Below are 57,671 nucleotides of genomic sequence, written 5' to 3'. Positions count from 1 at the left end.
GTGTTCCGGCTGTCCAGTGCCCCGGTACTCCCGGTCCTCCGGTACTCCCGGTCCTCCGGTACTCCCGGTCCTCCGGTACGCCCGGGCCCTCCGGCGCTCCAGTACTCCCAGGTTTCCGATATCCCGGCCTTCCGGTGCTCCGGCCTTCCGGCGCCCCGGTACTCCCGGTCCGGGGCCCGGGCTCTCCGGCACCCCCAGCCTCCGATACTCCCGGGTTCCCGATACCCGCCGCCCCCTCGGGGGGCGCCCTCAGGGACCGGCGTGCTCCTGGCCTGCGGGCGCGCCCCCATGCGCCGCCCGAGAAGTGGACCGCACTTGGGGTGAATGGCGATTCACCGCTATGGTGAATTGTCATTCACCTCTTTGTCGCGTCTACTTCTGGAGTGCCGATGGCGGCTCTGCGCGAGCGGCTCGCGATCCCTGTCCTGGCGTTCGGCGGGATTCTCATGGCCGTCATGCAGACGGTGGTCGTCCCGTTGCTGCCCGATCTGCCCCGGCTGACCGGCGCCTCGGCGGGAGCGGTCTCCTGGATGGTGACGGCGACCCTCCTCGCCGGAGCGGTGCTGACCCCGGTCCTGGGCCGTGCGGGAGACATGTACGGCAAGCGGCGCGTGCTGCTCATGGCCCTCGGGATGATGACGGTCGGCTCGCTGATGTGCGCGCTCACCTCCGACATCGGCGTTCTGATCGTGGCGCGGGCCATGCAGGGCGCGGCGGCCGCCGTGGTCCCGCTGTCGATCAGCATCCTGCGCGACGAACTGCCGCCGGAGCGCACGGGTTCCGCCGTCGCGCTGATGAGCTCCACCGTGGGCATCGGCGCTGCGCTCGGTCTCCCGCTCGCCGCCCTCCTGGTGCAGTACGCCAACTGGCACGTCATGTTCTGGGCGACGACCGCGCTCGGCGTTCTCGGGGTGTCGCTGGCCTGGTGGGCGGTGCGCGAGTCGCCCGTCCGGGAGCCGGGCCGCTTCGACACGGTGGGCGCGCTGGGCCTGGCCGCCGGACTGGTGTGTCTGCTGCTCGCCGTGTCCCAGGGCGGCACCTGGGGCTGGACCAGCCCGAGGATCCTCGGCCTGTTCGCCGCCTGCGCCGTCGTCCTCACGCTGTGGTGGCGACAGCAGCTGCGTGCCGAACGCCCTCTCGTCGACCTGAAGCTGGCGGCCCGTCCGCGCGTCGCCCTGCCGCACATCGCCGCGCTGCTGACCGGCTTCGCGTTCTACGGCAACTCGCTGGTCACGGCGCAGCTGGTGCAGGCGCCCACGGCCACCGGCTACGGGCTCGGCCTGTCCATCGTGGCGACCGGTCTGTGTCTGCTGCCCGGCGGTGTGACCATGCTGCTGCTCTCACCGGTCTCGGCGCGCATCTCGGCGGCCCGTGGTCCCCGGGTGACGCTGGCCCTCGGCACGGCGATCATCGCCTCCGGCTATGTCCTGCGGATCGCCGACAGCCGCGACCTGTGGATGATCATCCTGGGTGCCACGGTCTGCGCGATCGGCACCACCTTCGCCTACTCCGCCCTGCCCACCCTGATCCTGCGCGCGGTGCCCGCCGGGCAGACCGCGTCCGCCAACGGGGTCAACGTCCTGATGCGCACCATCGGGCAGGCCGTGTGCAGCGCCGCGGTGGCCGCCATCCTGGTGCATCACACGAGCCTCGTCGCCGGTGCCCCGGTGCCGACCCTGCACGGCTATCTGCTGGCCTTCGCCATGGCGGGTACCGTCGCACTGGTGGCCTGTGCCGCCGCACTGTCGATACCCACCGACCGCGCCTCCCGCGAGACCCCGCGCACCGGCCGCCGTACCGGCGCACGCCGCGACGAGGCCCTCGAAGGAGCTTGAGCACCGTGACCACCCCGCACTCCGGTCTCACGGCGTCCCCGACCGTCCCGGGGCCGGGTGAGCAGCCGACCGCCACCGATCCACCGCACCGGGAGCCGGAGGCCGCGCCCGCCGCACCCCGCCGCGACGCCGAGGCGAGCAAGGCGGCGATCCTGCGCGCGGCCCGGTATCTGCTGGCCCGGCACGCCCACGCGGACATCACTCTCAAGGCCGTCGCCGACCGGGCGGGGGTGAGCGCGCCGCTGATCCTCAAGTACTTCGGCAACAAGGACGCGCTGTTCGCCCGCGTCATGTCCTTCGAGTCCGACGCCGACGCCCTGCTGGACGCCCCGCTGGAGGAGCTCGGCCGGCACATGGTCCGCCACCTCCTCGAGGGCCAGACCCAGCGTGGCGCCGACCCCGTGCTGCGGATCGTCTTCGCCCCGTTGCAGGGGGAGCAGGGCGACATACTGCGCGCCAACTTCCGCGCCCAGGTCAGCGACCGTCTCGCCCGGCGGCTGAGCGGGGAGGACGCGGGGCTGCGGGCCGAACTCGCCGTGAGCACGCTGCTCGGTCTGGGCGTGATGTACGGCATCGCCCGGGGCTCGCACCTGCGTGCCACGACGGTCGACGACATCGTCGACCGGTACGCGCCGGCGGTGCAGGCTCAGCTCGCGTCCTGAGCCGGTCGCCCCCCGTCAACGGCCGCGAGGGGTCAGTTCACCCCGTCGGGGCGGAACTGAACGCTGATCCGGGGCCCCGCCGCCCGCGTGGTCTTGGGAATCGCGTGCTCCCAGGTGCGCTGGCAGGAGCCGCCCATCACGATGAGATCGCCGTGGCCCAGCGGGCGCCGCACGGTGTCCCCGCCCCCGCGAGGGCGCAGCAGGAGATCGCGCGGGGCGCCCACGGACACGATGGCGACCATGGTGTCCTCGCGGGCGCCCCGGCCGATCCTGTCCCCGTGCCAGGCCACGCTGTCGCGGCCGTCCCGGTAGTGGCAGAGCCCGGCCGTGCTGAACGGCTCGCCCAGCTCCTCGGCGTAGTGCGCGGACAGCGCGTCCCGGGCCTCGTCCAGGATCGGATGCGGCAGCGGATCGTCCGCGCGGAAATAGGCGAGCAACCGGGGTACGTCCACCACCTGCTCGTACATCTGGCGCCGTTCGGCCCGCCACGGCACCTCGGCGGCGAGCCGGGCGAAGAGCTCGTCGGCCCCGCTCAGCCAGCCGGGCGACAGGTCGATCCAGGCCCCGTCGCCCAGCGCGGTGCGGTGCAGTCCGTTCAGTGGACCGAGACGGAGCTCGTCGGTCTGGTCGAAGAGCGAGCCCTGGAGGTGCATGGCCATAGGGTCAGCGTACCCCCGTAATCGAATGTCTGTTCCATTAAGTGATCGGGTGTCGCGGTCACCAGGAGATCGGGCCCGCAGCGTCGAAGTAGCCGCCGGTCGGTCCGTCCCGGCCGATCCGTGCCATGCGCACGATGATCTCGGCGCCCTCCTCCACGGTCTGCGTCCCGGTGTTGCCGTTCAGGTCGGTGGCGGTGTAGCCCGGCTCCACCGCGTTGACGCGGATGCCGGGGAACGCTTTCGCGTACTGCACGGTGATCATGTTGACGGTGGTCTTGGACGCCGGATAGGCGACGCCCGGGTAGGCGTGGGTCGGGCTCGCGGGGTCGGTGATCCGGGTCAGCGAGGCCAGGCCGCTGCTGAGGTTCACGATGACCGGAGCGGCGGACCGCTGGAGCAGGGACAGGAAGGCGTGGGTGACCCGGACGAGACCGAAGACGTTCGTCTCGAACAGCTCGCGCATCATCCCGGCGGTGACGTCCGCCGCGCCGATCACGCTGTTCCCCTCGCCGCGCCCCTCGATGCCGGCGTTGTTGACCAGGACGTCCAGGCCGCCCTCGGCCTCGATGGTCTTCGCCGCAGCGGTGACCGACGCGTCGTCGGTGACGTCGATGACGACCGCGCGCGCCCCGAGTTCCTCGGCCGCGCGCCAGCCGCGTTCCGGGTCGCGGCTGCCCGCGTAGACAGTGTGGCCTGCGGCGACGAGTCGGCGGGCGGTCTCGAAGCCGAGGCCCTTGTTCGCTCCGGTGATGAGTGTTGTGGTCATGCGTCCAGAGTCGGGCAGCGCGGGACGGACAGCCAGGAGTCCCGTCTTCCTGGGACTGCCGGTACCAGGCGGGTCCGCGCGCGGAGGTGCACAGTTGGTGGCATGGCGAACACGGAGTTCGGGCGGACGGTGCGACGCTGGCGCGACCGGGTGACACCGGAGGCGGCCGGGCTGCCCGGCGGCGGGAACCGGCGCGCGGCCGGACTGCGCCGCGAGGAGCTGGCCCTGCTCGCCGGCATCTCGGTCGACTACATCACCCGCCTCGAACAGGGCCGGGCGGCCCACCCCTCGGAGCAGGTCGTCGAGGCCCTTGGCCGGGCGCTGCGGCTGTCCGGGGCCGAGCGTGAGCACCTCTTCCAGGTGGCCGGGCTGGTGCCGCCGGGCCGGGGCATGGTGCCCGCGCACATCACCCCGGGTGTTCACCGACTGCTCGACCGGCTGAACGGGACGCCCGTGGCGGTGTACGACGCCGCGTGGACCCTGCTGCTGGCCAACCCGCTGTACGCGGCCCTGCTGGGGGATCCCTCCGGGTGGCGCGGCAACGAACGCAACGGCGTCTGGCGCAACTTCGTCGGCCCCGCCGGCCGGGTGCGGCACACGCCCCGGGAGCGACGCGCCTTCGAGGCGACGCTCGCCGCCGACCTGCGCGCGACCGCGAGCCGGTACCCGACGGACCGACGCCTGACGCAGCTGATCGAGGACCTGTGTGCGAACAGCGTGCGGTTCGCGGAACTGTGGGAGTCCGGAGCCGTCGCCCGCCATGACGTGTCCCGCAAGACCATCGATCATCCCCAGATCGGCGCCGTGACGCTGGACTGCGACGTGCTGAGCGTCGCGGGCAGCGACCTGCGGATCATGGTCTACACGGCCGAGCCCGGCACGGAGGACGCCGAACGTGTCGCCCTCCTCGAAGTTCTCGGCACACAGGCCCTCGTGGAGTGATGTCGTCTACACCGCCCTCCGGTCGGCCAGTACTTCACGGATGACGTGCTCGGCATTGCCCGCGATCACCGGGTTCGTGGTGCGGTAGTACGGGAGTTGGTTCAGGGCCATGGACAGGGCCCAGCCACGGCCGCGCGCCCAGCCGGCGTCGTCGGCGCCCGCCGTGTCCCGGAAGACGGACCTCGCCGCGGCCGGCAGGAGGTTCCAGGCCGGGATGAAGTCGCAGGCCGGATCGCCGGTGCCGAGGGTGCCGAAGTCGATGACGGCCGCGAGGCGGCCCCCGCTGATCAGGAGGTTCATCGGCATCAGGTCCGAGTGGAGCCAGCGCGCCGGGCCCGTCCACGACGGCGCCGCGAGTGCCGCCTCCCAGGCCGCCGTCGCGGCCCGCGTGTCGATCACGCCGCGCAGGCCGGCGATCGCCGCTCGAGTCTCGGAGTCCACCGTGGCCAGCGGGGTGCCGCGGTAGGCGGTCGGCCCGCCGGGCAGGTCGATGCCCCGCAGGGCGGCGACGAACGTGCCGAGGTCGGCGGCCAGCGCCGGTGCGTCGGTGAGGGCGCCGGGCACCGGAAGGTCGCCGTCGAGCCAGCGCAGTACCGCCCAGTGCCACGGATAGCCCGCCGCGGGGGTGCCGAGGCCGAGGATCTCGGGGACCGGGAACGGGAGCGTCGGGGCGAGCCGCGGCAGCCACGCGTGCTCCCTGACCACGTCGTCGGCGCCGTCCGCGATCCGCGGGAGACGGACGGCCAGATCGTCGCCGAGACGGTAGAGGGCGTTGACGGTTCCGGCCGACTCCACACGCTTCAGGGGCAGTTCGGCCCATCGCGGAAACTGCTCGGCCAGCAGGCGTCGTACGAGCGAACCATCGATCCGCGCCTCGCCGACGTGCATCGGGGCTGCTGACACGGCGGCCTGCTTTCCGTGGGGAAGGGGTCGACTTCCGCCATCCTGCGTCCCGTTCGGGCCGCCTCGCAACGTGTTTCGGGCGGCCAGGCAACCTCGCGGACACGATCGCCGTCTTGATCGGCAACGGGCGGGTGGCGCACGGACCTCCATGAAGCAGTAATTCGCGGACGGAAATCGGACACACTATACCCTTTGCGTATACATGCTGTGTATACGTCGAGTGTATAGCAAGGTCGTGGCACGTCACCGCCTTGAAGGAGTCGACTACAGCATCACCACCGGGCCGCGACCGTATGCGGACGGACGGTGGCAGACAGAAAGGCATTCATGTACGGCAAGGCCTTCGCCCCGGAGTACCAGGGCGCTTTGACCACCCTGTCGGTGAACTCCTCGCTGACCGACGTCCTCGCGGCGGGCACCGAGCAACTGCGCGCCGCCGAACGCACCGGCGCGCGCGCCGAGGCCGCCCGGTCGGGCCTCGCGGTCGCCGAGGCGCACCGCCGGCTCGGGCAGGTGGCGGACGCCGACCGGGCCTGGAAGGCGAGTTACCGCACCGCCCGGGAGGCCGGCGACGGTGCCGCGATGGCGTGGGCGCTGTGGAGCGGCGGCACGCTGGCCCGCCAGCGCGGAGCGTTCCCGCTGGCGTGGCGGCTGCTGCGGCTCGCCGCCGAACTCGGCGGACAGTCAGGGGACGTTGTCGTGCGCGGCTACTCGCTGGCCGGAATGGCGGAGACCGGCCGCATCCAGGGCGACTACGCGGCCGTGACGGCCCTGCACGAGCAGCTGCTGGCCGAGGCCCGTAAGCGCGGCGAGGCCCGGCACACCGTGTGGGCCCTGGAGGGCATCGCCCAGATCCACCGCAACACCGGCGCGTACGAGAGTGCTTACGCCATGTTCGAGGAAGCGGCCGGGATAGCCGCCCGAGCCGAGGACCGGCGTGGCCACGCCTGGGCGCTGCGAGGACTCGCGGACATCGTCTCCGTACGCGACGGGGACACGGACCGCGCCCTTGAGCTGCTGAGTGAGGCGGAGGTGTCCTGCCGCGCGATGAAGCTGTCCGGCGCGCTCGCCTACAACCACAAGATGCGCGGCAACGTCCTCTACCGGGCCGGGCGTTACGAGCAGGCCCGCGATGTCTACGCCGGGGCCCTCGCCGAGTTCGAGGCGATGAGCGAACCGCGCGGCCGAGCCCTGTCCCGGCTCGGACTGGTCAAGTCCCTCGCCCGCCTCGGCCGCGACCGCGCCGAAACCGCCGCCGAACTGGACGAGTTGGCCGTGGCTCTGGAGGGCATCGGGCTGCGGCACGCCCACCGGATGGTCGAACGGGCGCGGACAGAGCTCGGGTTGACGCCCGAGACCGGCGAGACGGAGGCCGCGTGATGACCTCGACCGCCCTGCACCGCTCGACGGTCCCGGCGGAATCGGTGAATCCGGCAGCCGCCCAGTCGCCGCCGTCCGCCGCGCAGGTGCTGCGCCGCTGCCGCGAACTCGCCGCCCCCGCCCTGTCGGAGGCGATCGACACGCTGCACCCCTGGGTCGCCGAGATGGCCCGGTACGCGCTCGGCCGCTGCGAGGTCGGTGGCGCCCCCGCCGATCACAGCCAGGGCAAGGGTGTACGGCAGGCGCTGGCCGTCCTCGGGGCGGAGGCCGTCTCGGGCCCGGCCGACGCGGGTGTGCCGGGGGCCGTCGCGGTGGAGCTCGTCCACGTCTTCTCGCTGCTCCACGACGACATCATGGACGGGGACGCACTGCGCCGGGGGCGCCCCGCCGTGTGGAAGGCCTACGGCACGGGCCCCGCCGTCCTCGCGGGCGACGCGCTGTTCGCGCTGGCCGTGGAGACCGTGGCCCTGACCCCCCAAGCCGGTTTCGCCGTACGGCAGTTGACCGCGGCCCTCGGTGACCTGGTGCGCGGCCAGGCCGACGACCTGCTGTTCGCCGACCGGCCCTGGACCGGTCCCGGGGCGGTGGGCGCGGGGGAGTACGAGACGATGGCCGAGCGCAAGACCGGTGCGCTGCTCGGCTGCGCGCTGGCGCTCGGCGCCCGGCTGGCGGGAGCGCCGGGCGGGACCGTGACCGCGCTGGACCGCGCCGGACGTCATCTCGGCGTTGCCTTCCAGATCGCCGACGACGTGCTCGGCATCTGGGGTGATCCGTCGGTCACCGGCAAGCCGGTCCACGGCGACCTGCGGCAGGGGAAGAAGACCCTGCCGGTCCTCGCCGCGCTCAACGCGCCCGGGTGCGCGGAACTGGCCGGACTCCTCGGGGTCTCCCGCTCTCTCGACGGCGCGGGCGCCCGTCGCGCGGCGGCCCTCGTAGAGAGGGCCGGCGGTCGCGCGGCGGCCGTGCGCGAGGCGCGCCGCCATCTGGCCGCGGCGGACACGCTCCTGGCGGGCGTTCCCCTCGCGCAGGGGCCCGCGGCGGAACTGCGCACGGTGCTGTCCGCCCTCGCCGAGCGCACGATCTGACGCCCTCCGCGCTGTGCGACATGGGTCACATACGCGCGTCAACCAGCCTCGCCAGGCAACCGCCTCATTCCCCCTCACATCTGTCCGGGCGGTGCACTGTTGGCCGCTCATTGATCGCCAAGAAGCAAATATTTGTAAAGAGATGCCCACAAAAGCAAGAAAAGGGATCTTTCTTCTTTACATGTACATGGGCAATCGGTGAGGGTGGCGAATCGGGGCCCGACAGCCCCCGCGACGCCCAACAGCGCCGCGCCGTAAGGCGGTTGGCGATCCCGGCCGCCCCCGTGCAAAGGAACTCAGTGCGTAGACCCCACATACGCCGCGTGGCGATCGCCGTTGCGGTCACGACGGCTGCCACGCTCCCCGGCCCCGCCTTCGCGTCGGCCCCCGACGGGCCCGCCCGTGTGGCGACTTCGGCCTCCTCGCCGGTGGCCGCCGCCAGGGCGGCGGCGTTCGCGCACGCCTCGGCCACCGGTGTCACCCAGGGCGACACTCTCCAGGTCAAGGACGTGATGACGGACCCGGACGGAAAGCAGCACGTCCGCTTCGTCCGTACCCACCGGGGCCTTCCGGTCCTCGGCGGAGACATGGTCGTCCACCTCGGCAAGCGGGGGCAGTACCTGGGTGTGACCCGGGCCGCCGACCACGTGGTGAAGCCGTCCACCGTCGAGGCGAAGCTGACGCCCGAGCAGGCGGAGCGGAAGGCCGAGGCCGTCGCGAAGGGTGACGCGGGCAGCGCCCGGCTCGTCGTGGACGCCCGCGACGGCGCCGCCGCCCTCGCCTACCAGGTTCTCGTCATGGACAGCGACACCACGCAGGCCGGCGGATCGAGCACGGTCGTCGTGGACGCCCACACCGGCCGGATCCGCAGCAACACGCCCAACACCGACGAGTTCATATCGCCGTCCCTGGCGGACACGCTGCGCAAGCGGGGCGAGAGCGCGACCCCGCGGATCGGTACGGCTCCCGGGCTGTCCGGTCTCACGAGTGCGGCCGCGGCCGGCCACTACCCGGTCAAGGCCACCGGCAGTGGGGCCTCCCTCTTCGCCGGCAAGGTGGCGCTGACCACCACCCGGACCGCGCGGACCAGCTATCTCCTCAAGGACCCGACCCGGTGGAACACCGAGACGCGGGACGCCAAGGGCCAGGAACTGGAGTCCTTCGCGCGCGGCAAGACGTTCACCGACGGCGACAACAAGTGGGGCACCGGCACCACGGCGGCCCGGGCCACCGCCGCGGTCGACGCGCAGTACGGCATCACCCAGACCCTGGACTTCTACAAGAAGACCTTCGGCCGCAAGGGCATCAAGAACAACAGTGCCGGCGCCCGGGGAATGGTCCACTTCGGCAACAAGGTCGGCAACGCCTTCTGGGACTCGACGTGCGGCTGCATGCTGTACGGCGACGGCGACGGCGATCTGTTCAAGAAGCCGCTGGTCGTCCTCGATGTCACCGGTCACGAACTGACCCATGGCGTCGTCGACGCGACGGCCGCCCTCGAACCCACCCGCGTGGACGAGGACGGAAACCAGTACGGCGAGCCGGGCGCCCTGAACGAGTCGCTCGCCGACATCTTCGGCTCGAATGTCGAGTTCTCGGCGAACAACCCGAAGAACCCGCCGAACTACCTGGTGGGGGAGAAGCTGGGCCTCGCCCAGAAGTTCCTGCGCCGTCTCGACCACCCGTCCCTCGACCGGCTCGAGGAGACGATCGACTACTGGTCGCCCGCCGCGTACGACACCGAGGTGCACGCCGGCTCCGGTGTCTCCTCGCACGCGTACTACCTGCTCGCCGAGGGCAGCGGCCGCAAGACGATCGGCGGCGTGACGTACGACTCGCCGACGTACGACGGTTCGCGGGTGACCGGGATCGGCCGCACCAAGGCCACCGCCATCTTCTACCGGGCACTCACCCGTTACATGGTCTCCACGACCGACTTCCATGACGCGCGTACGGCCACGCTCAAGGCCGCCGCCGACATGTACGGGGCGAACGGCACCGAGTACAAGGCGGTGGACGCGGCGTGGGCCGCCGTCGACGTCACGGTCGCCAACACCCCGGCCGCGGACCACTGACGGACACCCTGACGGATGACACAAGGGTGCCCCGCCGTCCGGGCGGGGCACCCTTCGCCGTTCCCCGGATCAGTGCTGCTGCGTCTTCTGCGGTGTCGCCTCACTGGGACGTACGACCACGTAGCCCTCACCCTCCAGCTTCAGCTGTACGGCCTCGCCCGAACCCCCTCGGATCATCGAGCCGATCGACTGCGAGCGGTGCAGCGAGGTGCGCAGATGCGCCGTCCAGCCGACGACCGCGTCGGTGTCGACGAACACCGGCTGCTGCTGCGACACGGGAATGACCAGTGGGTTGCCCTCGCATATCAGGCCCAGGCTGCCGTGGCCGGTGAAGACGCTGTTGAACAGACCGCCGCCGGTGATGCCCGCGCCCTTCACGGTCTTTATCTCGTACGACAACGAGGCGTCGAAGCACAGGACGTTGCGGCCGTTGACGGTGAACACATCGCCCGGCTCGATGCCCACGATGAAACAGTTCTGCGCCTCGTGCGCGAACCAGGCCTCGCCCTGCCCCCGGACGGTCATCAGCGGAAGTCCCTCACCGGTGACCGCCCGCTTGAGCATCCCGCCCACGCCCTGGCCCTTGCGCTCGAACTGGAGACTGCCCCGGTAGGCGACCATCGCGCCCTGGCGCGCGAACATCTCGCCCTGGACGGCGTACTTGATGGACTTGGCGTTCTGGACGGTCATGCCCGCCGCCACGGCGGGCTGCACCATGTGGTCACTGGAGAAGAGATCGCTCTGCATGCGGGCATCCTGTCGCGGAGGGTGAGGCTCCGCCAGAGGCGTGGCGATCTTGCGACAGGCGGTGACCGGGTCGCGACATGCCGAAGGCCGGCCCGGGTCGACCGGACCGGCCCACAAGGGGGTTGTCAGGCGGCTTCGGACGCGCCGACGTGGCTGTGCAGCCGGTTCAGGACCTCGGCGAGCTGAGCGGCGACCTCGGCGTCGTCGACCGGGTGCGTCTCCGCGAAGCGGACCACGGAGCCGGGGACGGAGAGCTTGACGTCCTCCAGCACGGTGCCGCCGGCGATGCCCACGGCCTTGCGGGCCTCGTCCTGCGCCCAGACGCCGCCGAACTGGCCGTACGCGGTGCCGGCCACGACGACCGGCTTGCCGGTGAAGGCGCCCGCGCCGTACGGACGGGACAGCCAGTCGATGGCGTTCTTCAGGACGGCCGGGATGGTGCCGTTGTACTCGGGCGAGAAGAGCAGGAAGGCATCGGCGGCCGAGGCCGCGGCGCGCAGCCGGGCGGCGGAGGCGGGCACGCTGCCCTCGACGTCGATGTCCTCGTTGTAGAAGGGGATCTCGGCGAGGCCCTCGAAGAGCTCGACCTCGGCACCCTCCGGGGCGAGCTTGACGGCCGCCTCGGCGAGCTGACGGTTGTGGGAACCGGCGCGCAGGCTGCCGACGAGCGCGAGGATGCGTACGGACATGGATATCTCCCGAAACTGGAAAACGCTGAGCCGATGAAACACTGCCGCAACAAAACGGACCGAGGTCCGCTTAAAGGTGTACCACCGAAGCGGACCGCAGTCCAGTTGACCCTGTTGCCGTTACGCTGGCTTCATGTCCCATCCACTTCCGCCGTTTCCGAAGCGACCGGAACCGTCCGACGAGCCTGTCCTCATGGAGCTCACCGCCCCTGATGACGCCCCGCTGCGCGCCGACGCCGCCCGCAACCGCGCGCGGCTGCTGGAGGCTGCCGCCCGGCTGGTCGAGGAACAGGGAGTGGCCAGACTCACGATGGAAGGCGTCGCCTGCGCGGCGGCGGTGGGCAAGGGAACCGTCTTCCGGCGCTTCGGAGACCGCACCGGCCTCCTGATGGCGCTGCTCGACCACACCGAGCAGCGCTTCCAGACCGCCTTCATCAGCGGTCCGGCCCCGCTGGGCCCCGGCGCGTCACCGGTCGAGCGCCTGCACGCCTTCGGATGCCATGCCCTGCGCCAGACCTCCGAACAGCTCGACCTGTACCTCGCCGCCGAGCCCGAGGCCACCCGCCGCTTCACCTCCGCGCCGTACCGGGTCCGTTTCATGCATGTGTGCATGCTGCTGCGGCAGACGGGCTCGGGCACCGTCACGGACACCGAGCTCGTCGCCCAGACCCTGATGGGATACCTGGACCCCGCCCTGATCGGGCATCTGACCCGCCAGCGCGGTGTGTCGCCGGAGCGCCTGGAGACCGGCTGGTGTGACCTGGTGGACCGGAGCGTCGGTCCGCGCCCCGCCTGACACCCATCTGGCGCCGCCTCCCCGGCCGGGCGGACAATGCGGTCATGGGGCATCGTCTCGAGGACATGAGCGCACCCGCCCGGCTGGCCGGTCCGGAGGAGGGCATCAGTGCCCAAGAGCTGGCTCTCGCCGCCCGGAACCACGGACTGCCGCTGGAGGCCCTGCGCTACGAGGTCACTCCGCCGGGGCTGCACTATGTGCTGACGCACTACGACATCCCGTACGCCGAAGAGGCTTCCTGGCAGCTCGTTCTCGGCGGGCGGGTGCGGCGCCCGCTGCTGCTCGGAGTCGACGAGCTGAAGGCGTACCCCGCGGTCAGGCAGCGGGTGACCATGGAATGCGCCGGCAACGGTCGGGCCCTGCTGATGCCCCGGCCGGTGAGTCAGCCGTGGCTGGTCGAGGCGGTCGGGACCGCCGAGTGGACGGGCGTGCCGCTGCGGATGCTGCTCGCCGAGGCGGGGGTCGGACAGGACGCGGTGGACGTGGTGTTCACCGGCGCGGATCACGGCGTCGAGCGCGGCGTCGAGCAGGACTACCGGCGTGCCCTTCCGCTGGACGTGGCGCGGGGCGACGAGCCCGAGGTCCTGGTGGCGTACGCGATGAACGGCGCCCCGCTGCCGCCGCAGCACGGACATCCCCTGCGTCTCGTCGTGCCGGGCTGGTACGGCATGGCGCATGTGAAGTGGCTCCGGGAGATCACGGTGACGGAGACGCCGTTCCGGGGATTCCAGCAGGCTGTGGCGTACCGGCTGCGGCAGGACGCCGGTGAGGAGGGCGAGCCGGTCACCCGGATCGCCCCGCGCGCCCTGCTGGTCCCGCCGGGCTTCCCCGACTTCATGTCGCGGGTGCGGGCGGTCCGGCCGGGCACCGTCACCCTGACAGGACGTGCCTGGTCGGGGCGTGCGCCGGTGACCGGTGTCGAGGTCAGCACGGACGAGGGGCGCTCCTGGTGCCCGGCCGAACTGGACCGGGCGAACGATCACCGCTGGGCCTGGCGCGCGTGGCGGTTCACCTGGACGGCGACCCCCGGCCGGCATGTCCTCAGCGCCCGTGCCACCGACGCCGAAGGGCACACCCAGCCGCTCGACCAGCCCTGGAACAGGGGCGGCTTCGAGAACAACCTGGTCCAACGGGTCCCCGTGCTCTGCCTGGAGTCCGACGACGAGCCGGGACGCCGATGACGGCCTGTCGCGCGGACAAGGACATGCGACGCCGCCGACCGTGGCGCCATGGGATGGGGGGCAGGTCCCGCTCGGGACCTGCCCCCCATCCCGCCCCGGCGGGACTTCCGTCAGTTGAACGGATCCAGCGTGACGAAGGCCTGCTGCGGATTGCCGTCGTTGACGAGGGACTCGTGGTTGCCGACGTCGTCGAACGCGAACGCGTAGGCCTTGCCGTCGGCCATCTGCGCGTGGAGGTTGCGGGCGTACTGGTTGGTCACCGCGTCCGCGTAGAAGTTCGCGGAAGTGGTGTCCGGCTGGCTGGGGTTGGTCAGCAGCGTGGTGCGGTTGAAGCCCGCGCACAGGGTGCGTGAAATGGGGCCGCGCACCAGGTCGTTGGGCGCGTCGAGCAGCTTGTAGCAGCCGAAGATGCTGTCCGCGTCGGGCTTCTGGAAGCTGGTGACGACCGCACCGGAGCTGTTGGTGAAGTTCATGACGCCACCGGAGACCCGGCCGAAGTACTTGGTGTTCGGCTGGTCGCCGAACGGTGTCACCGTCAGGGTCGACGAACTGTACTTCGTCCAGACACGGTTGATGTAGTCGTTCATGACGGTGGCCGGCAGCGCGCCCGCCTCGATGCCGTGTCCCGGGGCGAGCGCCCGCAGAACCGTGCCGTCGGACCGGGTCTGGATGAGGTTCGCCCAGCCGCCCGGCTGACTCCGCAGCGCGTTGTAGAAGGCGTTGTAGCCACCGGCCTTGAGGTGACCGGTGCTCTTCGTGGTCCCGTCGGCGAGCTTGACCCCGACGGCGTACGGGGCCGAGAACATGTCGACCTGGGTGCTGTTGAGCCACAGACCGGAGTCGTTGAGCGTGTACTCGGACCAGTTGAAGAGGATGTTGTGGTTCGGGTCGCTCGGATTCTGCACGGCCGGTTGCACGAGTCCGCCGGTCGTCACCCGGAAGTCGAGCTTCTGCCCGAACGAGAAGTAGATCCGTCCGGAGAACTTGGGGAGCTGGATCGTCTTCGACTGGCCGTTGGCCGGTCCCACGATCGACGCGTCGGGCGCGGGCGTCGGAGGATTGCCGCCCACGGGCCACGCGTGGAAGGTGCCGTTCGCGTCGGCCCAGCCCTGCTTCCCCGTCGAGAGCTGCGTGCCGAGGTCGTATACGTAGACCTGCTCGCTGCGGCCCGAGTTGTTCGTGAACGTGAGGGGGATGGTCGCCGGGACGGCGGCTTCGGCACGGGAGGGCGCGCCGAAGGTGAGCAATGCCGCGGAGAGCGTGGCCGAGGCCAACGCCCAAGCCGGCCATCTGGTGTGTACGCGCACTCTCTGCCTCCTTGATGTGGGGGTTCAGCGAGGTGGAATACCGCGGACGGGAATCGTCCGCTTCCTCTTGAGAGCGCTCTCAGAATTACGCTCGGGTGACGTACATGTCAACGATTCACGCAAAGTTGGTCCGGTCCAACTTGCCGGTGCCGATGGTGAGTTCGGGCGAGACGTGGGTCCGGGCCGCCCTTCCCCGTGTCCGACGACCAGGCCTGACCCCTCGTGCGCAGGGTCTCGGCGTCGCGAGCGCGGCACGGGCGGTTCGTTCGCGGTCGTCGCCCATGACCCTTTGCCGTCAAGGGGGTTGACCGCGAAAAGCCTCCACTGGTTCAGTGGCTCATCCACTCAGCCACTTGCCCGGAGGGGGAAACGTGGAGGCTCTGCCCCGCGAGACCATCGTGGACGTCCTGGAGGACCGGCTGCGTACGGACATACTCGACGGCCGTCATCCGGCGGGGAGTTACCTTCCCGCTGAACGACGGCTGGCCGACGGGTACGGCGTCACGCGGACCACGCTCAAGCACGCCTTCGGGCGGCTCGTGCAGGCCGGGCTGCTGGAGACCCGGCACGGAGTCGGGACCCGGGTGCGGGACTACGCCCGGCTCGGCGGGGCGGATCTCCTTCCCATGCTCGTGCGGCACGACGCCGGCTGGGTGCGCGAGGTGTTCGAAGTGCGGCGCGGGGTGGGCGCGTTGATCGCCGGGCGGGCCGCCGAGCGCGGCACCCGCGTACAACGCGCCGAGTTGAGCGCGCTGCTGGCGGCCGTACGGCGTACCGAAGGCGCCGACGCGGTGCAGCTGGCCGATGTGGAGGTCCACCGTGCACTGGCCCGCGCCACCGGCAACCGCGTCTACGTGCTGCTGACGAACACCCTCTTCAACGCCTACCTGCCGGTCCGCTCCCTGCTGAAGGGACCCTTCACCGACCCGGAGGCCGCCCACGAGCGGCTGGCGCCGGTCGTCGAGGCCGTGACCGCGGGGGACGCCCGGCGAGCGCACGCGGCGGCCGACGACTACCTCCGGGTCACCGAGCGCATCATGCTGGAGGGTCTCGCGTGAGGGGCACGGTGTTCACCGAGACGATGCTCGGCACGGTCCGCCTCGACGGCGAGCCCGGCGAGCGGCGCATCCGGCTCGACCTGCGCGCCGCCGCCGACCGGGTCCTGCTCCCGCACCGCACGACGCGGGCTCGCCTGACCGGCCGGGCGCGCATCGCCGGACACGCCGACGACCGCTGCGTCGAGGGCGAGTTGGAGGTGTCGCCGATCGCCGGGCGGCGCATCCGCTACCGGCTCACGTTCACCGCCGGCGGGCGCCGCCTCACGCTGGACGGCTGGAAGTCGGTGACCCCGCGCCGTCCCCTCGCGTCGATGACCGTGCTGCCGTTCACCGTGTACGAGGGCGGCACACGGGTGGGCGAGGGCGTCCTGCGCTTCCCCGTGGCCACCGGACTCGCCCCCTTCCTGCTCAGCTTCCGCTTCCCGCGCCGCGAGAACCCCGCGGAACACCTGGCCCCGCGATGGAACGGCGTCCCGGGCCGCACCGAGGTCTGGTACACCACCCTCACCGACCCGGCGAGCGGCACCGGAATCTGGCTGCACCACGAACTCACCGCACCCGCCGACGGATCCGAGCCGTTCGCCCATGGCTGGGCCGCGGCGTTCCCCCGCGAGGGCGAGGTACGGCACGCCCGCTTCGGACCCGTTCCCTGGACCCGGCCGACGGACGGATTCGCAGCCGAGGATGTGACGTGCTGTGCCGGTCAACTGACCGGCACAGCAGGCGACTTCTCCTGGAATCTCACCGAACGACCGCAGGGGCCACCGCTGTTCACCTTCCCCCGCTGGTCATGGCGCCGCCCCGTGCTGCCCGCCGCCCAGATGCTCCCGGCCGACCGAGCCACGTACGAAGGCGAAGTCTCGTACGGGGGAGCGACCTTGACCCTGCGCGGCGCACCCGGCGCATCGGCCCGGATCTACGGGCACGGCAACGCGCACCGGTGGACCTGGCTGCACGCGGACCTCGGCGACGGCGACGTCCTGGAGATCGTCGCCGCCGTGTCCACCCGGCCCGCGCTGCGACGGCTGCCCCCGCTCGTCTTCCTGCGCCTGCGCCGCGGCGGTCGCACCTGGCCGCGGCGACCGGAGCGCTCCGCCATCGGCCGGCTCGGACTCGGACGCTTCAAGGCCGCGTTCGGCCTGCCCGCATGGACGGTCACCGGCCGGACGGCGCTGCGCCGCATCCGCGTCGAGGTGAATCAGCCCGCAGAGCGGACCCTCACCCTGGAGTACCGCGACCCGGACGGCGCCCGCGCGGTGTGCCGCAACAGCGAGTCCGCCGACGCCCGGATCGTCCTGGAGCGCTGGTGGGGCCACTGGCGCCCGGAAGCCTCCTGGGTGCTGGACGGCACCGCGCACGCCGAGTCGGGCGACCGATGACCGCCGACGGGCTCGTCGCCGCGCTGCTCGCCGACGAGGGCGGCATGAAGTGGCCCGCCCGTGTGCCGTACCGCCTCGACTCGGTGCTCGCCGCACTGCCCCGGCCCGCCCGCGCCGCGGTGCACACCGCCGTCGCCGCCCTGGAGACGTACGCCGTGGTGCGCACCGGCAGACGCCTGGCGGCTCTCGGCCCCGACGAACGCGAGGACGTGCTCCGCTCCCTGGCCGCACGACCCCGGCTCGCCCCGCTGCTGGACCTCCTCAAGGTTCCCGTGCTGCTGGCCGCGGGCACCGAACGGATGCCGGTCGCCCCCGCAACCGCGACCACCCCGGTCGATCCGCCCCTCGACTGCACCCCGGCGGAGGAATGGCCGGCCCGCAGCACCGCGGACGTGATCGTCGTCGGCTCCGGAGCGGGCGGCGCGATGGCCGCACGGACCTTCGCGCTCGCCGGACTGAACGTGGTCGTCCTGGAGGAGGGCCGGCACCACTCCACCGCGTCCTTCGGCCGCCGGGCGCCCCTCGACCGGTTCGCCGAGCTGTACCGGGACGGCGGCGCCACCGTGGCCGTCGGCCGTCCGCCGATCCTGCTGCCGGTCGGCCGTGCCGTCGGCGGCACCACCGTCGTCAACTCCGGTACCTGCTACCGCACTCCGGACCATGTCCTGGCACGCTGGAGCAGCGCGTTCGGGTTCGGGCCCGCCGACCGCTTCGGGCCCTTCCTCGACGAGGCCGAGCGAACCCTGCGCGTGGCACCGCAGCCCCTCGACGTCCTCGGCAACAACGGACTGCTCACCCTCGCCGGCGCCGAACGCCTCGGCTGGCGGGCCGCGCCGCTGCGCCGCAACGCCCCCGGCTGCAAGGGCTCGTGCCAGTGTGTGGTGGGCTGCCCCACCGGCGCCAAACAGAGCGTGCAGCTGTCCGTCCTGCCCGACGCCTGCGCCGCCGGTGCCCGGATCGTCACCGGCGCACGGGTCCGCCGCATCCTGCTGGACCACGACGTGCCGGGCCCGCCCCGCGCCGCCGGAGTCCGGGTCCGCCGCGCCGACGGCAGCGAACTGGAGATCCTCAGCCCCCTCGTCGTGACGGCGGCCGGGACCCTGCAGACACCGCCCCTGCTGCGCCGCTCGGGTCTCGGCGGGCACCCCCGTCTGGGCCGCAACCTCAGCGTGCACCCGGCCACCAGCGTCGCCGGACGCTTCGCCGAGCCGGTGACGGCCTGGCGGGGCGTGCTGCAGAGTGTCGGCGTCGAAGAACTGCACGCACGCGGAATCCTGGTCGAGGCGACCGCGAGCCCGCCCGGCATGAGCAGCTTCGTCCTTCCCGGCCTCGGCCGGGAACTGCGGCGGGAACTGGAGGGCGCGGACCATCTGGCGACCCTTGGCGCCATGATCGCCGACCGCCCCTCCGGTCAGGTCCGGGGCCGGGAACGGACACTCGTCCGCTACGACCTCGACCCCCGCGACGGCGACCGGCTGATGACCGCCGTACGTGCCATGGGCCGTCTGCTCTTCGCCGCCGGGGCGGAGGAGGTCCTCACCGGCGTCCCGCGTGCGCCCCGGGCCCGCTCGCTCGACGCGTTCGACGAACTGCTCACCTCGGTGACCGCCCGCGATCTGCACGTGTCGGCGTTCCACCCGACCGGCACGGTGGCCGCGGGCGCCGATCCGCAGCGGGCGCCCGCCGACCCCGAAGGCAGGCTGCGCGGTGTCCACGGAGTCCTGGTGGCGGACGGCTCGGTCCTGCCGGGCTGCCCGGAGGTCAACCCGCAGCTGAGCATCATGGCGGCGGCCCTGGCGATCTCGGACGCGTGGCTGGAGGGAGCACGGCACGGGCGCTGATGCCGTGTGCGCCACCCCAATGGGCCCCCGCGGTTCGCCGTCGCCCGGCGCGGCACGGAGCATGAGGGAGTCCGTACGGCAGGAAAAGGACGAGCCCCCGTGCCCCGTACGGCAGGAAGAGGCGAGCCCCATGAGCAGAGGTGTTCCCCACGGCCGGAGCGGATCACGGCGTATCGCCGCCCTGCTGTCCGCGATCGCGTGCGGCTCCGTTCTCGTCTCATGCAGCTCGGACGACGGCGGCGGCAGCAGTACGGCCTCGATCACACCCCGGCCGACGCCCCCGAACGCGTCCAACTTCACGGGGACCCCGCCGTCCGCCATCGCCTCGGCCGCCTCCTCGATCATCGAGTCGGCGACCGGGCGGGCGTCGTCGGCGGCCGCCTCCGTCTCCGCCAGAGCGTCTGAGTTCGCGGCCTCGGTCTCCGCCGACACCGCCCGCGCCGCCGCCACCGCCGAGAAGCAGCTGAAGAACGTGAAGGGCAGCGGCAACGCGACGTCCGAGGTCAGCATGACCGGCCTGCCCACGGCGGAGACCGGCGGGCTGCGCGCCGTGGTCGTCACCATCACCAACAACTCCGGCAAGACGGCGTCGTACGCCGTGCAGGTCGACTTCAAGAACCCCGACGGGAAGGTCGTGCAGACGTCGTTCGTCGGGAAGGAGAACCTCGAGCCGGGCAAGAAGGCGCAGCCGGTCGTGATCAGCAGGCAGCCCGCGGAGCCCCAGCTCACCCCCGTGCTGGCCAAGGCTCAGCGGTACTGACGGGCGCCCGACGGGCGAGAGCGACCATGGGGCGCCCATCAGCACATTGACGGAGTGTCAGTCCTCCCGGACGAGGTGCACCGCCGTGCTGGACCAGTCGCCCGCGGGCAGGTCGAGGTCGAGCCCGTACTCGCCGAGCACCGTGGAGTGGTGCACGACGCCGGTGCGGGCGTCGCGGTAGCGGCCCCCGGGGGTCAGACCGCGCGGCCGGACCGGCAGCCTCGGCGCGCCGTGGTGGGAGACGCGCCGGTAGGCGAGCAGCAGGGTCTCCGAGGCGTCCGCGGCGGTGTACTGCACCACGCAGACCGAGTCCTCGGCGGGTGGTGACAGCCGGTCCAGCCTGCCGTGCTGGACGAGATGGCGGACCTTCTTGTACGTGGCGACCAGGTCGGCCCCCTCGCGTCGTTCTTCCTCGGACCAGTGGGTGAGATCGCCCCCGATGCCGAGCGCCCCGGCCATCGCGACATGGAAGCGGAAGCGCAGCGGGACCGTACGGCCGGTGAGCTGGTTGGGTACGTCGGTCACCCAGGCGCCCATCGTGCGGGCGGGGTAGATCTGGCCGTAGCCGTGCTGGATCCCCATCCGGTCGGCGGCGTCGGTGTTGTCCGACGCCCACGCCTGGTCCGTGCGGGCCAGGATGCCCAGGTCGACCCGGCCGCCGCCACCGCTGCACGTCTCGATCCGCAGCCCCGGATGGTCAGCCCGCAGCCGGTCGAGGACGCCGTAGAGATTGCGCACGTACGCGGGGCCGAGGTGGTCGGTGCCGTCCTGCCGGTCGGGCCAGCCGGCCTCGCTGAACGCGCGGTTCATGTCCCACTTGAGGAAGTCGATGCCGTGGTCGCCGACCAGCCGGGTCAGCCAGCCGTGGGCCCAGTCGGCGACCTCGCGGCGGGCGAAGTTGAGGACCAGCTGGTTGCGCAGCTCGGAGCGGGGGCGGCTGGGGAAGTGCAGTACCCAGTCGGGGTGTTCGCGGTACAGGTCGCTGTCCGGGTTCACCATCTCGGGCTCCACCCAGAGGCCGAAGCGCATCCCGAGCCCGTGCACCGCGCGGACCAGCGGGGCCAGCCCGTCCGGGAAGCGGTCGGACGCCGGTGTCCAGTCGCCGAGGCCCGCCCGGTCGCTGCGGCGCGCCCCGAACCAGCCGTCGTCGACGACGTAGAGCTCCACCCCGAGTGCCGCCGCCCGCTCGGCGAGCGCCTTCTGCCCGACCTCGTCGACGTCGAAGCCGGTGGCCTCCCAGGAGTTGTAGAGCACCGGGGCGAACTCGTCCGCGTGGGGCAGGACATGGGCCAGGACGTACGCGTGCCAGGCGCGGCTGGCCGCGCCGAAGCCGCCGTCGGTGCACAGTCCCGCGAACGGGGGAGTGGTGAACTCCTCGCCCGGCGCGAGCGGCACGGTCGTGCCGTCCTGGCCGGGGCCGCCGGTGAATCCGGCCCGCCCGTCGGGGGTGCGCTGCACGGTGACGCGCCAACTCCCGCTCCACGCGAGGGCGGCGCTCCACACCCGTCCGTGGTCCTCCGTCGCCTCACCCGCGTCGAGCATCAGCCACGGGTTCGCGTGGTGGCTGGTGATCCCGCGACGGCTGGTCAACACGGTTTCGCCGTACGGCAGTCGGTCGCGGCGCAACTGGCTCTCGGCGGACCACTGGCCCGTGACATGGCTGAGCCGGTAGTCCCGCAGCGGCGGCAGGGTCCAGGCGGCGGAGTCGGCACGGAGCAGAGTGACGGGCTCGTCGCCGTCGTTGCGGACGACGGTCCAGCGCTCGATGACGTCCGTGTCCTCGTGCACCCGGTAGTGGAGCGCCACCCGCAACGGGTAGCGGCGGTCGTGGAACGACAGGGTCAGCTCGCCCTCGTCTGCATGGTGGCCGGTCGGCTGCCACTCGAAGGCGCGGGAGCCGTCCGCGAACCGCACCTGCAGTGACGGAGGTCCGTAGCGCGTGCCGCCGTCGACGGGCAGCTCCTCCCCGACGGGCGGTCTGCCCTCGAAGCTGCTGGCCTCGGGCGCGGGTGGCACGGCGAGCTCCCCGGCCTCCGTCGGCGTCAGTCGTGGGCCCCACGCGACATGGCAGGGCGCTCCGGTCTCGTCGATCCGCAGTGCGTACGAGGTGCGCGGTGTGGACAGCAGCCAGACCCCGGTGTCCGGGGCGAAGGAGATCGGCGACATGGATCCTCGCGTTCGGGTGATGCTCACGTACGAGACAAGGGAAAGCCAATCCTGACCTTGGATCACATGTCAATGGCCGCTCGCATTCAAGAATTCACAGGTCGTAGGTACCTCATAGAGCATGCTCAAGTGAGTCCTGTTTCTTTCATTGACAGCAGAAAATAAAGGCCTTAGGTTCCGGCCATGCGCTCGACCTCTCCCACCGAGGCGTTCCCGGCCCACACGCCGGCCGCTTCCCAGATCTTCACCACCGTGCTGTCCCACGGCCCGCTCACGCGGTCGGAGATAGCGGGGCGGACCCGGTTGTCGGCGGCGGCGGTCACCAAGGCGGTCCGGCCGCTGATCGAGGCCGGCTACCTCGTGGAGGACATCGCCGAGGACGCACGGCAGCCCGTCCTCGGGCGGCCCGCCAACCCGGTGCGGGTCGACGGCGGGAGGGCCTTGTTCCTGGGGATCAAGGTGACGGGCGACGAGCTCATCGCCGTACTCACCGACCTGTGCTGCCGCATCCGGGTCGCCCGGCGCGTTCCGCTCACCTCCCGCGAACCCAAGGCGGTACTGACCTCCGTCGCGGGGCTCGCACAGGAACTGCTGACGGAGGCGGACGGCTTCGGGGTGCAGGTCCGAGGGCTCGGCATCGCCGTCTCGGGTGACGTGGACCGCGCGGCCGGGGTGGTGCGCTACTCCCCGTTCCTGGAGTGGCGCGACGTGCCCCTCGCAGAACTGGTCGCGACCACGACCGGACTGGCGGTCACCCTCGACAACGACGTCCGGGCGCTGACGGTGGCCGAGCAGTGGTTCGGGGCCGGGGTGGGGCTGTCCGACTTCGCGCTGGTGACCGTCGGCGCGGGCATCGGCTGCGGTCTGGTGGTACACGGACAGGTGGTGGCGGGAGCGCACGGCGTGGCCGGTGAGATCGGGCACGTGGCGATCGACCCGGCTGGTCCCCGCTGCCACTGCGGCAACCGGGGCTGCGTCGAGGCGATCGCCTCGGACCCCGCGATCGTCGGCCGGATCCGGGAGGTCACCGGCGCGAGCGTCGCCGACGCCACCGAGGCCCTGGCCCTCGCCCATGACGGCGATCCCGGAGCCCGGGAGGTGTACGCCCGGGCGGGAGCGGCGATCGGCCGGGGCATCGCGACCGTGGCCAACCTCCTGGGCCCCGAGCGCGTGATCATCTCCGGCGAGGGCCTGGCCGCCTATGACCTGTTCGCCGAGCAGATCCGTGACGCGTTCGCCGCGGCCGCCTTCGGCTCGGCCGCGGACTGCGACGTACAGACCAGGCCGCTGCCCTTCGAGGAGTGGGCGCGCGGGGCGGCGGCCACCGCGATCCAGTCCTTCATCACCGCCTCGGACGCGCGCTGAAGAGCACCACGCCCTGAGGGGCGAGCGCGCGCCGAACAGCGCACACGCACCGACCAGCACGTACTGAAGAACAGCCACGCACTGAAGATCAGACATGTACGGACACGCGTGAGGAGCAACAATGACGCAGCAGAGCCGCAATCCAATGGCTGCGCGTGACCCGGGCCGCCGCAGAGTCGTCGGCGGACTGTTCGGACTCGGCGCCGCCGCGCTGGCCGCGCCCGTTCTGACCGCCTGCGGCGGGGGAGCGGGGGCCGACCCGAAGACGGTCACCTTCGGATCCAACGGCGCCGACGCCACCCCCAAGAAGGCCTACGCCTCCGCCACCGATGCGTTCGCCAGAGACAGCGGTCTGACGGTGAAGACGAACACCGTCGACCACGACACCTTCCAGAAGAGCATCTCCACCTATCTGCAGGGCACCCCCGACGACGTCTTCACCTGGTTCGCCGGTTACCGCATGCAGTACTTCGCCAAGAAGAAGCTCTGCAGCCCCCTCGACGACGTGTGGGACAAGATAGGCGCCGACTTCAGCGACGCCACCAAGCAGCTCTCCCGAGGCGAGGACGGCAAGTACTACTTCGTGCCGCTGTACAACTACCCGTGGGCCGTCTTCTACCGCAAGAGCCTCTTCAAGGAGCGCGGCTACCAAGTCCCCCAGAAGTGGAACGAGTTCATCGCGCTCACGAAGCGGATGAAGAAGGACGGGCTCTCTCCGATCGCCTCCGGATACGGCGGCGGCGACAGTTGGAGCATCCTCGGCGCCTTCGACTACGTGAACATGCGGACCAACGGCTACGACTTCCACATGTCCCTGATGCGCGGCAAGGTCTCCTGGAGCGACAAGCGCACCCTCGCCACCCTCGACCACTGGCGCGAACTCGCCTCCTACTACCAACAGGGTGCCGCCGGCCGTTCCTGGCAGGACGCCGCCCAGTCGCTGCTCGACAAGAAGTCCGGGATGGCCGTCATCGGCCTCTTCCTCGGACAGCAGATCACCGACGAGAAGATACGCGCCGACATCGACTTCTTCCCCTTCCCCGAGATCGACGCCGCGCACGGTCAGGACGCCGTCGAGGCACCCACGGACGGCTTCATGCTCAGCCGTCGGCCCAGGAACGAGGCCGGTGCCAAGAAGTTCCTGGAGTTCCTCGGCGGCGCCCACGCCGAGGAGCTGTACATGGGCGTCGACCCGAGCAACCTCGCCGTCAACGAGAAGGCGACCACCGGCTCGTACAACGCGCTCCAGAAGAAGTCCGACGACCTCATCGCCTCCGCCAAGCACATCAGCCAGTTCGCGGACCGCGACAGCGACCCCGGCTTCATCTCCACCGTCGTACTCCCCGGCCTGACCGAGTGGCTCGGCCACCCCGACGACGGCTCGGGAACGCTGACGAAGATCGAGTCCCAGCGCTCGCGCTTCTTCACGGCCTGACCAGGACCGGAAAGGTCTCACGCACCGTGTCCTCCGCGCCCACCACACCCCCCGCCCCGCAGGGCGCCCGCCCGCGCCGCCTCGGCACCGGCGACCGGATCTTCCTCACCGTCATCATCGGCATCCCGTTGGCGGCCCTGCTCTTCTTCGTCTGGCTGCCCGCACTGGCCTCCCTGGGGCTGTCCTTCACCACCTGGGACGGCGTCGACCTGGCCGACATCCACTGGATCGGCCTGGACAACTACAAGGAGATCTTCACCAACTATCCGCCGTTCTGGCCGGCGGTGCGGCACAACGTGATCTGGCTGCTGTTCACGGCCCTGCTGCCGACCCCGTTCGGCATCTTCCTCGCCTACCAGCTCGACCGGAAGATCCGCTTCACGAGGATCTACCAGACCGCCGTCTTCCTGCCGATGGTGCTCTCCCTGGCCGTCGTCGGCTTCATCTGGGAGATCATCTACAACCCCGACACGGGGCTGCTCAACGGCATCCTGAGCGCCACCGGATCCAGCCACCACATCGACTGGCTCGGCAACTCCGACCTCAACCTGTGGGCCGTCCTGGTCGCCTCCAGCTGGCGGCACACCGGATACATCATGATCCTCTACCTGGCCGGCCTGAAGGGTTTCGACCCGGCACTCAAGGAGGCCGCCGCGCTCGACGGCGCCAACGGACGCCAGACCTTCCTGCGGGTGGTCTTCCCGGCCCTGAAACCGGTCAACGTCATCATCCTGGTCATCACGGTCATGGAGTCCCTGCGGTCCTTCGACGTCGTCTACGTCCTCGGCGGCGGCGTCGGAAGCAAGCCGGGCATGGAGCTCCTGTCCCTGCTCATCACCGACAACATCATCGGCGAGTCCAGTCACATCGGTTACGGGTCCGCCCTCGCGGTCGTCCTGCTCGTGGTCTCCCTTGCGGCCATCGGGACCTTCCTCGTCCAGAACTTCCGCAAGGAGGACCAGTGACCACGACCGTGCCGCGCCCGGCCTCCCGACCGCGGACCCGGCGCGCGCAGCAGACGGCGAAGACCCCGTCCGGGCCGCGGCGCCAGACCGGCCGCCATCTGATGCTGGGCGGCATCGCCCTGCTGTGGCTCGTCCCGTTGCTGTGGGCCATGTACACCTCGCTGCGGCCCTATTCGGACACCGCGAAGCACGGATATCTCTCCTGGCCCCACAGCATCGGCCTCGGCAACTTCAGCGACGCCTGGAGCCAGTCCGGGATGCCGCACTTCTTCTGGAACTCCGTCCTCATCACCGTGCCGTCCGTCCTGTGCACCCTGCTGTTCTCGGCCGCGGTCGCCTTCTTCGTCTCCCGCTTCGACTTCCGCTGGAACATCGTCCTGCTGATGCTGTTCACCGCGGGCAACCTGCTCCCGGCACAGGTCCTCATCACCCCCCTGTACCGCCTCTACCTCCTCATCCCGCTGCCGGAGTGGATGAGCGACTCCCTCCTCCTCTACAACTCGGCCTGGGGCATCATCGCGATCCACATCGCCTACCAGTCCGGGTTCTGCACCTTCGTCCTCAGCAACTACATGAAGACGATCCCGAAAGAGATCTCCGAGGCGGCGCTCGTGGACGGTGCCCCCGTCTGGCGCCAGTTCTTCCAGATCATCCTGCCGTTGTGCCGCCCCGCGTTCGCGGCCCTCGCGACCCTCGAGTCGATCTGGATCTACAACGACTTCTTCTGGCCGCTCGCGCTGATCGAGAGCGGCGACAAGCGCCCGGTCACCTCCGCCCTGGCCAACCTCCAGGGTGCGTACTTCACCAATCCCAACCTCATCGCGGCCGGTTCCCTGATGACCGCGATCCCCACTCTCCTCGTGTACTTCGCGCTTCAGCGCCAGTTCATCAGCGGACTCACCATCGGCTCCGGCAAGGGCTGAGCCGTCCCGACCCTGAACCCCCCACAGGAGGCGCGACCCATGCGGTCATCCTCGTATTCCGTCCTGCCCGCACGCACCCTGAGAACCGTGGTGGTGTTCGCCCTCACGGCAGGTCTCGCCGCGACCGTCCCGGCGGCACAGGCCAAGACCCCGGTGCCGCGCGAGACCCCCGCCACCACCCCCGCCGCCGCCAAGCCGTACATGGGCTGGTCGAGTTGGAGCATGCAGTCGTCGAAGTACCCGGGCCTCAACCCGGACGGCGACTACAGCTACCTCACCGAGGCGAACGTCCTGAAGCAGACGGACGCCCTCGCCGCCAAGCTGAAGAACTACGGCTACAACCATGTCAACATCGACGCCGGCTGGTGGATGGACAAGACCTGGAAGACGGGCTTCGACCAGTACGGTCGCCAGACGCCCGACCCGGTCCGCTTCCCCCACGGCATGAAGTCGGTCGCCGACCACATCCACTCCAAGGGCCTCAAGGCCGGCATCTACCTGCCCGTCGGCCTGGAGAAGGAGGCGTACGGCGAGGGCAGGACGCCGATCTGGAACGCCCCCGGCTGCACCACCGCCGACGTCGTCTACTCGGACCTGCGCACCACCAACGGCTGGGACAACGCCTACAAGCTGAACTTCGACAACCCCTGCGCGCAGAAGTACATCGACTCGCAGGCGCAGCAGTTCGCCGACTGGGGCTACGACTTCCTCAAGCTGGACGGCGTCGGGCCGGGCTCCTTCAAGTCCGGTGACAACTACGACAACGTCCCCGACGTCGCCGCCTGGCAGCAGGCCATCTCCACCACCGGGCGCCCGATCCACCTCGAACTCTCCTGGTCGCTCGACATCGGCCACGCCGCCGACTGGAAGAAGTACTCCAACGGCTGGCGCATCGACACCGATGTCGAGTGCTACTGCAACACCCTCGTCACCTGGGAGAACTCGGTCAACGACCGGTGGGACGACGCCCCCGCCTGGAGCCGCAAGGCGGGCCCGGGCGGCTGGAACGACCTGGACGGCATCGACGTCGGCAACGGAGAGATGGACGGCCTGACCAAGGCCGAGCGGCAGAGCTACATGACCCTGTGGGCCATCAACAAGTCGCCGCTGTTCACCGGTGACGACCTCACCAGGCTGGACAGCTACGGCGTCTCCCTGCTGACCAACAAAGAAGTCATCGCCGTCGACCAGAACGACTCGCCGGTGGCGCGTCCGGTCACCCCGGTCGGCGACCAGCAGGTCTGGGGCACCAAGAACGCCGACGGCAGCCACACCGTCGCCCTGTTCAACCTCGCCGACTCGCCGGCCTCCGTCACCGCCCAGTGGGCCTCCCTCGGATTCACCGGAAACGCCTCCGTGCGCGACCTGTGGAACAAGGCGGACCTCGGGACCTACAAGAACAAGATCACCGAGGCGCTGCCCGCCCACGGCTCGCGGCTGTTCACCATCAAGCCCGGCGGCGGCACGCCGACCACCACGGGTTACGAGGCCGAGTCCGCCGCCAACACCCTGTCGGGCAACGCCTCGGTCGCCGGCTGCGACGCCTGCTCCGGCGGCAAGAAGGTCGGCGGCCTCTACACCGGCGGCAAGCTGCGGTTCAACGACGTCACGGTGAAGAAGGACGGCATCTACACCGTCCAGATCGCCTACGTCAGCGGCGATCCCCGCTCGGTGACCGTGTCCTCCGACAGCGGCAACGGCACCAGCGAGAAGTTCCCCTCCACGGGCGACTGGAGCACGGCCGAGACGGTCAGCGTCCAACTGGCGCTGAAGGCGGGCTCCAACACGATCACCCTCGACAGCGGCAGCGGATACGCCCCTGACGTCGACAAGATCGTCGTTCCGCAGTCGGTCTGAGTTCCGTAGTCGGTCCGAATTCAGCAGCTGGACTGAGTTCCGCAGTCCGCCCACCCTGCTTCCCGCGGGGCCCGGTGACACCACCCGGGCCCCGCGGGGACCTGTACCAGCCGACGGTCCGCAGCCGTCGTTCCCGCATGAGCCGCTCCCGGATATGGAGTGCACAACCGTGGACGTTCAGCACACCGCAGCACGCGACAACACCCCCAGCCGCAGAGGCTTCCTCGCCCTCGCCGCCGCAGTCGGCGCGGCCACCGCACTGGGCGGTCCGGCCGCCTTCACCGCCTCGGCGGCCCCTGCGCGCCCCATCGCATCGCCCATGCTGTCCGCGGCCGACGCCGCGAAGAACCAGCTGTGGTGGGGGGCTCCCGGCTCCGCCAAGTCGATGATCGAGCAGGGGCTGCCGATCGGGAACGGGCGCCTGGCGGCGCTCGCGAGCAACGACCCCGCCGACGAACTCCTGATGATCACCGACGCCACCCTGTGGACCGGCGGTCTCAACGACAAGCTGCAGAGCGACGGCCAATTCCCCTACGGCCGCGACGACTTCGGCTCCCTGACGATGCTGGCCGAGCTCACCGTCGCCCTCCCCGACCACGACCTGGGCAACGTCAACAACTACCGTCGCTCCCTCGACCTGGCCCAGGGCCTGATCAACACCTCGTACGACATCTCCGGCGTCACCTACCGGCGGCAGATCTTCGCCAGCCGCCCCGACGACGCCATCGTCCTGTACTTCTCCCAGCAGGGCGGCGGCTCCTACACCGGTACCGTCTCCCTCGCGGGCACCCACGGCGAGTCCACCACCGCCAACAGCGCGGGCCGTTACGCGTCGTTCGGCGCCTCCTTGGCCAACGGCCTGAAGTACGGCGCCGCCGTCACCGCGTACAGCGGCACGGGCAGGGTCCGCGCCGACGGTACGTCGATCACGTTCAGCGGCTGCGAGGACCTCACCGTCGTCGTCAGCGGCGGTACCAACTACGTGCCCGACGCGGCGACGAAGTTCCGCGACCCGTCCCTGGCCCCGGAGCGCCTCGCCAGGACCAAGGTCCTGAACGCGGCCGGGCACTCAGCGAGCACTCTGCTGCACACGCATGTCGCCGACTTCCGGGCCGTGTTCGGACAACTGGACATCAACCTCGGTACGTCCTCCGCCGCGCAGCGCGAGCTGGACACCCTGGAGCGGCTGCGGGCGCGTCACAGGGACGACATCCCCGACCCCGAACTCGAGGCCGCCTACCTGCAGTTCGGCCGCTACCTCATGATCTCCGGATCCCGGGGCAGCCTGCCAATGGGCCTCCAGGGCCCCTGGCTGGACGGCAACGACCCGGACTGGATGGCCGACTACCACACCGACATCAACATCCAGATGAACTACTGGATGGCCGATCGGGCGGGCCTGTCCGACTGCTTCGACGCCTTCACCGATTACTGCCTCGTTCAGCTGCCCGACTGGACGGAGGTCACCCAGCGGCTGTTCAACGACTCCAGCAACCGGTACCGCAACTCCAGCGGAAAGATCGCCGGCTGGACCGTGGCGATCTCCACCAACCCCTATGGCGGGGGCGGCTGGTGGTGGCACCCGGCCGGCAACGCCTGGATCTGCCAGAGCCTGTTCGAGCACTACGAGTACACGCAGGACCGCGCCTACCTCAAGAAGATCTACCCCCTCCTCAAGGGCGCCGTGCAGTTCTGGGAGGCCCGACTCGTCACCACGACCGTCACCGACGAGTCCGGGACCGAGCGCGAGGTCCTGATCGCCGACAGCGACTGGTCGCCCGAGCAGGGCCCGCTCGACGCCAAGGGCATCACGTACGCCCAGGAACTGGTGTGGAACCTCTTCGGCAACTACCGCACCGCTACCGAGACGCTCGGGAAGGACGCCGTCTACCGCAGGACCGTCGACGGACTGCGGGCACGCCTGTACCTGCCCGTGGTCAGCCCCAAGACCGGCTGGCTGGAGGAGTGGATGTCTCCCGACAACCTCGGCGAGACCACCCACCGGCACCTCTCCCCGCTCATCGGCCTCTTCCCCGGCGACCGGATCCGGCCGGACGACTCCACGCCGAAGGACATCCTCGACGGCGCGACCGCCCTGCTCACCGCGCGCGGGATGAACAGCTTCGGCTGGGCCAACGCCTGGCGCAGCCTGTGCTGGGCGCGGCTGAAGAACGCGGAGAACGCCTACCAGTTGGTCGTCAACAACCTGAAACCGTCGGTCAACGGCAGCAACGGCAGCGCGATGAACCTCTTCGACATCTACGAGGTGGAGACGGGCCGCGGCATCTTCCAGATCGAGGCGAACTTCGGCACCCCCGCGGCGATCGTCGAGATGCTGGTCTACTCACGGCCCGGACACATCGAACTGCTGCCCGCCCTGCCCGCCGCCTGGGCGGCATCAGGCTCGGTGTCCGGCGTGGGCGTCCGCGGCGGCTTCGTCGCCGACATCAGCTGGAAGAACGGCAAGGTGACCCGGGCCACGCTGAAGAGCGTCGGCGGCCGCGAGACGACCGTCGTCGCGGGCGGTGCCTCGCGCAAGGTCAGCCTCAAGCCCGGTGAGTCCGTCACCCTGAGGGGCCTCGGATGAGCGGCGCCCGGTTACGCCGCCGCGCCGTGGGCGTCGTGTCGGCGCTGCTCCTCGCGGTCTGCGGACCCCTGGCCGCCCCGGCGGTCGCGCAGCCGCAGGCCTCGTCGGACACGCCGGTGACGCCTGTCGCCGTGTCGCAGGCGAAGCACTCCGTGGTCACCTGGGGCGCCAGTGCCGACCGGCAGGGCGCGGGCCCCGCCGACCGCAGCTACCGGCTGATCGTGCGTACCAGCGTCGGCGGCACGAACATGCGGATCCGGCTGTCCAACGCTTTCGGCGAGCACCCGGTGACCTTCGCGAGCGCGTACGCCGGGCTGCGGAAGCAGGGTGCGGAGCTGGTCCATGGTTCCAACCGGCAGCTGTCGTTCGGAGGGGCCGAGTCCGTCACCGTCCCGGCAGGCGAGACCGTGCTCAGCGATCCGCTGCCCGGAAAGCTGGCCGACCGGAGCGACCTGGTCATCAGCCTGTACGTGACCGGCGCCCAGGGACCGACCACCGGCCACGGCATGGCCATGCAGACCAACTACGCGACCGCGGGCGACCACGCGGCCGAAGAGGGCGCAACCAACTGGACCGATCCGATGGGCTCCTGGTACTGGCTGGACGCGGTCGACGTGGAGACGTCCGCGGAGGTCGGCTCGGTGGTGACCCTCGGCGACTCCATCACCGACGGATGGGCCTCGACCACGGACGAGAACCGCCGCTGGCCCGACTATCTGTCCCGGCGGCTCCAGGCCGCGTCCGGGCTCACCGTGAAGGGGGTGGCGAACGCGGGGATCTCGGCCAACAAGGTGCTCGCGGACGGCGCCGGGCAGGCCGCCGTGAACAGACTCCGGCGTGACGTCCTTTCCCACCCCGGGGTCCGCACGGTCTTCCTTTTCGAAGGCATCAACGACATCAAGGCCCATACCGGTGTCACGGTGGACGACATGATCGCCGGCTATCGGCAGATCATCGACCGGGCCCACGCGGCGGGCAAATGTGTCGTCGGCGCGACCGTCATGCCGTTCAAGGGCTGGTCCGACTACGACGCCGCCTCCGAGGCCGTGCGCCAGGGCGTCAACGACTGGATCAGGAACAGCGGCGCGCTCGACGCCGTGACGGATTTCGACAGGATCACGCGCAATCCGTACGACCCGCAGCTGATCCTGCCGTTCTTCGACGGCGGCGATCACCTGCACCCCAACGACAAGGGGATGCAGGCGATGGCCGACGCGGTGGACCTCAAGAGCCTGGCGTCCTGCTGACGTCAGGCTCCGCGCGGGGCGGTCAGGGGTACGAGACCACCGTGGACGGCACGGTCGAGGTGCCCGACGTGGGCGCGCCGGTCTCGTTGACGACGTGCTCGTACTGACCCTGGCCGCCCAGCGATACGACCAGCAGATCGTGGAACTTCACGCCCGGCTTGTTCGGCGCCTCGAAGCCGTGGTGCTGGACGATCGTCGGGGCGACGTTGTAGTAGCAGTAGCTGCCCAGTCCCCAGCCCTCGTGAGTGGTCACGGAGTCGGCGACCTTGTAGGCCGCGTACCCCTTGACGCTCCCGTTCTGGATGGCGGCCTGGTTCGGCGCGTCGTACGCCTTCTCGTTCTGGAAGAAGATCGTGCGGCCCCGCTGGCCGTACCACTGCACGTCGTACTTGTTGAAGTGCTCGACGAACAGCCCCGTGGCCAGGACGTCGTCGCCGTTGACGCGGATGCCGTAGTCGGCCCGGTTGGTCTCCCAGCCGACGCCCGTGCCGTGGTCGGCCCGCCAGACCCAGGTGTGGTCGACGATCGTGTGGCGGCTGTTGATGACCATGCTGGTCGTCGCTTTGCCGGCGCCGGCTCCGCCGATGCGGACGAAGACGTCCTGCACGGTCGTCGGGTTGGCCGAGTGGTCCGCCGAGGCTCCGGCCGGCCCGACCTCCAGGAGGGTCGCGGAGTTGACGGGCCCGGCGTCGATGAGGAACCCGGCGAGCCGGACCCCGTCGACGTCGGCCGTCCTGAGCACGGTGACGCCGTTGTCCGGGATCAGCGTGGCGTAGCCGAGACCGAGGACCACGGTGCCCGCGCGGTTGACCTGGATCGGCTGGTCCAGGTGGTAGATCCCCGGTGTCAGCAGCAGATGGAGGCCCTGGGTCAGCGCGGCGTTCAGGGTGGCGGCGGTGACACCGGGTTTGGCCACGTAGAACTGGCTGAGCGGCAGCGACGAGCCGCGCGGGGTGCCGTTGCCCCAGGTGACGCCGCGCGCGTTGGTGCGCTTCTCCGGCAGGAACACCCGGTACTCGCTGCCGTTGAGATACAGGAACGGCTTCTCGCGGGAGACCGGTGTGGTGTCGAGCGTGGTGTACGGCGGGTTCGGGAAGGACTGCGCGGGTGCGCCCTGGACGCCCGAGAACACCATGTTCCAGACGGCGTTGACCCACCCGCCCACCGAACTGTCGCGGGTGTACCACTGCTGTTGCGAGTACGGTCCGACCGAGCCGTCGATCCGGCTGTCGGCGATGTAGCCGCCGCTGGCCCAGCCGTAGCCGTCGGGGGCGAGGTTGAGGCCGCCCTTGATGTGCATACGGCGGAACGGGGCGGCCTGGGCGACGGCCCACCGGTTGGTGCCGCTGACCGGTGCGAGGGCGAGGTTCTCCGCCGAACGCCAGAAGTTCTGGGTGGCGTTGCCGTTGAACCACCCGGCGTCGACGGTCACGTCCCCGTTGATCGTCGTGTCGTCCGGTGACAGACCGAGGCCCGCGATCGAGGTGTAGAAGCCGAGCTGGGCGTTGAGCCCGTTGTACGTCCCCGGCTTGAACAGGAACGCGTAGCGGCCCGTGCCGAACTGGGCCGACTCCTGCTGCCGGAAGATCTGGTCGAGCTTGGCCTGGATGCCCGCCGTCGAAGGATCGAAGACGATGACGTTCGGACCGAGATCGCCACCGCCGGGAAGGGCCGACGGCTGCTGGGCGGGCGAGGCGGGCACGGCGGGTGAGGCGGACGCCGGTGAGGACAGTGCGAGCAGTCCGGGCGCCGCCGCGCCGGCAGCCATCGCACCGAGGACGGTGCGCCGCGCGACGGTGTAACGGCCGGGCTCCGGGACGTCTGTGGGGGTTCGAGACATGGGGGGCGACTCTCCTGGTTCAGGAAGTGAACGATGGGAGGTACTGGGGAGCGCTCTCTCGCCGATGCATGCTTCATCCAGGTGAACGACACGTCAAGAGTTGTGACCGGAGTCCGGGATGTTGTTGCGCGGGAGGGTGCCAACTCGGTATGGATTTCAGATGGTTCATGCCTCTATGGGCTCAAACGGAGATCGGCTACGGCTCTGGGATTGTGTTCAAGAGGTGCGCACATCGCCGTCGTCGTGATCCTTAGTCAACTCCCTTGACACTGTTGCGCAACCGCCACAACACTCCTCGGCGGGAGAGCGCTCTCCCGTTTTCCTCGACACATGTGATGGACCGTCACGCGGGCGGCCCCAGCGGCACTGTGCTCACCGCCGCTGACGGCCGCCCGACCCCCACCGTCCCCATCGACGTGGCAGGAGGTCTCCATGGCACGGAGATCGAAGATCGTCTCAGGAATCCTGATGTCCAGCGCGCTGGTGCTGACCTCGCTCGGCCTGGCCGGAGTGGCGATGAGCGCCGACCCCTCGTCCCGCCCGGCGGCGTCCGTGGCCGGTGCGCCGGCCGTGCACGCGGCGCACGCGATGGCCGCCTCCACGCTCTCCTCGCCCGAGGATCCGGACGGCGACGGCTACATCCCGGCGAATCCGCAGGTGACCGGTGTCGTCCCGTCCAAGGCGGAGCCGGCGCACCGCTACTTCCACGAGTTCCAGGCGAACTGTTCGGTGTCCCACACCCGGCCGGACGACCCGATCGTCTACCCCGGTCAGCCGGGCAAGTCGCACGACCACACCTTCATGGGCAACACCACCACGGGCGCGGCCAGCACCACCGCCTCGCTCGACGCCGGCGGGACCACCTGCCGGGCCCCCGGTGACAAGTCGGCCTACTGGATGCCGACCCTGCTCAACGGCAACACGCCCGTGCTGCCGGTGGGCCCCCAGGTCATCTACTACAAGGCAGGGGTCACCGACTACACCAGCGTGCGCCCCTTCCCGAAGGGTCTGCGCTTCGTCGTCGGCAGTCCCATGCAGTCGGCGGCCGACTTCCGCAACCACCACGGCTTCGTGGAGGGCTGGGAGTGCGGCGACAGCTTCTTCAACATCGACTTCCCGCAGCAGTGCCCGAACAGGGCCGACGTCCAGCTCAACATCCGTTTCCAGGCACCGAGTTGTTGGGACGGCAAGTATCTGGACACCCCCAACCACCAGAGCCATATGGCCTATCCGGTGGTCAACCCCGGCACCAACAACAACATCTGCCCGGACGACCACCCGGTCGCGCTGCCGATGATCGAGTTCAAGATGGCCTTCCCGGTCAACGGTGACATGTCACAGGTCAGGCTTTCGAGCGGTGCCGGCTACTCGTTCCACTACGACTTCTTCAACGCGTGGGACCCGGCGACACAGAAGGCGCTCGTCGACCACTGCGTCGTGGGCGGGCTCCAGTGCGACGCCCGCGGCTACGACCAGACGCATCCCGAGGCGGGCGCGGCACTCGACGTGAACTACCGGCTTCCCTGAGGCGACGCGGACGCGTTCCGCCGGTCCGGCGCACACCCGGCCGGCGGGACCGTCCGTCCCCGTCGCCCCGCGCACCCGTACCTCCGCACCCGCACCCCTTCCCCGGCACCTCCCCACCCGTACACCGGACGGACTCTCATGACCGGATCGCGTACCACCCGGCGCCGTGTCGCGGCGCCCCTCACCGCGGGCCTGCTCGCCGCGGGAGCACTCGTTCTGCCCTCCCAGCCGGCCCAGGCCGCCGGCGGCGTCGTCAAGGTCACCGGCTCGCAGGGCAACTGGCAGCTGACCGTCGACGGAAGCCCGTACCAGATCAAGGGCCTCACCTGGGGGCCGGCCGTCGCCGACGCGGGGCGCTACATGCCCGACCTGAAGTCGATGGGCGTCAACACCGTCCGCACCTGGGGCACCGACGCCTCCAGCAAGCCCCTGTTCGACGCGGCGGCGGCCCAGGGCATCAGGGTGATCGGCGGCTTCTGGCTGCAGCCCGGAGGCGGTCCTGGCAGCGGCGGCTGTGTGAACTATCTGACGGACACCGGCTACAAGAACCAGGTACTCACCGAGTTCCCCCAATGGGCCGCCGCCTACAAGGACAACCCAGGCGTCCTGATGTGGGATGTCGGTAACGAGTCCGTGCTCGGACTCCAGAACTGCTACAGCGGCGCCGAGTTGGAGCGCCAGCGGGACGCCTACACCACGCTCGTGAACGACATCACCAAGAAGATCCACGCCGTCGACCCCAACCACCCCGTCACCTCCACCGACGCGTGGACCGGTGCCTGGCCCTACTACAAGCGGAACGCGCCCGACCTCGACCTGTACGCGGTGAACGCCTACAACGCGGTCTGCGACATCAAGTCGGCCTGGCAGCAAGGTGGTTACACCAAGCCCTACATCGTGACCGAAACCGGTCCCGCGGGAGAGTGGGAGGTCCCGGACGACGCCAACGGCGTCCCCGCCGAACCCACCGACCGGGCGAAGGCCGACGGCTACACCCGGGCGTGGAACTGCGTCACCGGACACCAGGGCGTCGCCCTCGGCGCCACGATGTTCCACTACGGGACCGAGTACGACTTCGGCGGCATCTGGTTCAACCTGCTGCCCGCGGGCGAGAAGCGGCTGTCGTACTACGCGGTGAAGAAGGCGTACGGCGCGGACACCTCCCGGGACAACACCCCGCCGGTCATCACCGACCTGGCCGTCGAGGGGGACGCGGGCAAGGTGCCCGCCGGCCGCGACCTCACGCTCGCCGTCAAGGCCACGGACCCCGACGGAGATCCGATCACCTACGAGGTGCTGGACAACAGCATGTACATCGACCAGGGCAAACAGCTGAACTCGCTGCCCTTCACCGACCTCGGCGGCGGCAGGCTCCGGGTGACCGCGCCGGACCGGCCCGGTGTCTGGAAGTTCTACGTCAAGGCCAAGGACGGCAAGGGCAACGTCGGTGTCGAGACCCGCTCCGTGCGGGTGGTGCCGCCCACCCCGAGCGGCACGAACGTCGCCCTCGGCAAGCCGGCCACCGCCTCCTCGTACCAGACGGGCGGCGGCGACTGTCCCTGCACCGCGGCGGGCGCCGTCGACGGCAACCTCAATACCCGCTGGGCCAGCGACTGGAGCGACCCCCAGTGGCTGCGGGTCGACCTCGGCACCCGCACCGCGTTCCGGCATGTGCAACTGGTCTGGGAGACCTCGTACGCCAAGGCCTATACCGTGCAGACCTCGGACGACGGGCAGAACTGGACGACCGTCCGCACGGTCACCGACGGCAACGGCGGCGTCGACGACCTCGACGTGTCCGGCACCGGCCGCTATGTACGGGTCAACGGCACGGCCCGAGGGACCGGTTGGGGTTACTCGCTGTACGAGTTCGGGGTCTACAACTGAATCGCGAAACCGTGGGAGAGCGCTCTCCCGGGAATGGGGCCGGAGGTGTGCGGGGGACGGACGACGAGGCCGAGCGTGAGCGGCTCCTCGGCAAACTCACCCTCCGCGAGAAGGTCCGGCTGCTGACCGGCGCGACCACCTGGCGTACCCGGGCCGAACCGGCCCTGGGCCTGCGGGAGATGGTCATGTCGGACGGGCCCGCCGGAGTGCGCGGGCAGTCCTGGGACGAGCGCGATCCCGCCCTGCTGCTGCCGTCGGTGTCCGCGCTCGGCGCCCTGTGGGACGAGGAACTGATCGAACGTCTCGGCGGGCTGCTCGCCGCCGAGGCGCGCCGCAAGGGCGTCGACGTGGTCCTCGCGCCCACTCTCAACCTCCACCGGACGCCGCTGGGCGGGCGGCACTTCGAGTGCTTCTCCGAGGACCCCGAGCTGACCGGCCGCGCCGGTGCCGCCCTCGTCCGAGGGATCCAGGCGCAGGGTGTGGCCGCCACCGCCAAGCACTACGTGGCCAACGACTCCGAGACCGACCGGCTGACCGTCGACGTACGGGTGTCCGAGCGGGTTCTGCGGGAGGTGTATCTGGCGCCGTTCGAGGCAGCTGTCGAGGCCGGCGTCCGGGTCGTCATGGCCGGGTACAACGGCGTCAACGGCAGCACGATGACCGCCAGTCCGCTGCTCACGGACCCCCTGAAACGGGAATGGGGCTTCGACGGCGTGGTGGTCTCCGACTGGGGTGCGGTGCGTGCCGGCATCCCGGCCGCGCGCGCCGGACTCGACCTCGCGATGCCGGGGCCGGACAGCGCCTGGGGGGAGGCGCTGGCGCGAGCCGTGGAGACCGGGCGTGTTCCGCACGCGGCCGTCGACGACAAGGCGCGACGGCTGCTCGGGCTCGCCGCCGCGTGCGGTGCCCTCGGGGAGTCGGCGTCCGCGCTGGATGCGTCGTCGTCACCTGACCTGGTGCGGAGGCCGGTGCCGACATCGGCACCGGGACTGCCGGGATCGCTGGTACCCCCGGGACTGCCGGGATCACCAGGAGTATCGGAGCAGCCGGAGCAGCCGGCACTGCCGGGACTGCGGGTATCCCCGGGACCGCCGGAATCGCCGGAACGGCCGGCACTGCCGGGACTGCCGGGACTGCGGGTATCCCCGGGACCACCGGAACAGCCGGGACCACCGGAACAGCCGGGACCACCGGAACAGCCGGGACCACCGGAACAGCCGGGACCGCCGGAACAGCGGGAACTGCCGGGACCGCCGGAACGGCCAGGACTGCCGGGACTGCCGGGACTGCGGGTATCCCCGGGACCGCCGGAACAGCCGGAACCACCAGGACTGCCGGAACAGCGGGAACTGCCGGAACAGCCGGAACAGCGGGAACCGCCGGGACCGCCAGGGCTGCCGGAACAGCCGGGGCTGCCAGGGCTGCCGGAACAGCGGGAACTGCCGGGACCGCCGGAACTGCAGAGCCCGCCGGCACCGTCGTTCGCGTCGGATTCGCCGAAGGCCGCCTCGCCCATCTCCGGCCATGGCGGCGCTCGCGCACTGTTGCGCAGGGCCGTCGCCGCGAGCGCGGTGCTGCTGCACAACCGCGGTGTGCTCCCGCTGGATCCCGACCGGCTGCGTACCATCGCCGTGATCGGCGTACACGCGGTCCTGGCGCGCACCCAGGGCGGCGGCAGCGCGGGAGTTTTCCCCGAGCGGGTCGTCACACCGCTGGACGGCATCAGAGCCGCGCTCGGCGAGGGCGTACGCGTGGTGTACGCGCCGGGCCCCTCGACCGACGCCCCACCGGGACCCCTGACCCCGGACCTGTGCACCGATCCCGTCACGGGCGACCCCGGTGTCCGGCTGCGCCTGCTGGACGCGGCGGGGAGTGAACTGCACTCCGAACACCGCTGCGGCGGACGTCAGTTGGAGCCACCGCTCGTACGCGGCGCACACACCGTCGAGATCAGCGCCCTCCTGCTTCCGGGAACTTCGGGGCCGTGGTCGCTCGGAGCCGGCGGATTCGGCCGCATGAGCATCACGGTCGACGAACACGTCCTCCTGGAAGGGGAGTTCGGCACGGAGACCGACGATCCGGCGGTCGTCCACGTGAACCCGCCTGTCCACTGTGTGCGGGTGCCGCTCACGGCCGGACGCGCGGTGCGCGTCGTGGTGCGCCGTGAACTCGCACCGGGCACCGGCCGGGCCACCGTGGTGACCGCGGCACCACCGCGCTCCGACGACGCGGCGGCCCTGGCCCACGCGGCGCGGGCCGCTCGCGACGCGGACGCGGCGATCGTGGTCGTCGGCACCACCGAGCACGGCGAGTCGGAGGGCTACGACCGGACGGAACTCGGCCTCGGCGGCGCTCAGGACGAGCTGGTCCGGGCGGTGACCGCCGCCAACTCGCGGACGGTGGCCGTCGTCAACAGCGGCGGACCGGTCGAACTGCCCTGGCGCGCGCGGGCCGGTGCCGTACTGCTGGTCTGGTTCCCCGGACAGGAAGGAGGCGCGGGTCTCGCCGACATACTGTTCGGCCGCGCCGAACCCGGCGGCAGGCTGCCCACGACCTGGGCGGCGGCCCTCGCCGACGCGCCCGTCACCCGCACCCGGCCCGTGGGCGGACGCCTCGGCTACGACGAGGGCCTGCACATCGGCTATCGCGCCTGGGCACGCCACGACCGTGAACCGGCCTACTGGTTCGGACACGGACTCGGCTTCACCACCTGGGCGTACGAGGGGTTGTGCGTCCCCGGCGACATCGTGGCCGGAGAGCCGTTCACCGTGCGGGTCGAGGTGCGCAACACGGGCCCGCGACGTGGACGCGAGGTCGTCCAGGTCTATCTCGCCGGGCCCCCCGGCCCCCTGGAGCGTCCGGAACGATGGCTCGCCGGATACACCGCGGTGAGTGCCGAACCGGGCGAGCGGGTCACGGCGTCGGTGTCGGTACCGGCCCGCGCGCTGCGTCACTGGGCCGAGGACGAGCACGCGTGGCGCACACAGCCCGGCCCCTACCGCGTGCTCGCCGGCCGCTCCGCGGGCGCTCTGCCGCTGACGGCCCCCACGCTGGTCCGGGCCCCCGAATGAGGGCCGGGGCGGCCGGGGAGAGCGCTCTATCCCGAGGCGGTGCCGTGCCGTTAGGGTGCCGCCATGAGCAGACAGGCTCCCACGCTGGAGGATGTCGCGCGGGTGGCCGGAGTCTCCCGCGCGACCGTGTCCCGGGTCATCAACGGCGTCCGCAACGTCGACCCCGGGATCCAGGAATCGGTGCGCCAGGCCATCGAGCGGACCGGATACGCCCCGAACCGGGCCGCCAGATCGCTGGTGACCCGGCGCACCCAGACGGTGGCGCTCATCGTCTCGGGTGCGGGCGACACCCCGGGGGAGGAGCAGAACGCCTTCACCGCAAGGGTGTTCGCGGACCCCTTCTTCGGACGGGTCGTCAGCGGCGTGGTGGGGTACCTGCGTCCCCGCTCGATGCATCCGCTCCTGATGTTCGCCGAGTCCGCGGAGACCCGGAGCCAGGTGCTCGCCGACCTCCGGCAGGGCAGCGCGGACGGCGCGCTCGTCGTCTCCACCCATGCCGACGACCCACTGCCCGCGCTGCTCGCCGACGCGGGTGTGCCCGCCGTCCTCTTCGCCCGGCCCTCCCGCCCCGTGCGGCTCAGCTATGTCGATCTCGCCCACCGTGAGGGGGCACGGCTGGCGGCCGAGCACCTGCTGAACCGGGGGTGCCGGCGGATCGTCACCGTCACCGGGCCGCTCGGCGTGGCCGCGAGCCAGGACCGGCTCGCCGGGTTCCGCGACACGATGGCCCGCAGGGGACATCCGTACGTCCCCGTCGCCGAGGGCGGGTTCACGCTGGACAGCGGCATGGCGGCGATGTCGGGTCTGCTGTCCGAACACCCCGACGTGGACGGGGTGTTCGCAGCCAACGACCTGATGGCCCAGGGCGTGTGCCAGATACTGCGGGAGCGGGGCAGACAGGTGCCGGACGATGTCGCGGTGGTCGGTTTCGACGACTCCAGCGTGGCGGTGACGTGCCGGCCTCCCCTGACAACCGTGCGGCAGCCGGTGGAGGAGATGGCCGCGGCGATGGCCGCTCTCCTCGACGAGCACATCCGGGGCGTACGCACCGAACCCACGTCGTTGATCTTCGACCCGGAACTTGTGGTCCGAGCGTCGGCATAGCGGGGTGCCGCCCGTTCGGCATGGCCTCCTCCGGCCGGCCACGTCACTCGGCTCCCGTCCCCATTTCGTGGTGCGCGGCGCGTGCCGCCGCGACCACGCTCTCTCCGGTCCGCGGGTTCACCGATGCCGGTGGCGGACACTGGACGGGGCAGGATGGACGAGCACCCGGCCGGACAGGCGGGCCGGCGACGGAAGGCAGGGCGTATGACCCACCCGATCACCGTGGGCGTGGACGGATCACCCGAGAGCAGGGCGGCGCTGGCCTGGGCGGGACGGGAGGCCCTGCGCCGGGGTGTGCCCCTGCGGGTGGTGTACGCCTGGCACTGGCCGCCGCACGACATGGTCGGCGGTGGTGACCGGGAGGACCAGGCACGCTGGGTGCGCGGCATGATCGAGGACGCGGCCCGCACGGTGACCGACCGGCACGGCGACCTGCCGGTGACGGTGGACGTGATCGACTCCGTCGGAGGCGACGTGGTCGAAGCGCTGCTGGGCGTCGTGGCCGGGACCGGGGCCCTGGTCCTCGGGTCGCGCGGATACGGCGCGTTCGTCGGCTTCCTGCTCGGTTCCGTCGGACAGCGGGTGATCTCCGAGGCGCCCTGCCCGGTCGTGCTGGTGCGTTCGGAGGACCGCCCCGAAGCGGAAGCGGGCGGCCGGGAGATCGTCGTGGGCCACCAGGGCGGCCCACAGGACGGTGAGGCCGCTCTCCGGTTCGCGTTCGAGACCGCGGCGGCCCGTGGCGCCGGGGTGCGAGCGGTACGGGCCTGGAGCCTGCCGCCGGTGTTCGCCTACAGCCCCGGTTCGCTCAAGATGCTGGACGAGGTCGGCGGGCTGGAGCCGTACGAGAGGAAGGCGCTGGCCGAGGCACTCCAGCCGTGGCGCGAACGCTTTCCCGAGGTGCCCGTCACCCAGCACATCGAGATGGGCAGCGCCGGCCAGGTGCTGCTGTCACTCTCCGACCGGGCCCAGCTGATGGTCGTCGGGCGCCGTGCCGACCGCTCCGCGGTGGGCACGCGGATCGGTTCGGTGGCCCACGCGGTGATGCACCATGCGCCCTGCCCGGTGGCGGTGGTTCCGCACTCCTGAAGACCCGTCGGAACGCGGCCGATTCGCCGTCGGCCGCTTGCAGGTCCCCGAGGCGTAATCGGTGTTGAGGCCCGGTGCGGGCGGTGCGGGCGGTGCGCGGCACGGCCCCGGTGACCCGGAGGACGGGCCGGCGCAGGTTCCCGGGCTCCGCCGAGGCCGTCCCGGCCGAGTACCGGTCCCTGACGCCCGGAAGTCCAGCCCGGTTCGGCCGTGTACGCGTCGGTGCACGCGGTGACGTGAGACCAGGTGGTCCCCGACCGGCTGCGCGGCGGCTACGTGTTGTCGGCCCGGGACATCCGCAGGGCGAGGTCCTGGAGCAGATCGGCTGTCGTGACGTCGGTGCGCCCGGAGTCGTGGAGGTCGGCGAGTTCGGAGAAGAGGAACGCGAAGGCGCCCACCAGCGAGATGGCGGCGGGCAGATAGGCGTCGGCGACCGCCTGCCCGGCCTCCGCCGGTCCGGCGTCGCCGGGCACCTCGACGCGCGGGAACACCTCGGTGACGAGCGCGCCCAGGTTGTTCTCGGCCGACTCGACCCCGTCCTCCTCGTCCTGGGCGATCCTGCGCACCATGGCGTTGGTCTCGGTGAGCACGCCGATGGCGCGCAGGATGATCTCCGTCTGTTCCATGCCGTGAGCCTAAACGGGCGAAGCCCCGCTGTGACAGGGATCTTGGTCTCGGGATGGTAGACAGGGCCCATGAACGACATCTCCCGCGCCCGCCGGGCCGCCGCGCGATGACCGCAGGCATCGACACCCCCGACCGTCGGGGCCGCACCGGACTCGATCAGGCGGGCCGTGACCTCACCGGCAACCCACGGGTCAAGATCCGCGACGTACAACTCCTGTCCTGTCACTGGTACGTGGAGCGCACCACCACCTTCGACCTCCAGCTCGCCGACGGAACCTGGAGCACCCAGGAGCGCGAGACCCACGATCGCGGCAACGGAGCGACCCTCCTGCTGTACGACGCCGACCGTGAAACCGTGCTGCTGACCAGGCAGTTCCGCTATCCCGTGTACGTCAACGGGCATCCGGACGGCATGCTGATCGAGACCCCGGGCGGCCTCCTCGACGAGGCGGACGAGCACCCCGAGGTCGCCGTACGGCGTGAGGTCATCGAGGAGACCGGCCACACCGTCGGCGCGGTGGAGCACGTCTTCGACGTCTACATGAGTCCGGGTTCGGTCACCGAGCGGGTCAGCTTCTACGCCGCCTCCTACGGCCCGTCCACCCGCACCCATGAGGGCGGCGGGCTCGACGAGGAGGGCGAGGACATCGAAATGGTCGAACTTCCCTTCCGTGACGCCCTGGCGATGGTCCGCACCGGGGAGATCGCCGACGCCAAGACCATCATGCTGTTGCAGTGGGCCGCTCTGGAGGGCCCGTTCAAGAAGGCTTGACTTGGAGAGCACTTCAGGTTCCAGACTCCCGTTCGGGCCCGGACACTTCGGGCCGGAACGGGAGGCACACCATGCGCTACCGCACCATCGGCACGGACCCGGGGACCCGCCGTGAGGTGAGCATGCTCGCGCTCGGCGCGATGCGGTTCGGCTCACTGACCGACGAGAAGACCTCCTTCGCCGTACTCGACCGCTATGTCGAGGCCGGCGGCAACTTCATCGACACGTCCGACAACTACGCCTTCTGGACCGACGGCGGCCAGGGCGGGCAGAGCGAGGAACTGCTCGGACGCTGGCGGCGCAGCCGGGGCATCGGCGACGAGATCGTCCTCGCGACCAAACTCGGCGCACGGCCGCTGGCCCCCGGCACCGACTACGTCGACAACCCCGAGGGGCTGTCCGCCAAGGTGATCCGCGAGGCGTCCGAGCGGAGCCGGGAACGCCTCGGCGTGGAGAGGATCGATCTTCTGTACGCGCACATAGAGGACCGCGCCGTCGCCCCGGGCGAGACGGTCGGTGCGTTCGCCGAACTCGTCGCGGAGGGCGCCGTCGGACTGCTCGGGGTGAGCAACCACGCGATCTGGCGCGTGGAGCGGGCCCGCGCCCTGGCCGCCGCGGCCGAACTGCCCGGCTACGAGGTCCTCCAGTACCACCACAGCCTTCTGCGCCCGCGCTCCGACATCCCGAGCGGACTCTTTCCGGAGGGCGGTCTCGGCGCGGCGACCGGGGAACTCGTCAGCTACCTGGGGGCCGAGCCCGGCCTGACCCTGGTGGCCTACTCGCCGCTGCTGGGCGGCGGGTACGGGCGGCGTGACAAGCCGCTGCCCTCCGACTACGACCACCCGGGAAACGCCGCCCGGCTCACCGTGCTCCAGGAGGTGGCGAAGGAGACGGGAGCGACTCCCAACCAGGTCGTGCTGGCCTGGCAGATCGGTGGCGAGCTGCCGGTGATCCCGCTGGCCGGTGCCTCCTCGGTGGCCCAACTGGACGAGAACCTGGCCGCGGCGGACCTGGAACTCACTCCGGACCAGCGGGCCCGCCTGGACGCGGCCCACTGACACCTTCGGACCGGGCACGGCCGATGGGCGATCCGACCGGGCACGGCCGGCGATCCGTACGGCACCCGTTACAGGCGTTCGTCACCCCGGGGCGTTCGGCGGGTGGTGAGCAGCAGGGCGATGTCGTCGGGGCGCTCGTTGGCCTGCCGGGCCTCTGCGGTGAGCAGATCGGCGGCGCGGGACAAGGAGGGACCGCCCGATCGGAGGTGCTGCGGGGGGCCCGCCTCGGCCAGGGTCGCGCGAAGCGCCTCGACACCTTCGTCGATGTCCGTGCCGGGCCGCTCGACCAGTCCGTCCGTGTAGAGGGCCAGCACGGCCTCGGGCTCCAGCATCAGATCCGTCACGGGGTAGTCGGCCCGCGGGTCGACGCCGAGCACCACACCGCCGGGCAGGTCCAGGACCTCGGTGCGGCCGTCGGGATGGCGCAGCAGCGGCTGCGGATGCCCGGCCCGTGCGGCCTGTGCGACACCGGTCAGCGGGTCCACCCGGACGTAGCAGCAACTCGCGAACTGGCCCGGATCGAGGTCGATGAGCAGCCGGTTGGTGCCGCTCATCACCTCGTCCGGAGGATGGTCCCCGAGGGCGAACGCCCTTACCGCGCTGCGGAGTTGACCCATGGTCGCGGCTGCCTGGACGCCGTGACCCTGGACGTCCCCGATGACGAGGGCGAGCCCGTCGCCGGCCTCGACGACGTCGTACCAGTCACCGCCCACGTCCATGCCGACGGTGCCGGGCAGATAACGGCCCGCCGTCTGCACCAGGGGGTGCGCCGACAGGCGGTGCGGCAGCAGGGCCTCCTGGAGCCCCCGGGCGAGCGCGGACTCGTTGTCGTAGCGCCGCGCCCGTTCCAGGGACTGCGCGATCAGGCCGGCGAGCGCGGTGAGGACCGTACGCTCCTCGGTGGTGAAGGTTCGGGGCCGGTCGAACCCGAGGATGCAGGAGCCGACCGGGCGTCCGGAGGCGATCAGCGGAAGGAAGGCACGGGCCCCGACCGTGGCGTCCAGGGCGATGCCCGGATAGGCGGCGGCCAGCTGTTGCATCGACTCGAAGAAGAGCGGCCGGCCGCTGGTGAGCGCCTCGACCCCAGGAAGTTTGGCGTCCAGGCCCACGCCGTCGAAGGGGGCGAGGAACCCCTGCGGGAAGCCGGTCTCCCAGGCCAGATAGAGCCGGCGGTCCTGGAGCAGATAGATGGCGAGGCGGCGGCTGCCGAACGCGGGCAGCAGCTCGCGCATCACCACCTCGGACACCTGCCGCGCGGTCACGGCCTCGGTCAGCGCTATCGCGAGGACGATGGGCCGGTACTGCGGCGCCGTGCCCGAGACACCGGTGTCGGGCTCCTCTAGGCCGGCCCGTACGGCCTGGGTCGCCTCCGCTTCGAAGGGAGCGTTCCCGGTTGCCTCCGCTGCCCGTCCCAGCGGCGTGATCTTGCAGGTCACACCGCGGGGGCCGGGATACACGGAGAAGCTCAGCCAGGTTCCCTTCAGGTGTCCCGGAGAGGTCTCGGTGCCGCTCCCCAGTGGGCTCCGGGCCCGGAAGTGCACCGGGTCCGGCGAGAGCAGCGCACTGCGCAGATGATCCTCGTACGCAGGATGGTCCATCCAAGGCACCACGTCCCACAGCAGCCGCCCCAGCAGCTCGGCGCGTGGGCGGCCGAGCAGTGCGGCGGCGCGGGGATTGGCGTAGGTGATCAGCCCGAGCCGGTCGATCGCGAAGACGCCCTCCGGGAGCTGGTCCGCCGCTCCGTCCGCGGCCGGTCCCGGTCCCGGGTCGACGAGCGCGCCGCTGACTCGGTACGGCGGGACGCCCGCTCCCCCCGCGGTCCACAGCTCGAGGAGCCGCAGTCCGCCGCCGCCGGTGCGTACCGGCATGGGATGGGGCGGCGGCCGACCGGCCGCGGTCTCGCGCAGGGCGGCCAGCAGCAGCCGGGGATCGTCGTGGGCCAGCGCGTCCGCGAAGGCCTCGGGCGTCCCCGCGAAGTCCTCCTGGGGGATCCCGAGCAGGGCCCACAAGGCGTCGTCCGCGATCAGCGAACCGTTGCCCGGATCCCAGGTGAAGCCCCCGACGCAGCGGGTGGAGGGGCCGTCGGCGGGCGGCCGCGTTCCGAGGGGCTCCCGGTCCCACAGGACCGAGACCCCGTCCCGGTTCAGCAGGGCCAGGCCGGCCCCGAGCTCCTCCGCCACCGCTGTCATCCGGTCGCGGTCGGGCAGGACCTCGGTGGCGTCCGAGGCCGGAGGGCGCAGCACCGTGAGGACGCCGTAGGGGGTGGAGCCGCCCACGACCGGCACGTAGAGCGAACCGAACTGGAACGGCAGCCCCGCCGCGAGCTGCGGATAGCGGCGCATCGTCTCCGCCGGATCGGCGAGCAGCACCTCCACGCCGAGCCGATGGGCGTCCGCGACCGGAAACGGCCGGTCCACATGCATACGCCACCAGGGGCGGAAGAGCGGGCCGGGCAGCCCCGCGAGCACCGCGAGACGCAGCAGGCCGGGCGTATTGGAGCGCAGATAGACGCCGCCCGCGAAGCCGCGGGCAGCCCGGATCGCATCCGTCACCGCGTCACTGAGCAGAGCGGCCAGGCTGTCCAGCGCCTGGCCGTCACGCTCGGCGCTCCCTGTCATCGATCTGCCCTCGTCCGCCCGCCACCAGGGGGGTAACACAGCAAGAATGCGCCTCTCAGGTCCCTGACCGCACCTCGGTGTCCTTCGCGGCACCACGGCACGAGGCCATTCTTCCCGGCCGCGCCCGGATGTGCCCAGCGTGAACGTACCGGGTCGGGCGTGGTTCAGGAGCTGTCCGGAAGCGAGTGATTCAGGAAGCCGGGCCGCGCACCAGTGTCTCGGCGGCGACGGCCGCCACGGCCTCGGCCAGCGCGCCGAGCGCGGGGAAGTCGAGCTTCCACTGCTGCCAGAACAGCGGAACGTCGACGCCCCGGCCCGGTACGAGGTGGACCAGTCTCCCGGCGCGCAGCAGCGGTTCGGCCTGGACGTCGGGCACCATGCCCCAGCCCAATCCGGCCACGACGGCATCGACGAACCCCTCCGAGGTGGGGACGAAGTGGCGCAGGGCGCTCGCTCCCGGACCGCCCGCGAGGGCGCGGACGAAATCGTCCTGGAAGTCGTCGTTGCGGTCGAAGGCCACCACCGGGGCCGCGCCGATCACCTCGCGCAGGGGTGTGCCGGTCGAGGTCCCGAGCCACTGCTCGGCGCAGCCGGGGCTCGCCACCGGCAGATAGCGCATCCGCCCGAGGGCCCGGACGGAACAGCCGGTCACCGGATCGGGCGACGACGTCACCGCTGCCATCACCGTTCCCTCGCGCAGCAGGGCGGCGGTGTGGTCCTCGTCCTCGCGGCGCAGTTCGAAACAGAGCCGGAGTTCTGGCGGCACGCGGGTGAGTGCCGGCAGGAACCAGGTCGCCAGCGAGTCGGCGTTCACCGCGATCGACAGCCGTGTGGGCTCGCCGGATCCGGACATGCCGAGCTCGGCGTGCGCGTCGCGCTCCAGCCGGGCGAGCCGGCGCGCGAAACGCACCACGATCTCGCCGGACTCGGTCGGCCGCACCGGCTTCGTCCGCATCAGCAGGACCCGTCCGGTGCGCTGTTCGAGTGACTTGACCCGCTGGCTCACCGCCGAGGGCGTCACATGGAGCGCCGTGGCCGCCGCGTCGAAGGTGCCCTCGTCGACCACCGCGAGCAGGGTGCGCACCTGGTCGAGGGGGAGTTCCGCCATCACGAGCGCTAATGTTACGTAAGAATCTTTAGCTGTACTCCTGACGAGGCGTTTTCTAGCGTCGAAGACATGACAGACGCCCTCACCACCGCGATCGCCGGATTCGGCACCGGCCTCTCCCTCATCGTCGCCATCGGCGCGCAGAACGCCTTCGTCCTGCGTCAGGGCATCCGCCGGGACGCGGTCCTCGCCGTGGTGGGTATCTGCGCCCTGTCCGACGCGCTGCTCATCGCGCTCGGGGTCGGCGGGGTCGGCGCGATCGTGGTGGCCTGGCCCGCGGCGCTCACCGCGGTCGGGCTGATCGGCGGCTGTTTCCTCATCGTCTACGGAGTCCTCGCCGGCCGGCGGGTGCTGAAGCCCTCGGCCCTGCGGGCGGCGACCGTGTCCCCCGGCTCCTGGCGCCGAGCCGTTCTCACCTGCCTCGCCCTGACGTGGCTCAATCCGCATGTCTACCTCGACACCGTGTTCCTGCTCGGCTCGCTCGCGGCCGACCGCGGATCGCTGCGCTGGACGTTCGGGCTCGGCGCGGCGCTCGCCAGCCTGTGCTGGTTCGCGGCCCTCGGGTTCGGCGCCCGGCTGCTCGGCCGCTTCCTGGCCCGGCCCGCGTCCTGGCGGGTGCTGGACGGCCTGGTCGCCACGACGATGATCGCGATGGGCGCCACCCTGATCGCGGGCGCCTGAGCCGCCGCGACCGCCCTGCACCGCCGTACATCGGTTGTCCGTCCGGGCCCGCGAGGCTCGGCGCGGGGAGCCCGGTGCACCAGTTCGTCCCCCCGGGGGACACAAGCCGCCGACGCTCGGCCATAGTGATCCCCGAATCGAAAGATGTATCGAGCAACCAGGGTGAGCGTGGACACGAGCCAGAGCAGTACGGACAGCGGCGCCACGGCGCCCGACGGGAGCGCGGAAGCCGAGCGGCCCAGCCGCACCGGATGGCGCCGCTGGGCCATGGACACCCGGCCGCTGCGCCGCCCCGCCTACCGTCGGCTGTGGACGTCGACCGCCGTCACGTCCGTGGGCAGCCAGCTCACCGCCGTCGCCGTGCCCAAGCAGATCTACGACATCACCGGCTCCTCGGCCTGGGTCGGCTACGCGAGCCTCGCCGGCCTGCTGCCCCTGGTGGTCTTCGCCCTGTGGGGCGGCGCGATCGCCGACAGCGTGGACCGCCGCAAGCTGCTCCTCCTCACCAACACCGGCATAGCCGTCACCTCACTGCTCTTCTGGGTCCAGGCCGCCACCGGACTGGAGTCGGTGCTCGTCCTGATGGTTCTGCTCGCCGTCCAGCAGGCGTTCTTCGGCCTCAACTCCCCGGCCCGCAGCGCGTCCATCGCCCGGCTCGTCCCGGCGGACGAGCTGCCCGCCGCCAACGCGCTCGGCGCGACCGTCATGCAGACCGGCTCGGTGGCCGGGCCGATGCTCGCCGGTGCGCTCATTCCCCTCATCGGGCTGCCCGAGCTGTATCTGATGGACGCCCTCGCCCTGTGCGTCACCGTGTGGGCCGTCCTGCGGCTCCCCGCGCTGCCACCCCTCACGGGAGCGTCCGCCCAGCGCGCGGGCCTGCGCGAAGTAGTGGCCGGGTTCCGCTACATCGCCCTGCACAAGGTGCTGCTGCTGTCCTTCCTCGCCGACATCATCGCCATGGTCTTCGGCATGCCGCGCGCCCTGTTCCCACAGCTCGCCGCCGAGACGTACGCCCCGTACGGCGAGGGACTGGCGCTCGGACTGCTGTTCGCGGCGATCCCCATCGGCGCGGTCCTCGGCGGACTGATGTCGGGCACCTTCTCCCGTGCCCGCCGGCACGGTCTGATGGTCATCCTCTCCGTCGTGGCCTGGGGCGCGGCCATCACCGGATTCGGGCTCAGCGGCAGTCTGTGGATCGCCGTGGCCTTCCTGGCCGTGGCGGGGGTCGCCGACATGGTCTCCATGGTCTTCCGCGGCGCGATCCTGCTGTCCGCCGCCACCGACGATATGCGCGGACGGCTCCAGGGCGTTTTCACGGTCGTCGTCGTGGGCGGCCCGCGTGTCGCAGACGTCCTGCACGGTACGGCCGGCTCGGCGTTCGGGGCACCCGCCGCGGTCGCCGGCGGCGGCCTGCTGGTGGTCGTCGCGGTGCTTGCGCTCGCATTTGTCACACCGGCCCTGAGGCGTTACACAATCTGAATAGTGATCTGAATACGGAATGGACCTTGGTGGTTCTAGAGTGACCGCCATGGGGGACACGCGACCTACCTCGGAATTCCACGCGCAGAACATCAGCGCGGACAGCACCGCCCGTCTGGTGGGCGCCCTGGATGCTCAGGACGTCAACGACGGCGTACAGCGCCTGCGTTCCTGGGCACACGCGGCACTGGCCGTACGGCCCGGAGAGCGGGCGCTGGACATCGGCGCGGGCACCGGCTCGCAGACCCGGCGTCTCGCGGCCGCCGTGGGTCCCCGGGGCAGGGTGCTCGGCATCGAGCCGAACCCCGGAGTGCGCGCCGTGGCCGAACAGCGGGGGACCGAGGAGCGCAGCGCCGCCCGCTTCGCCGACGGTGACGCCCTCGCCCTGCCGCTGCCCGATGCGACGGTCGACGTGGTGTGGTGCGAGCGGGTGCTCCAGCACCTCGTGGAGCCGGAGAAGGCCGTCTTCGAGATAGCGCGCGTGCTGCGCCCCGGCGGGCGGGTCGCCCTGCTGGACACCGACTGGGCGACCACGATCCTGCACCCCGGCGACCCCGAGACGATCGCCGCGCTCACCACCGGCGCGCTGTCCGCGGCCGCCGACCCGTACTCCGGACGCAAGCTGGTGGGACGGCTGTCGGCCGCCGGGATGGTCATCGACGACCGTGGATCGCAGGCCCTGCTCCAGGATCACACCTCGGTCGCCTGGCCGCTCATCCGCATGCTGGGCGATTCGGCGCTGCGCCGTGGACTCATCGGCGAGACGCAGCGCGACCGCCTGTACGAGGACCTCACCGAGGCCGCGCGACAGGGCGGCCTGCACATGTCCGTGACGATGTTCGGGGCCGTGGCGCACCGTCCGGAATGATCCTGTACGGGTTCGCGGCGTACCGTCGGGAATGATCCGGAATACAATGGGATGGCCGTCGCTGACGGACTAGTACGCAGATTTCCCCTGGTATTGGGGGTACGCGAACACCATGTACACCGCGAGCCATGATCTGATCGCAGCAAGTTCGACGCTGAACGCGGGCGCCGCCTTCATCGGCGGCCTCATCATCGCCGGCGCGCTCGTCTGGGCCGTCCGGATGGGCATCAGGGTGCGGAACCTGGAATCGCGCCCGCCCACCGCCGAAGAGCAGCCCAGGTTGCCCGACGGCGGGGCGGTGCACGAGGAGCGGGAGATGCGAGAACCCGACGAGGTCCCGCACGCCGCGGACGAGAGCGAACGGCTGATGCCGTACAACATGCACTCCGCGAGTACCAAACACGCCGATGACCAGCATCGTAAGCGCTGGCAACCGGGATCCAGCGGGTCCTTCGGCAGCGGCGGACCCGGCAGAACCTGACCGGGACGCGAAGGAGCCGACCGCCGCGAGCGGCCGGCTCTTTCACGTGCACACGGGATGCGGTCTCCTTCACGTGCGTGCGGGAGACCGGCTCACCACGCCGGGCCTACGGGTGGCCGGTTCCCCGCGCGTGGCGCAAGGGTTCGCCCCCTTGCGTACGGCGCACGGGGGCGAAACCTGACGTACAGCGCGTGGGGGCCGCACCTCACGCGTCACGCCTCCGGGAGATCGGCCGCCGAGTCCTCGGGAGCGAGGCCGGGACGCAGCCGCTGGTCAGTCTCCCAGCGCCTGGGCGATGAGCGTCTGCAGGTGCAGTCCGCGGTGGGCGTCGAGTTCTCCGGGCCGGCCCGACCGGACGGCCGTGGCGAACTCGCGGCGCAGTACGGGCCAGGACTCCTCGTGGTCGATGGCTCCGCCGTCGAAGACCAGCTCGGGATGGCGGCCGAACAGCTCGATGCGGGTGATCCCGCGCTCGACGTCGACCGAGCCCGACAGCGAGGCCTGGCTCACGGTGCCGTTGTCGTGCTCGCAGGTGAGTTCCAGCCAGCGGCGCGGGTCCCCGGCGCCGCGCACCCGGACGATCGGTCCGAGAGCCGCGTCCAGCAGATCGAGGAGGTGCGGCCCGAGGTCCAGCAGCGCCCCGTGCTCAAGACGCCACGGGGTCGCGAAGTCGCCGCCGAGGAAGGCGCCACTGAGGCAGCAGGAGCGCGCCCCCGAGACGTCCAGGGCCTGTGCCTCGGCGAGGAACCGTCGGGTGGCCGGGTGATAGCGGTTCGTCAGCACGAGCTGGGAGACCACGCCCGAGGCGTCGATGGCGTCCACCAGCCGCCGCGCCGAGGCCGGATCGAGCGCGAGCGGCTTCTCCAGGAGCAGGGCTTTGCCCGCCTCGGCGGCCCGCACGGCGAGTTCCGCCTGCACCGATGGCGGCACGGAGAAGGCGACCGCCTCGCAGTCGTCGAGCAGTTCCTCGAACGTCGCGGCGACGGTGGCACCGTGCGGCGCCGCCGTTTCGCGGGCGGCTTCCGGCCGACGCGCCCATACCGACGTCAGCCGCGTCTCGGGTCCGGCGGCGAGCACCCGGGCGTGCACGGCCCGCGCCCAGGGGCCCGCGCCGACGAGCCCCACCCTGACGGGGGCATGAGTCCAGCTGTTCGACGTGGTGGTCACGGACATCTCCTCTGCGCTGTACGGGGCCTGACGCACCGTAGATCGGCGGCGGCGCCGACGTGGGAGCGACGGCGGCGGCCGGGCGTCGGATCTTCGGACGTGTGGACAGACTCCACCACGGTGTCGCGGTGCTCGGCCAGCGGGTGGATCTCGTGGGTGTGCCTCCCGGCACGCCGGGCACAGGGAGCGCGTCAGCCGGGCGTACGTGGAGCGGCAGTCGGGCGTACGGGGAGCGCGGGAACCCGGCGTGCATACACGCAAAGCGCGCCTCTGTCGGCCCCGACCTGCCACGGGCCATCATGCGGGGCATGGATCCCACACAGGACAAAGCAGGCTCCGCGGGCGGTTCGGGTCTGCCCGCGCTGCCGGAGGACTGGGAGCGATGTCTCGCCGTGGCCGCTCACCCGGACGACATCGAGTACGGCACCGCCTGTGCCGTCGCGCGCTGGACGGCACAGGGCAAACAGGTGAGCTATCTGCTCGCAACCAGGGGAGAGGCCGGCATCGACGGCCTGCACCCGGACCGGGCGGCACCGCTGCGCGAGGCCGAGGAGCGGGCCGGTGCCCGGCAGGTCGGCGTCGAGACCGTCGAGTTCCTCGACCACCGCGACGGCGTCGTCGAGTACGGGCTCGGGCTGCGCCGGGAGATCGTGCGCGCGATGCGCCGGCACCGGCCCGAGATCGTGGTGTCCGGCGCGTTCACGGTGCGGATGATCGGCGGCATCACCAACCAGGCGGACCACCGGGCGGTGGGCCTGGCCGCCCTCGACGCGGCCCGCGACGCGGGAAACCGCTGGATCTTCCCCGAACTCGCCGACGAAGGTCTGGAGCCCTGGAACGGCATCCGGATGGTGTGCATCGCCGGACCGGAACAGCCCACCCACGGCGTCGATGTCACCGGTGAGCCCCTGGAACGCGGCATCGCCTCGCTGGAGGCACACGCCGAGTACACCAAGGCTCTGGGAGCGGGCGCCTTCGAGCCGCGGCCGTTCCTCACCTGGGCGACCGGCATGGGCGGATCGGCGCTCGGCGTCGAGTCCGCCGTCCTCTTCGATGTCCACCAGCTCATCCCCGACGGTCCGCCGCCCTGGGTGTGAGCGCGACAGGTCCGCCTGCCGGTACCGGTACGGACACACGGACCAGGACGGGTCCGGGCACAGCGACCGGGACGGACCCGGGCCCGTCCTCGAAGCGGCCACCCACTGACGGAGCGCCACTCAGGCCCGTACCGCACGGGCGCAACTTGACCTGATCGTGAGGGTTGGCGCCGGGAGGGACTCATAGGCTGTGCGCGAGTGATCACCGTCGAACCGGAGGAGCGAACGTGACACCACGCCCGCAAGAGGCCGCACGACGCACAACTGTCCTTCGCCGCGAAGCCGTTGTCGCGGCCGTCCCCGTGGCCCTCGCCGCGCTGCTCACCGCGGCCGGACCGGCCGCGGCGGCCGGGACCGTGGGCTCCCTCGGCGCGGGAGACCCGTACTTCCCTCTCTCGGGCAACGGCGGATACGACGTCCACCACTACGATCTGACGCTCGGCTACGACCCGCACAGCCGCCACCTCGACGGCAAGGCGGTCATCACCGCCAGAGCCACCCAGCGGCTGACCCGCTTCGACCTCGACCTCAGCGGGCTGAAGGTCACCGGCGTCACCGTCGACCACGCCAAGGCGGCCTTCCGCCGCGACGGGCAGGAACTCGTCGTCACCCCGCACAAGGCCCTGCGCACAGGCCAGGAGTTCCGCGTCACCGTCACCTACTCCGGCACCCCGAAGCCGGTCACCGACCCCGACGGTTCGCTCGACGGATGGATTCCCACCGACGACGGCGCGTTCGTGGCCGGTGAACCCCAGGGCGCGATGACGTGGTTCCCCGCCAACAGCCACCCCACGGACAAGGCGTCGTACGACTTCACGCTGACCGTCCCCAAGGGGCGTACCGCTGTCGCGAACGGTGTCCTGCTCAGGCAGCGGACCGCACACGGCCGGACCACCTTCCGCTGGCGGCAGTCCGAGCCGATGGCGGCCTACCTCGCCACGGCCACCGTCGGCACGTTCAAGGTCGAGCAGTACACCACCCGCGACGGCCTCAAGGTCTACAACGCGATCGACCCCCGCGAGGTGGCCGCCGCGGCCCCGGTCGTGAAGAAGCTGCCGTCCGTCCTGGCCTGGGAGAGCAAGCTCTTCGGCCCCTATCCCTTCCGGGCGGCCGGAGCCATCGTCGACCGGGCGCCGCAGGTCGGCTACGCCCTGGAGACCCAGACCCGGCCCGTGTACGACTCCGCGCCCGACCTGGAGACCCTGGTCCACGAAAGCGCGCATCAGTGGTTCGGCGACTCCGTCACCCTGACCAAGTGGAAGGACATCTGGCTCAACGAGGGCTTCGCGACCTACGCCGAGTGGCTCTACACCGAGCAGCACGGCGGCAAGAGCGCGCAGCAGACCTTCGACTCGCTGTACGCCACCCCCGCGGGCAAGGACCTCTGGGCGTTCCCGCCCGGCGATCCCGGCAGCGGCGAGCACATCTTCGAGACACCCGTCTACGCCCGCGGGGCCATGGTCCTGCACAAACTGCGCACGGCCGTCGGCGATCCCGTGTTCTTCCGCGTCCTGCGCTCCTGGGCCGCCGGCCACCGTGACGGGCACGGCACGACGGCCCAGTTCATCAAGCTCTCCGAGCGGGAGTCCGGCAAGAACCTCTCCGGTCTCTTCCACACCTGGCTCTCCACGGCGGGCAAGCCCGCCTCTCCCTGAGGCGGGCCTGCCCGGGTGGCTGCGGTACGGCTCAGGCAGGCCGCAGCCACACCGTCGCGAGCGGCGGCAGCGTCAGCTCGATGCTCGTCGGACGGCCGTGCATGCCGATCGCCTCGGCCTTCACCGGCTCGGGGTTGGTGATGTCGCTGCCGCCGTAGCGGAGAGTGTCGGTGTTGAGGACTTCGCGCCAGGCGGGGATGTCCTCGGGGACGCCGAGGCGGTAGTTGTGGCGGACTGCGGGGGAGAAGTGGGAGACGGCCAGGAGCGGGGTGCCGTCGGCGGCGTGGCGCAGGAAGGCGAAGACGTTGTCGTCGGCGGCGTCGCCGGTGATCCAGGTGAAGCCGGAAGGATCGGTGTCGCGCTCCCACAGGGCGGCTTCGGCGCGGTAGACGGTGTTGAGGTCGCGGACCAGGTCCTGGACGCCACGGTGGTCGGGTTCGGCGGCGTAGGCGGGGTCGAGGAGCCACCAGTCGGGGCCGTGGGCCTCCTTCCATTCACCGCCCTGGGCGAACTCCTGCCCCATGAAGAGGAGTTGCTTGCCCGGGTGGGCCCACATGAAGGCGAGGTAGGCGCGCAGGTTGGCGCGTTGCTGCCACCAGTCGCCGGGCATCTTGGAGACGAGTGATTGCTTGCCGTGCACGACCTCGTCGTGGGAGATCGGCAGGACGTAGTTCTCGCTGTACGCGTACACCATCGAGAACGTCATCTCGTTGTGGTGGTACTTGCGGTGGATCGGCTCGTGCTGGATGTACTCGAGCGAGTCGTGCATCCAGCCCATGTTCCACTTCAGCCCGAAGCCGAGCCCGCCCTCGGAGGTCGGGCGCGTGACACCGTCCCAGGCGGTGGATTCCTCGGCGATGGTGACGACGCCGGGGTTGCGGCGGTAGACGGTGGCGTTCATCTCCTGGAGGAATGCCACCGCGTCGGGGTTGTCC

The 57,671-nt window shown here is 71.1% G+C and carries 45 protein-coding genes; 32 read left to right on the top strand and 13 right to left on the bottom strand.

What is annotated here, in order from left to right; genetic code table 11:
• The first annotated feature begins 389 nt into the window (after positions 1–389).
• Positions 390–1,835, top strand: a complete 1,446-nt coding sequence (locus tag N4G66_RS30295) for an MFS transporter (protein WP_261707441.1) — start codon at positions 390–392, stop codon at positions 1,833–1,835.
• A 149-nt stretch (positions 1,836–1,984) separates the two neighbouring features.
• A complete protein-coding gene (locus N4G66_RS30290) occupies positions 1,985–2,497 on the top strand; it encodes a TetR/AcrR family transcriptional regulator (RefSeq protein ID WP_261707479.1) in 513 nt (170 codons plus the stop codon).
• 32 nt (positions 2,498–2,529) lie between these two features.
• On the opposite strand, the gene N4G66_RS30285 is transcribed toward N4G66_RS30290, so the two are convergent.
• Both N4G66_RS30285 and N4G66_RS30280 read right to left on the bottom strand, forming a co-directional pair.
• Positions 2,530–3,156, bottom strand: coding sequence for an alpha-ketoglutarate-dependent dioxygenase AlkB (locus N4G66_RS30285; RefSeq protein ID WP_261707440.1), 627 nt, complete (start codon positions 3,154–3,156; stop codon positions 2,530–2,532).
• A 58-nt stretch (positions 3,157–3,214) separates the two neighbouring features.
• The gene (locus tag N4G66_RS30280) at positions 3,215–3,922 is read right to left on the bottom strand and encodes an SDR family NAD(P)-dependent oxidoreductase (protein ID WP_261707439.1); all 708 of its coding nucleotides are present in this window, start codon (positions 3,920–3,922) and stop codon (positions 3,215–3,217) included.
• 102 nt (positions 3,923–4,024) lie between these two features.
• On the opposite strand from N4G66_RS30280, the gene N4G66_RS30275 reads away from it, so the two are divergent.
• Entirely contained in the window at positions 4,025–4,864 is an 840-nt protein-coding gene (locus N4G66_RS30275; RefSeq protein WP_261707438.1) for a helix-turn-helix transcriptional regulator, read from the top strand.
• Positions 4,865–4,870: 6 nt separating this feature from the next.
• Here N4G66_RS30275 and N4G66_RS30270 read toward each other — a convergent pair whose 3' ends face one another.
• The gene (locus N4G66_RS30270) at positions 4,871–5,752 is read right to left on the bottom strand and encodes an aminoglycoside phosphotransferase family protein (protein ID WP_261707478.1); all 882 of its coding nucleotides are present in this window, start codon (positions 5,750–5,752) and stop codon (positions 4,871–4,873) included.
• 342 nt (positions 5,753–6,094) lie between these two features.
• Here N4G66_RS30270 and N4G66_RS30265 point away from each other — a divergent pair, with 342 nt between their 5' ends.
• The 3 genes from N4G66_RS30265 to N4G66_RS30255 all read left to right on the top strand — a co-directional run bounded on the left by N4G66_RS30265 (position 6,095) and on the right by N4G66_RS30255 (position 10,307).
• Positions 6,095–7,147 (top strand): tetratricopeptide repeat protein, encoded by a 1,053-nt coding sequence (locus N4G66_RS30265; protein ID WP_261707477.1) that lies wholly within the window; start codon positions 6,095–6,097, stop codon positions 7,145–7,147.
• On the top strand, positions 7,147–8,232 hold the full coding sequence (locus N4G66_RS30260; protein WP_261707437.1) for a polyprenyl synthetase family protein: 1,086 nt from the start codon (positions 7,147–7,149) through the stop codon (positions 8,230–8,232). Before N4G66_RS30265 ends, N4G66_RS30260 begins: the two co-directional genes overlap by 1 nt.
• 299 nt (positions 8,233–8,531) lie before the next feature.
• On the top strand, positions 8,532–10,307 hold the full coding sequence (locus N4G66_RS30255; protein WP_261707436.1) for a M4 family metallopeptidase: 1,776 nt from the start codon (positions 8,532–8,534) through the stop codon (positions 10,305–10,307).
• Positions 10,308–10,376: 69 nt separating this feature from the next.
• On the opposite strand, the gene N4G66_RS30250 is transcribed toward N4G66_RS30255, so the two are convergent.
• Positions 10,377–11,054 carry an AIM24 family protein gene (locus N4G66_RS30250; RefSeq protein ID WP_261707435.1) on the bottom strand — a complete coding sequence of 226 codons (678 nt, stop codon included), beginning with the start codon at positions 11,052–11,054 and terminating at the stop codon, positions 10,377–10,379.
• 125 nt (positions 11,055–11,179) lie between these two features.
• Positions 11,180–11,743, bottom strand: coding sequence for an NAD(P)H-dependent oxidoreductase (locus N4G66_RS30245; RefSeq protein WP_261707434.1), 564 nt, complete (start codon positions 11,741–11,743; stop codon positions 11,180–11,182).
• Between the two features lie 133 nt (positions 11,744–11,876).
• Between N4G66_RS30245 and N4G66_RS30240 the strand changes: the two genes are divergently transcribed.
• Both N4G66_RS30240 and N4G66_RS30235 read left to right on the top strand, forming a co-directional pair.
• Positions 11,877–12,539 (top strand): TetR/AcrR family transcriptional regulator, encoded by a 663-nt coding sequence (locus tag N4G66_RS30240; RefSeq protein ID WP_261707433.1) that lies wholly within the window; start codon positions 11,877–11,879, stop codon positions 12,537–12,539.
• Between the two features lie 44 nt (positions 12,540–12,583).
• On the top strand, positions 12,584–13,720 hold the full coding sequence (locus N4G66_RS30235) for a sulfite oxidase (protein ID WP_261707432.1): 1,137 nt from the start codon (positions 12,584–12,586) through the stop codon (positions 13,718–13,720).
• A gap of 110 nt (positions 13,721–13,830) precedes the next feature.
• Here the strand turns inward: N4G66_RS30235 and N4G66_RS30230 are convergent, their stop codons facing one another.
• Positions 13,831–15,027 (bottom strand): glycoside hydrolase family 64 protein, encoded by a 1,197-nt coding sequence (locus N4G66_RS30230; RefSeq protein WP_391858910.1) that lies wholly within the window; start codon positions 15,025–15,027, stop codon positions 13,831–13,833.
• A 371-nt stretch (positions 15,028–15,398) separates the two neighbouring features.
• Here N4G66_RS30230 and N4G66_RS30225 point away from each other — a divergent pair, with 371 nt between their 5' ends.
• From N4G66_RS30225 to N4G66_RS30210, 4 genes are all read left to right on the top strand, one after another.
• Entirely contained in the window at positions 15,399–16,085 is a 687-nt protein-coding gene (locus N4G66_RS30225; protein WP_261707431.1) for a FadR/GntR family transcriptional regulator, read from the top strand.
• On the top strand, positions 16,082–17,464 hold the full coding sequence (locus N4G66_RS30220) for a hypothetical protein (protein ID WP_261707430.1): 1,383 nt from the start codon (positions 16,082–16,084) through the stop codon (positions 17,462–17,464). Before N4G66_RS30225 ends, N4G66_RS30220 begins: the two co-directional genes overlap by 4 nt.
• A complete protein-coding gene (locus N4G66_RS30215; protein ID WP_261707429.1) occupies positions 17,461–19,305 on the top strand; it encodes a GMC family oxidoreductase in 1,845 nt (614 codons plus the stop codon). Before N4G66_RS30220 ends, N4G66_RS30215 begins: the two co-directional genes overlap by 4 nt.
• Positions 19,306–19,435: 130 nt before the next feature.
• Positions 19,436–20,065 carry a hypothetical protein gene (locus N4G66_RS30210; protein ID WP_261707428.1) on the top strand — a complete coding sequence of 210 codons (630 nt, stop codon included), beginning with the start codon at positions 19,436–19,438 and terminating at the stop codon, positions 20,063–20,065.
• Positions 20,066–20,122: 57 nt separating this feature from the next.
• Here the strand turns inward: N4G66_RS30210 and N4G66_RS30205 are convergent, their stop codons facing one another.
• Positions 20,123–22,231 (bottom strand): alpha-galactosidase, encoded by a 2,109-nt coding sequence (locus tag N4G66_RS30205; protein WP_261707427.1) that lies wholly within the window; start codon positions 22,229–22,231, stop codon positions 20,123–20,125.
• A gap of 183 nt (positions 22,232–22,414) precedes the next feature.
• Between N4G66_RS30205 and N4G66_RS30200 the strand changes: the two genes are divergently transcribed.
• The 7 genes from N4G66_RS30200 (at position 22,415) to N4G66_RS30170 (ending at position 32,610) form a co-directional block, all read left to right on the top strand.
• Entirely contained in the window at positions 22,415–23,596 is a 1,182-nt protein-coding gene (locus N4G66_RS30200) for an ROK family transcriptional regulator (protein ID WP_261707426.1), read from the top strand.
• 121 nt (positions 23,597–23,717) lie between these two features.
• Positions 23,718–25,031 (top strand): ABC transporter substrate-binding protein, encoded by a 1,314-nt coding sequence (locus N4G66_RS30195; protein WP_261707425.1) that lies wholly within the window; start codon positions 23,718–23,720, stop codon positions 25,029–25,031.
• A 26-nt stretch (positions 25,032–25,057) separates the two neighbouring features.
• Positions 25,058–25,996, top strand: coding sequence for a carbohydrate ABC transporter permease (locus N4G66_RS30190; protein WP_261707424.1), 939 nt, complete (start codon positions 25,058–25,060; stop codon positions 25,994–25,996).
• Positions 25,993–26,919: a carbohydrate ABC transporter permease gene (locus N4G66_RS30185; RefSeq protein ID WP_391858909.1), complete on the top strand. Its 927-nt coding sequence runs from the start codon at positions 25,993–25,995 to the stop codon at positions 26,917–26,919. Before N4G66_RS30190 ends, N4G66_RS30185 begins: the two co-directional genes overlap by 4 nt.
• Before the next feature lie 39 nt (positions 26,920–26,958).
• On the top strand, positions 26,959–28,776 hold the full coding sequence (locus N4G66_RS30180; RefSeq protein ID WP_261707423.1) for an alpha-galactosidase D: 1,818 nt from the start codon (positions 26,959–26,961) through the stop codon (positions 28,774–28,776).
• A 169-nt stretch (positions 28,777–28,945) separates the two neighbouring features.
• The gene (locus N4G66_RS30175; RefSeq protein WP_261707422.1) at positions 28,946–31,363 is read left to right on the top strand and encodes a glycoside hydrolase family 95 protein; all 2,418 of its coding nucleotides are present in this window, start codon (positions 28,946–28,948) and stop codon (positions 31,361–31,363) included.
• Entirely contained in the window at positions 31,360–32,610 is a 1,251-nt protein-coding gene (locus N4G66_RS30170) for an SGNH/GDSL hydrolase family protein (protein WP_261707421.1), read from the top strand. The genes N4G66_RS30175 and N4G66_RS30170 overlap by 4 nt, the downstream gene beginning before the upstream one ends.
• 22 nt (positions 32,611–32,632) lie before the next feature.
• Here N4G66_RS30170 and N4G66_RS30165 read toward each other — a convergent pair whose 3' ends face one another.
• Positions 32,633–34,450, bottom strand: a complete 1,818-nt coding sequence (locus tag N4G66_RS30165; RefSeq protein ID WP_261707420.1) for a coagulation factor 5/8 type domain-containing protein — start codon at positions 34,448–34,450, stop codon at positions 32,633–32,635.
• Between the two features lie 432 nt (positions 34,451–34,882).
• Between N4G66_RS30165 and N4G66_RS30160 the strand changes: the two genes are divergently transcribed.
• From N4G66_RS30160 to N4G66_RS30140, 5 genes are all read left to right on the top strand, one after another.
• Positions 34,883–35,977, top strand: a complete 1,095-nt coding sequence (locus N4G66_RS30160) for a DUF1996 domain-containing protein (RefSeq protein WP_261707419.1) — start codon at positions 34,883–34,885, stop codon at positions 35,975–35,977.
• 138 nt (positions 35,978–36,115) lie between these two features.
• The gene (locus tag N4G66_RS30155; RefSeq protein WP_261707418.1) at positions 36,116–37,864 is read left to right on the top strand and encodes a discoidin domain-containing protein; all 1,749 of its coding nucleotides are present in this window, start codon (positions 36,116–36,118) and stop codon (positions 37,862–37,864) included.
• 47 nt (positions 37,865–37,911) lie between these two features.
• Positions 37,912–40,935 (top strand): beta-glucosidase, encoded by a 3,024-nt coding sequence (locus N4G66_RS30150; RefSeq protein WP_261707417.1) that lies wholly within the window; start codon positions 37,912–37,914, stop codon positions 40,933–40,935.
• Between the two features lie 63 nt (positions 40,936–40,998).
• Positions 40,999–42,039, top strand: a complete 1,041-nt coding sequence (locus N4G66_RS30145) for a LacI family DNA-binding transcriptional regulator (RefSeq protein ID WP_261707416.1) — start codon at positions 40,999–41,001, stop codon at positions 42,037–42,039.
• Between the two features lie 204 nt (positions 42,040–42,243).
• On the top strand, positions 42,244–43,125 hold the full coding sequence (locus N4G66_RS30140; protein ID WP_261707415.1) for a universal stress protein: 882 nt from the start codon (positions 42,244–42,246) through the stop codon (positions 43,123–43,125).
• 272 nt (positions 43,126–43,397) lie between these two features.
• On the opposite strand, the gene N4G66_RS30135 is transcribed toward N4G66_RS30140, so the two are convergent.
• On the bottom strand, positions 43,398–43,751 hold the full coding sequence (locus N4G66_RS30135; RefSeq protein ID WP_261707414.1) for a hypothetical protein: 354 nt from the start codon (positions 43,749–43,751) through the stop codon (positions 43,398–43,400).
• Positions 43,752–43,858: 107 nt separating this feature from the next.
• On the opposite strand from N4G66_RS30135, the gene N4G66_RS30130 reads away from it, so the two are divergent.
• On the top strand, positions 43,859–44,524 hold the full coding sequence (locus N4G66_RS30130) for an NUDIX domain-containing protein (RefSeq protein ID WP_261707413.1): 666 nt from the start codon (positions 43,859–43,861) through the stop codon (positions 44,522–44,524).
• A gap of 71 nt (positions 44,525–44,595) precedes the next feature.
• A complete protein-coding gene (locus tag N4G66_RS30125) occupies positions 44,596–45,582 on the top strand; it encodes an aldo/keto reductase (protein WP_261707412.1) in 987 nt (328 codons plus the stop codon).
• Between the two features lie 68 nt (positions 45,583–45,650).
• On the opposite strand, the gene N4G66_RS30120 is transcribed toward N4G66_RS30125, so the two are convergent.
• Together N4G66_RS30120 and N4G66_RS30115 are read right to left on the bottom strand one after the other, a co-directional pair.
• Positions 45,651–48,200: a SpoIIE family protein phosphatase gene (locus N4G66_RS30120; protein ID WP_261707411.1), complete on the bottom strand. Its 2,550-nt coding sequence runs from the start codon at positions 48,198–48,200 to the stop codon at positions 45,651–45,653.
• Positions 48,201–48,390: 190 nt separating this feature from the next.
• Positions 48,391–49,311 (bottom strand): LysR family transcriptional regulator ArgP, encoded by a 921-nt coding sequence (locus tag N4G66_RS30115; RefSeq protein ID WP_261707410.1) that lies wholly within the window; start codon positions 49,309–49,311, stop codon positions 48,391–48,393.
• A gap of 66 nt (positions 49,312–49,377) precedes the next feature.
• On the opposite strand from N4G66_RS30115, the gene N4G66_RS30110 reads away from it, so the two are divergent.
• From N4G66_RS30110 to N4G66_RS30095, 4 genes are all read left to right on the top strand, one after another.
• Positions 49,378–49,989: a LysE/ArgO family amino acid transporter gene (locus N4G66_RS30110; protein WP_261707409.1), complete on the top strand. Its 612-nt coding sequence runs from the start codon at positions 49,378–49,380 to the stop codon at positions 49,987–49,989.
• Positions 49,990–50,157: 168 nt separating this feature from the next.
• Positions 50,158–51,468, top strand: coding sequence for an MFS transporter (locus N4G66_RS30105; protein WP_261707408.1), 1,311 nt, complete (start codon positions 50,158–50,160; stop codon positions 51,466–51,468).
• A 49-nt stretch (positions 51,469–51,517) separates the two neighbouring features.
• Entirely contained in the window at positions 51,518–52,336 is an 819-nt protein-coding gene (locus N4G66_RS30100) for a methyltransferase domain-containing protein (RefSeq protein WP_261707407.1), read from the top strand.
• 112 nt (positions 52,337–52,448) lie between these two features.
• Positions 52,449–52,817 carry a DUF6479 family protein gene (locus tag N4G66_RS30095; protein WP_261707406.1) on the top strand — a complete coding sequence of 123 codons (369 nt, stop codon included), beginning with the start codon at positions 52,449–52,451 and terminating at the stop codon, positions 52,815–52,817.
• 273 nt (positions 52,818–53,090) lie between these two features.
• On the opposite strand, the gene N4G66_RS30090 is transcribed toward N4G66_RS30095, so the two are convergent.
• Positions 53,091–53,984: a Gfo/Idh/MocA family protein gene (locus tag N4G66_RS30090; protein WP_261707405.1), complete on the bottom strand. Its 894-nt coding sequence runs from the start codon at positions 53,982–53,984 to the stop codon at positions 53,091–53,093.
• Between the two features lie 308 nt (positions 53,985–54,292).
• On the opposite strand from N4G66_RS30090, the gene N4G66_RS30085 reads away from it, so the two are divergent.
• Complete coding sequence (locus N4G66_RS30085; RefSeq protein WP_261707404.1) at positions 54,293–55,081, top strand: PIG-L deacetylase family protein; 789 nt, start codon at positions 54,293–54,295, stop codon at positions 55,079–55,081.
• 227 nt (positions 55,082–55,308) lie between these two features.
• The gene (locus N4G66_RS30080) at positions 55,309–56,736 is read left to right on the top strand and encodes a M1 family metallopeptidase (RefSeq protein ID WP_261707403.1); all 1,428 of its coding nucleotides are present in this window, start codon (positions 55,309–55,311) and stop codon (positions 56,734–56,736) included.
• Between the two features lie 31 nt (positions 56,737–56,767).
• Here N4G66_RS30080 and N4G66_RS30075 read toward each other — a convergent pair.
• Positions 56,768–57,671: alpha amylase C-terminal domain-containing protein (locus tag N4G66_RS30075; RefSeq protein ID WP_261707402.1), on the bottom strand; the 904-nt coding region annotated here is incomplete at its 5' end.

It is taken from the genome of Streptomyces rhizosphaerihabitans (genome assembly GCF_025399795.1).
Lineage (GTDB): Bacteria > Actinomycetota > Actinomycetes > Streptomycetales > Streptomycetaceae > Streptomyces > Streptomyces rhizosphaerihabitans.
Note: the sequence above shows the minus strand (reverse complement) of the source record. Positions and strands in the feature narration are given on the sequence as shown.

Bases quoted from the DNA above. Each gene is read 5' to 3' on its own strand.
- N4G66_RS30295 (WP_261707441.1), top strand. From the start codon at position 390: ATGGCGGCTCTGCGCGAGCGGCTCGCGATCCCTGTCCTGGCGTTCGGC.
- N4G66_RS30285 (WP_261707440.1), bottom strand. From the start codon at position 3,156: ATGGCCATGCACCTCCAGGGCTCGCTCTTCGACCAGACCGACGAGCTC.
- N4G66_RS30280 (WP_261707439.1), bottom strand. From the start codon at position 3,922: ATGACCACAACACTCATCACCGGAGCGAACAAGGGCCTCGGCTTCGAG.
- N4G66_RS30275 (WP_261707438.1), top strand. From the start codon at position 4,025: ATGGCGAACACGGAGTTCGGGCGGACGGTGCGACGCTGGCGCGACCGG.
- N4G66_RS30270 (WP_261707478.1), bottom strand. From the start codon at position 5,752: ATGCACGTCGGCGAGGCGCGGATCGATGGTTCGCTCGTACGACGCCTG.
- N4G66_RS30265 (WP_261707477.1), top strand. From the start codon at position 6,095: ATGTACGGCAAGGCCTTCGCCCCGGAGTACCAGGGCGCTTTGACCACC.
- N4G66_RS30260 (WP_261707437.1), top strand. From the start codon at position 7,147: ATGACCTCGACCGCCCTGCACCGCTCGACGGTCCCGGCGGAATCGGTG.
- N4G66_RS30250 (WP_261707435.1), bottom strand. From the start codon at position 11,054: ATGCAGAGCGATCTCTTCTCCAGTGACCACATGGTGCAGCCCGCCGTG.
- N4G66_RS30245 (WP_261707434.1), bottom strand. From the start codon at position 11,743: ATGTCCGTACGCATCCTCGCGCTCGTCGGCAGCCTGCGCGCCGGTTCC.
- N4G66_RS30240 (WP_261707433.1), top strand. From the start codon at position 11,877: ATGTCCCATCCACTTCCGCCGTTTCCGAAGCGACCGGAACCGTCCGAC.
- N4G66_RS30235 (WP_261707432.1), top strand. From the start codon at position 12,584: ATGGGGCATCGTCTCGAGGACATGAGCGCACCCGCCCGGCTGGCCGGT.
- N4G66_RS30215 (WP_261707429.1), top strand. From the start codon at position 17,461: ATGACCGCCGACGGGCTCGTCGCCGCGCTGCTCGCCGACGAGGGCGGC.
- N4G66_RS30210 (WP_261707428.1), top strand. From the start codon at position 19,436: ATGAGCAGAGGTGTTCCCCACGGCCGGAGCGGATCACGGCGTATCGCC.
- N4G66_RS30205 (WP_261707427.1), bottom strand. From the start codon at position 22,231: ATGTCGCCGATCTCCTTCGCCCCGGACACCGGGGTCTGGCTGCTGTCC.
- N4G66_RS30200 (WP_261707426.1), top strand. From the start codon at position 22,415: ATGCGCTCGACCTCTCCCACCGAGGCGTTCCCGGCCCACACGCCGGCC.
- N4G66_RS30195 (WP_261707425.1), top strand. From the start codon at position 23,718: ATGACGCAGCAGAGCCGCAATCCAATGGCTGCGCGTGACCCGGGCCGC.
- N4G66_RS30180 (WP_261707423.1), top strand. From the start codon at position 26,959: ATGCGGTCATCCTCGTATTCCGTCCTGCCCGCACGCACCCTGAGAACC.
- N4G66_RS30170 (WP_261707421.1), top strand. From the start codon at position 31,360: ATGAGCGGCGCCCGGTTACGCCGCCGCGCCGTGGGCGTCGTGTCGGCG.
- N4G66_RS30165 (WP_261707420.1), bottom strand. From the start codon at position 34,450: ATGTCTCGAACCCCCACAGACGTCCCGGAGCCCGGCCGTTACACCGTC.
- N4G66_RS30160 (WP_261707419.1), top strand. From the start codon at position 34,883: ATGGCACGGAGATCGAAGATCGTCTCAGGAATCCTGATGTCCAGCGCG.
- N4G66_RS30155 (WP_261707418.1), top strand. From the start codon at position 36,116: ATGACCGGATCGCGTACCACCCGGCGCCGTGTCGCGGCGCCCCTCACC.
- N4G66_RS30145 (WP_261707416.1), top strand. From the start codon at position 40,999: ATGAGCAGACAGGCTCCCACGCTGGAGGATGTCGCGCGGGTGGCCGGA.
- N4G66_RS30140 (WP_261707415.1), top strand. From the start codon at position 42,244: ATGACCCACCCGATCACCGTGGGCGTGGACGGATCACCCGAGAGCAGG.
- N4G66_RS30135 (WP_261707414.1), bottom strand. From the start codon at position 43,751: ATGGAACAGACGGAGATCATCCTGCGCGCCATCGGCGTGCTCACCGAG.
- N4G66_RS30130 (WP_261707413.1), top strand. From the start codon at position 43,859: ATGACCGCAGGCATCGACACCCCCGACCGTCGGGGCCGCACCGGACTC.
- N4G66_RS30125 (WP_261707412.1), top strand. From the start codon at position 44,596: ATGCGCTACCGCACCATCGGCACGGACCCGGGGACCCGCCGTGAGGTG.
- N4G66_RS30120 (WP_261707411.1), bottom strand. From the start codon at position 48,200: ATGACAGGGAGCGCCGAGCGTGACGGCCAGGCGCTGGACAGCCTGGCC.
- N4G66_RS30110 (WP_261707409.1), top strand. From the start codon at position 49,378: ATGACAGACGCCCTCACCACCGCGATCGCCGGATTCGGCACCGGCCTC.
- N4G66_RS30100 (WP_261707407.1), top strand. From the start codon at position 51,518: ATGGGGGACACGCGACCTACCTCGGAATTCCACGCGCAGAACATCAGC.
- N4G66_RS30095 (WP_261707406.1), top strand. From the start codon at position 52,449: ATGTACACCGCGAGCCATGATCTGATCGCAGCAAGTTCGACGCTGAAC.
- N4G66_RS30085 (WP_261707404.1), top strand. From the start codon at position 54,293: ATGGATCCCACACAGGACAAAGCAGGCTCCGCGGGCGGTTCGGGTCTG.